Source organism: Paenibacillus puldeungensis, assembly GCF_042678945.1.
GTDB classification, from domain to species: domain Bacteria; phylum Bacillota; class Bacilli; order Paenibacillales; family Paenibacillaceae; genus Fontibacillus; species Fontibacillus puldeungensis.
Genome location: NZ_JBHTLM010000018.1, coordinates 56131 through 108479, shown reverse-complemented (window position 1 = coordinate 108479; position 52349 = coordinate 56131). Strand labels below are relative to the sequence as shown.

Here is a 52349-nt window from a genome sequence, read left to right as displayed (position 1 = left end):
CTACGTGTTACTCACCCGTCCGCCGCTAAGCATCTAGAGTGCAAGCACTCTATCAGCTCCGCTCGACTTGCATGTATTAGGCACGCCGCCAGCGTTCGTCCTGAGCCAGGATCAAACTCTCCAATAAAGATGGAAGGAGTCCTTGTACCCGGAGGTACGAGGTGTTCCATCCAAGGATTTTTCGAGTGGACGCATCTCGAATTGCTCCGAGAAAATATCCAACCTTAAAATCCATTTATTTTAGAGCGATTAGCTCATTTCGTACTGACAAAGATGTAGTTTCTAATCGAAGTAAATCAATTCGAAACTTATCATCCCGTTCAAATCTATTTAAAACTCACTCGTTGTTCAGTTTTCAAAGATCAACTTCTTAGCCCTGCTTCAACAGCAGGAGTTATATCATATCATTTTGCAAGCTTCATAGCAAGTTGTATTTCTTACCATTTATCTTGTCGCTCCCCTGATAAAAATCAGCAGGAATTAGAATATATCATATAACTGATGTTTATTGCAAGAAGTAATTTTAACCACTTACCTCCTCGGTCCCTTTGATTCAGGGCCGGATTTATAGAATATCAGGTTTTGTTTCTTGTTTCAAGTGATAATTTCTTCCAGTCCTTCGCATTTGGTTACGAAAAACGACCGGACTCAGATCATAACACAGGAGCCGACATCAGTTCTACCAGAAAATATATCCATATCATTTTGACCAAAGAACATACAGAAAGGGCGAAGCACAAAGGCTTACACCCTCTTCATATAGGTTACCGGGGCAGTTCGATCCACTCAAAGGGCCGGTCTGCCGCCTTCACCCCGAACTCAATAATCGTTATGATAGTAACGGTTTCGGCTTTCGGTACGTATGGCTTCCCAGTCTCAAAAAACCGTACTAGGTCTGTAATAAATAACTGAAAGAAATTCGACGCAGGCTGAACCACCTTACTTTCACCCGGTCGGTACTTTACTGCTGCCTGAAAGGGACAACCGGACCCGATATTTTGCACCAATGCCTCTCTGCCATCCGCAAAGCCAATAAGCACGGCTGGTGTTTCCGGCGTACCAACATACATGACCCGAGTTGCATCCGTTCCTATCAGAGCGACGATCGGCTCGATTTGATGAATCGAGTAATTTTCAAATGTACCGGGGCCAAAAGAGCTTATATATTCGATGTCCGTTTTTTCAAGTTCCGAATACTCCGTCGCGTAGCGAAGTGCCGAGGAGGAAAATATCGGGGTTCCAGCCTCTTCAGCCCAAGCGAACAATTGGAGTGCCGACGTCCGATCCGGGGCAAATGTTTTATCGATATAGGTCGGTTTGCCCGACCCCAGCGCCAGTTCAGCGAGCTGAAGATGATATTCAGGATGATCGGGGGACAAAACGATCAAGTAATCACTCTTTTCCACTACCTCTTCAATGGATGATAGCAGCTCTACTCCATATTTTTCACACCATTCCGCATTGCTTATTCCATTTTCCGCATCCTTTAATCCATAGGCATAAGCCACTATCATATTGCCATCACTCGCATCCCGAATCCATGCCGGGTATTGGTTGGCGTGCCATTCATCCAGATAGTAGTCGATAAACCCTATTTTTTTCACACGTTCGCCCCCTCACTAATGAAGCTAATTTCCGATCCAGCTTCGGAAGAGTCGTAGATGGCCTGAATGATTTTCGATGACAGAATAACTGTATCAATATGCGACGGCAATTTCTCTCCGGTTTTTACACTTCGCAGAAAAGCGTCAATTTCATTTTGAAATTGATCCGTAGCCTTAAACTTCGGTGTCATTTCGAGCAAGGCACCATGTTTTGCCGTATATAATGTAAAATCGCTGCCATATTGCAACCGAATACCGGCCGTATCGCCTAAAAAATCAATATACATTTCGCCTACTCCGATATTTTGCGCCCAGGCACCGTTTAGTGTAATGGACGGCCCTTCCGTCCGGATCATCCCTGTTACAAAGTCGTCCACGTCATATGAACCCTCGTAATTTGGAGGCCCGGCCCACATATCCATGTAGGTATAATTCTTCAGATCTTTGCCAAGCTTGCAGTAGGTCTGTCCGGTAACCGTTATCGGCTGCGGATCCCCGGAGCAATACATCACGATATCTAAAAAATGAACGCCCCAATCAATCAATGCTCCTCCGCCGGCAATCGCTTTAGTCGTAAACGCACCGCCCAGTCCCGGTATTGAACGATGCGCTCGGAAGCTCACATACACGTGGTACAGCTCTCCCAATTCACCGTCTTCAATCATTTTTTTAATGATATTAACCCCAGTGTTAAAGCGGTTGACTACGCCGATGTTAAGAATTTTCCCTGTTTCATGCTGCGCCTTTTGCATTTCGAGCGCTTCCGTATACGTTCTAGCAGCCGGTTTCTCGCAGAGCACATGTTTTCCCGCCCGCAAACAAGCGATAGCAATGGAAGCATGCACATCATTTGGCGTACAGATGGATACGGCATCGACTTCGGGGTCTTCCAGAATCGTTTGATAGTCTTGGACTGCAACGCCGCAGCTATATTGTTTTACTGCCTTCTCTGCCCTTTCTATCACTATATCGCAAAAATACTTGATTTCTGCGTCCGGGTTAGCGATATAAGCGGGAATATGTGCATTATTTGCAATTGTACCGCAGCCGATAATGGCAACTTTCGTCTTTGTCATGTTTATCCTCCCGTTACTTGAATCCGGTTAAGGCCGAGCCGGATTTCATGAAATATTTTTGTCCGAAAAAATACAACACGATCATTGGTACTGTCATAATCGCGGCAGCCGCCATCAACATTTCCCATTGGGCCCCATGGTCCTGCAGGAAACCCTGCAATCCGACCGTGATCGTCCACTTGGACGCATCGTTTAAGTAAATGAGCGGTCCCATAAAATCGGTGTATGCCCAAACGAACGAAAAAAGTACAACCGTCGCGAGCGGTGGCTTTAATAAAGGCATCATAATTTGCGCATAAATGCGGACTTCCGAGGCACCGTCGATTTTGGCCGCTTCGAGTAGTTCGTTCGGAACGCCTAAAATAAACTGGCGCAATAAAAAGATAAAGAATGGCGCTCCAAAAAACGCACCGATCGTCAGCGGCAATATCGTGTTCACCCAGCCGAGATTCGAAAAAATGATATACTGCGGAATCATTTGCACCTGCGCCGGTAAAATCATCGTGGCCACGACGATCGTGAAGATCACGTTTCGTCCCTTCCACGGGATTTTGGAGATGGAATAGGCAACTAGTGGTGCAGAAAAGAGCTGACCAACTATGTTTACTAAACAAATAATTAGTGTATTTAGCATGTAATCGAAGAACGGTATTGTCTCGACAGCATTTTTGTAATTCACCCACTGAGGGGTAGCTGGAAAAATAGATGGTGGAAGCTCGAAAATTTCCTCCGGTGTTTTCAATGAGGTCAGGAGAAGCCAAACGAACGGAAAAAGAAAAAGTAAAGAAAACAGAACAAGGACAGCATGCGGAACAACCGTTTTACTTAAGCGATATTTTAAGCTGTGTCTTCGCCCGGTCCGCCCAGGTCCCGATACCGGCTCCAAAGTGTGTTCGGCCATCTCACTCACCCCCGTAATAAACCCAGCGTCCCGATGTCTTGAGCAGCACCGCCGTAATGATGAGAACAATGATAAACAAAATCCAGGCGAGCGCCGATGCATATCCCATTTTCAAAAAGACGAAGGCTTCCTGATAAAGGTTTACAGCGTAGAAAAGCAAGGATTGATCAGGCCCGCCGAGCGAACCTCCTCCATCGACCCTCCCGCCAGCTAAAATGTACGATTCCGTAAAAATCTGAAACGCGCCGATCAGCCCCATGATCAATTGGAACAGGATAACAGGGGATAACGCCGGAAGCGTTATTTTCCAAAATCGGTACCAAACGTTCGCTCCGTCAATATGCGCCGCCTCGTAATACTGCTGAGGAACGCCTTGAAGGGCAGCCAGGAAAATCAACGCGCTGGCCCCCGAGCCCCAGAGGCTCATCAATATGAGGGAAGGCTTCGTATAAGCCGGATCTAACAACCACGCCGGGTCCGTCAAACCGATAGAACGGAGAAAGATGTTAATGAGACCGTAATCGGGATTTAAAAGCCAGGTCCACAAAATGGCACTAGCAACGATCGGAATGACTGCCGGCAAGTAATAAATCGTGCGATACACCGAAATCCCTTTGACTTTAAAATTCAGCAGCAGAGCAATCAGTAGGGAGCTAACAAGGGTAATCGGTACGGCTATACCGGCCATGTAAAAAGTATTACGTAGCGATTTGTAGAAGCTTTCATCCTGAAGAATCTCTTTATAATTAGCGAGTCCGATCCACCTCGGAGGGTTGAACAAATCGTATTCCGTTAAGCTGAAATAGAGCGAGCCGAAAAACGGATAAACCGTAAAGGCAAGAAAGCCGATCAACCACGGGGAAGCAAAGGCCAGACCCTTCCAGAAGGTTTGCATCTCCCGCCTGGATATACGTTTATGCGATACCGCCCTATCTAAATTCATCGCCTCACCCCATTTTCCACGTTTTGAAAAAAGCTATTCCCACCCGCTTTGCAAGACGGGAATAGCTCTGTACCTTCATTGAGCTACTTCACTAAAGGTTGAATTTGGTCCTTCACCTTTTTGAGCCCTTCGTCCAGCGAGACTTTCCCCCGCAAAATGGCATCATACTGTTGGGACAATTCAGTCATATACTCGTTAGCAAATGTTGTCGCTGGGAAGGATTGTAGATTTGGACTTTTGGAATATTCTAAAAAATCCTTAAAGCCTTGAACGTTATCGTATATCGGATTACCAAACGCAGAGGTGCGGGTTGGCAGATTTCCGATAGCCGCCGTGAATTCCGCCATTTGCTCCGGCTCCGTCATCCATTTTAAGAACGCCCAGGAAGCATCGGGATGTTTAGCCCCTTTAGGAATATAGAAAACGCTGGTTGATACGCTGCCCGGATTTTTCAAATCGGGATGATTTTCATCGTATGGAATCGGTGCAATGCCGTAGTTGAGCTTCGGGGCAAACTGCTTAATAAACGTTGGAAGCCATTCTCCGTCAATCGACATAGCGTACTTACCGCTGAAGAATGGGTTTTGTGCTGACATGTACTTCCCAAGTCCAGCAGAGAAACGGTCAAGATTTTCAGAACCGTATTGATCCCAAATGCCCTTGGATAGAGAAATAGCAGCCTTAACCCCAGGATCGTCAGGAGTTACGGTTTTGCTGGCCTCATCATAGAACTTCCCGCCATAAGCATAGGTGAACGTATAAGTGTCCATTCCTGGCCATAACCCGAGCCGTTCGAGGCGACCATCCTTTTGAACAACGCTAAGCTTTTGAATATAATTCTTCAGCTCAACTATCGTCTTCGGAGGGCCGTCAAAACCGGCCTCGGCCAATAGGTCTTTGTTGTAAAACAGCATCAACACATGCATGGCGATCGGAATCGCGTAAGTTTTACCCTCATATTGTGAGGTTTTAAGTGCGGATGGCACAAAATCTTTTAAATCGACGCCGTCCTTAGCAATATAATCATCCAGAGGCATCATGGCCCCCTTCGCGCCCCAAGGCACAACATTTTGCCCGAACTGTGAGGCGATGTCAGGTGGATTCCCACCAGTGATAGCCGTCAGCTGCTTCTGATAATCGCTTTGTGAGAGCCCTTTCACCTGAATATTGGGATTGGCTTCATTCCACTTGGCAATCAGTTTCTCCAAGGCCTCGGCTTCGGGACCCGTCCAGCCGTACCAGAAGCTCAGCTTGATTTTCTCTGTTTCTCCTTCGGTGGAGGTCTTTTCCTTCGTCTCTGCATTCTTGCCGGCAGTTGGCTGGCTTTCTTTTTTATCGGATCCGCCCCCTGCACAACCGGCCATGATGGAAAACAACGCAGTTAGAATAAGAATCCATACGAATGATTTTCTTTTCATTTACTTGCCTCCCCACCGTATTTGGTAAAACGCACACACCATAACCCTCTTAGACAAGCAAAACCCCTTAAGCTTTTCTAACCATGTTTTGACGGCCTCACCTCCACCAAGGTTCAATTTTAAAGTGGAATATTTCTCCATTTTAGACTGCAAAGTGGGCATCACTAAACAGGCTGATCGCATAGCTCCCGTGTGGGTGGTTTACTCTCCCTTTACAATCCATATGTATATCTCGAGCGAACTTTCTATTCATTCGAAAAAATTCTCATCCTTGCCATTCTGCTTTTATGGTGAATTATATATTTATATTTATTACTATATGCGGATATTTTCTCCTTTGAGATCATATCAGTTCTATAAGGTTGTAAATCTATGAAGGAGGCCATGCCATGCTTGATAAATATTTATACCGCCATTCGTTTGTAAAAGCGTTGAAAAGAATGCTATGACAGCGAAGGTTGACTATTTGGATGGCTTACGAGGAGTTGCGGCCGGTGTCGTCGTTGTTACCCATTTTTTTCAAATATTCTTTCCGTCTGTTTTCGAAGGAAACCAACAAATATCGCATTATGCCTTTGAGCGCTTCGCATCTCAAACCCCTATCAACCTGTTGTTTAACGGTAATTTTTCAGTCTGCCTTTTCTTTGTTTTGAGTGGCTACGTCCTCAGTCACCGCTTTTTTCAGACCAAAGAAAATGAGATCGTGTACTCGTCCGCGCTTCGTAGATATCTACGACTGGCGATTCCCGCATTCTGTTCTGTCGTCATCGCTTATATAGCCATGCGGGTCGGATTCGGCTACTACGATAATATTCGTAATGTAACAATGTCCTCTATGCCGGATCCGTTTGAGGCGTCCCCTCGTTTCGGCACGATGCTGACGGAAACGTGGTTCCATACTTTCTTCACCTATGGTATGCAGTACAACCCGGTGCTTTGGACCATGACCTACGAATTGCTAGGCTCATTTCTCATTTTTGCATTCATATTACTCGTCGGCAGATATCGTATGAGATTCCCGCTCTATGCCCTATTCATCTGGTGGTTTCTCGACTCTTATTATCTTGGCTTTATGTTAGGCGTTCTCCTTAGCGATTTGAAAAATAGCGAGGGGATAAACCGGCTGTCCTTCCTGCAACGTCCATGGGTTACGACAATCCTCATGCTGTTTGGCTTTTACTTTGGATCGTTCCCATATGTGGATCCGGCAGGAACGATATATAGCGCGCTCGTGTGGAAAATGGATGGATTTTCGTTCTTCGTATTTTACCATGTATTAGGAGCCTTTCTGATCATAGCTGCACTGCTAACCAATCACACACTACAGAATACGTTCGGGAGCAAATGGATTGCCTACCTAGGGAAAATTTCCTTCTCGCTTTACCTCGTTCATTTTACGGTGATTTGTACGCTATCGAGTTACTTATTTGATCAGTGGAAAAATTTTATTCCTTACGGGATGAACGTTGTGGTCTCTTTTGCCGTTACACTCCCTGTAATCCTCGGTTTATCACATCTCTTTTACAAGTATGTCGATGCCAAGACCCTGCAGTTGCTTTCTGCGGGCAGTAGGCAGTTATTCGAATGGGTCAGGAAACAGAAAAAAGGGGGTGCAACGCGTTCGAAAAGCAATGGAATCAGCGGATAACTGCACCAGCCAATGTGATTGCAACCGAGACGCTCGTCGAGGTATCTAGAAAAAATCACTAAGGTGAACAACGGAGAAAAGGTTGCCCCGCTTCATGAGGCAACCTTTTTCACGAACTGAGTAACCAATTTATACGAGAGCTATTTCAACCCTTCCTCCGCCTCAAGCAAATTGGCCTGATCCTCCTGTAAGTCCTCTTTCGCAATTTCAATCGGTTCTGTGTTCATCCGTCCTTCGGCTTGAGAAACAGCGTGCTGAGCCTTTTCAATCGCATTCCTGGCATTACTCACCGTTGTTTCCGTGGGATGAGACTGTGCCTGTGTTACTGCACGATGCGCTTTCTTGACCGACTGCTGTGCCAGCGAAATCGGATTTTGCGATTGCATACTGGAAAACGGATTTGCCATATATATCCTCCTTCAGCAATGATGGTGATATACTGTAGTCCACTCTGATTTTGTGAAAAAAGCTCAATTCGTATACTAACGAGTTATTTCCAGCCACCTTGATGGCTCCGAATACTTGCAGCGATTAGAAATTGAGCGAGATAGTATGAAATCATTACACCTAAGCCGGCCCATGACACGGGCTCTATAACCATATTCCAGGCAAGTAAGGAATCCGAAAAGACAAAACTAAATGCTCCTATAGAAGCTAACCAGTTTCTGCTAACAATTGCTGTCCAAAGCATGACAGAAATAACTAGCACATAAACTACGATTGGCACCCATAGCTGTTCGTTGTGTTGGAGACGAAGTCCCTCTCCAAGCCGTTCTAAAAGCCAGTATTCGTAAATAACAAGAGGGATCATATAAAAACAGTGATAGAAGGCAAACCTTTGGCGCGATAAAAATGCCGATATATACAGCAAATGAGCAATCAGAAAACTGCCTAACCCCCACAAGAACCACTGGTTTCCTGGCATCAACAAAAAGCAGTCTCCGGCTGCAGATGCCAATAATCCAGCAACGATCAAATTCCGATACGAACGACTGGCCTTATCCGACAATGCGGCATAGCAAATAATGAATAAGACCGTGCCTGGCTTCAGTATCCATTTCAAGATTGAGAAATCGCTTTCATAAACAAGCAGGTAGCCCAAACCTGATAGGATCATGGCAGCAACTATCCATTTTTTCAACATTGCAATCCCCCTTATTATGCCCTGTTTTGTCCTTTCTCTTAACGTATTTGCACTTAAGCTCCTTTATCCCATATATCCTTTTCTTTTGAAAAAACAAAAGAGAACCCCGATTACTCAGGGTCCTCCTTGCTTCTATGATTTAAAAAATCAAACTTCGCTTTCTAACCCTCGTGCCGCCCGCTCTTCGCGTTCCCGCAGCTCAACTCTGCGGATTTTACCCGTATTCGTCTTCGGAAGGTCAGAAATAAATTCAATTTTACGCGGATATTTGTAAGGGGCTGTCCAGGTTTTGACATGGGCTTGCAGTTCCTTCACCAGCTCCAGTGAGCCGGTTATGCCTTCTTTTAGAACAACAAATGCTTTAACGATATGACCGCGTAGCTCATCTGGACTAGCGACTGCCGCGCACTCCTTGACAGCATCATGCTTCATAAGTGCTTCTTCAACTTCAAAAGGACCAATCGTATATCCCGAACTGATGATAATGTCATCACCGCGGCCCTCAAACCAGAAGTAACCGTCTTCGTCCTTGCTGGCACGGTCACCGGTTCTGAAATACTGACCATGGACATTCATTTCTTTTCTGCCCGGATCCATGTAATAAGCTTTAAACAACGCCGGCATATCCAGATGAACCGCAATATCGCCGACCTGTCCTGGAGGTACCGGGTTGCCATCCTCGTCAATGACTTCGGCAACCCCTGGAGAAATCGCTTTGCCCATCGATCCGAGACGTACCGGAGTATCCTTTAGATTACCGATCAAAAGGGTGCTCTCCGTTTGCCCGTAACCGTCGCGAATCGTAATATCAAACACACGTTGGAACTTGTTGATGACTTCCTGATTTAGCGGTTCCCCTGCAGAAGCGGCGCTCCGTAAACTGGATAAATTATACTTCTCAAGCCCTTCTGTCTTGGACATGATACGGTATTCAGTTGGTGTGCAGCACATAACCTCTATTTTATACTCTTCAATCAGTTTCAAATAAACGTCCGGATGGAATGTGCCGTGATAAACGAAACCTGTTGAACCATTTCCCAGTACGGAAAGGAACGGACTCCAGATCCATTTTTGCCAGCCTGGTGCGGCAGTTGCCCACACCATGTCCGTATCGCGAATGTCCAGCCATGGTGTGGCGATACGAAGATGCGCATAGCCCCATCCATGACTATGGACGACCCCTTTTGGATTGCCAGTCGTTCCGGAGGTATAGGCTAAGATAGCCATATCATCACGATGCGTCGTTACCGTCTGGAATGTGTCTGGTTGACCTTCCATCAAACTTTCCAGCTCAAGCCAACCCGCAGGTGTCCCTTCCTTGCCGCCGGATACCGCGAACCGGAAATTCAAAGCAGGCAAATCCTCGCCGATTTTATCCACTTCCGCTGTAACCTCGTACCAAGCAATAACAGCACGGGCACCGGAATGGCGAAGCCGATATTCTAAATCCTTGGCGCGCAACATTTCTGATGACGGAATAATGGTAATGCCTTGCTTCAAGCAAGCCAAATATATCGCGTAGGCCATGATACGCCGTGGCATCATCACTAGTACACGGTCCCCTTTATTAAAACCGAGCTTGGACATACCGTTGGCTAGTCGATTAGCCTTTGCCAGAAGCTCGCCGTATGTTATTTCCTCATAATCGCCATGCTCGCTTAACCATTTCAAAGCTGTCTTATTCGGGTTATGATGCTCCATTTCCTCGGTAAGGTTGTAGTGTTCTGGAGCCGTCCATTGCTGATAGTTCAACTTGATCTATCTCCTTTAAAATTTATTGCAAGTCCATTAATTCATTCATTATACCACGTTATAGTACCAGGTTCTAAAACATTAAGTACAAATATGTAACAATCATATATTAATTTGTGTGAAAATAACAAAAAGCCGCATATATTGCGGCTTTTACGAGCTTTCTTCGTCATAAATAAATAGTTCTTCGATGGACATATTAAAATATCTGGCGATTTTAAAAGCAAGGATAATGGAGGGGTTATACCTGCCATTCTCGAGGGAACCGATCGTTTGTCTTGAAACTTCCAATTGGGTTGCAAGCTCTTCTTGGGTTACCCCTCTTTGCTTCCGAATTTCCTCAAGTCTGTTCTTCAAATGATCACCCCTTTATGGAAAGCCTACTTTCCGTGATGATCATATCATTCCAAAGTGGAAGTGTAAAGTATCCTTTCCAATGTAAGGTCTACTGCTCTTTCACTATCATCTTGTACCATTCAAGCAGTTGCTTGCTCGGTCCCTCCCAGCTTTGAATGCGGGCAAATTCCCTGGCCTGCTCGCCGGCACGCTGCAGCAGTGCTTCATCAAGCAAAGGCAGCAGCGCTTCCATTAGTCCTTTACGAATATCAGGATCATATAGAAAACCCGTATTACCGTGAACGACTTGCTCCCTGCTTAGCTCACTTGAAGGAGCTACGACGGGAAGCCCAGATGCCATCGCCTCCAGTAGTACTAGTCCCACTGTTTCATTTACCGAGGGAAGAACAAAGATGTCGCTTGATGCAAACGCCTGAGCTAGCTTTATTCCATGGAGGAGCCCGGTAAAAACGGTTCCCGTCCCTGCAAAATAATTTTCCAGCTGTGGTTTATGAGGTCCATCCCCCACGATTGCCAGCCGAAATTTTTTTGAGGCAATTAACGCACTGCGCAGCCGCTCGATTTGTTTCTCGGCCGTTAATCTCCCCACATATAAAAGAACCCTTTTATCCGTCTCTCCCTCTGAAAGTAAATGGCGCATCTCTTCATTACGCCGGCGAGGGTGAAAAAGCTCGATATTTACGCCGCGTTCCCATATTTGAACGTTCCTGAGATACTGCTGCGTAAGGTGCTTCATCATGGAGCGAGAGGTACATAAATTAAGCTCCGCTTTATTATGAAGTAAACGTAAATAGGACCAAACCATTGGCTTCAACCAAGGCACTTTATAGAAATCAGCCAACTTTGGAATATGTGTATGGTAAGAAGCGACAAGCGGGTAACGTCGTGTAAGCCAGAATGCTGCAGTTCCAAGGAGTCCTGGATTCACGATGTGAACGATATCAGGTTTAAATTTACGAAGCCTTTTCCCTAATGGTGATCCAGGCAAGGACAAAGGAAAATTTAAGCACAGACAAAAACGAAACGAGGATATTCCATATACCTTAGCCCCTTCAAAATCACTCACCGCTTGATCTGGGGCAATTACGATTATCTCGTGGCCTTGCCGGGTCAATGAGCGAATGCTTTCCGAAAGCCGGGTAGCCAGGCCGTTAGTCGATGGATAGAACGTGTCGGTGACGAAAGCTATTTTCATTAGCTCAAGTCCCCCTTTTTTCTCATTTGCATCATATGAACCTCCTTAATAACCCCCGCGATATATGAGATTACGATATCACCTGATTATTAAGGCGGCATAAAATGGAAAAACGTTTCGTGGTACAATAAAGGCTGTACTAAAACTTTGGAGGAATTTACCTATGGAACAATTTGATCATCTATTGGAAAAGTACGCGGAGCTGGTCATAAAAGTCGGCATCAACATTCAGCCCGGGCAGTCGCTGATGCTTACCGCGCCGCTTGAAACTGCGGAATTGACCCGTTTGCTTGTGGCCAAAGCTTACGAGGCGGGCGCAAAATATGTTCACGTCGACTGGGACGATGAACAAATTACACGAATCCGCTATGAGAAAGCATCCGATGAGTCGCTGGCCTATTATCCAAAATGGCTGGCGGACATGTCTGAGCAGCTTGGTGAGGAAGGCGGAGCATTCCTCAGAATTAAGGTTCCTGATCCGGAGCTTCTGCGCGGGATCCCTTCCGAGAAGGTTTCTAAGGCCGTAAAGGCGGCAGCCAAGGCACGCGAAAAGCATAGTGCCCAGTCCCGGAACAATAAAATCAGCTGGTCACTAATCAAGGCTCCCACAAAAGCCTGGGCCGATAAGGTGTTCGCCGACCTTCCTGCGGAACAGCGCATCGGCGCAATGTGGGAGGCTATTTTCCAAATGAACCGAGTCTTTAGCAATGATCCGGTAGCTGCTTGGAAGGAGCATATTGCAACGCTGAAGGAAAAACAAGATTATATGAATGCTAAAAGATACAAGAGCTTTCATTACCGGGCGCCAGGAACCGACCTGCACCTGGAGATGCCGGAAGGCTACCTATGGCTTGGCGGCGGCGATTACAACCAGTCCGGTGTTTATTTTGTCGCCAATATGCCGACTGAAGAAATCTATACCATGCCGCTTCGCACTGGAGTAAACGGCACCGTTACAAGTACGATGCCCCTCAATTTGAACGGCCAACTCGTTGAAGGTTTGCAGCTCACGTTTAAGGATGGAAAAGTGGTTTCCTATGAAGCAAAATCGGGTCGTGAGCATTTAACCACCCTTCTAGCAACTGATGAAGGCGCGTCTTATTTAGGAGAAGTCGCCCTAGTACCTCACAGCTCGCCAATTTCACAATTGAACCGAATTTTTTATAATACCGGCATTGACGAGAATGCCTCCTGTCACCTGGCTTTGGGAAGTGCCTATCCGGTAAATATCGAAGGCGGAACCAAGCTGAGCAAAGAAGAACTCTTAGCAAGAGGTGTCAATGTCAGCCTAACGCATGTCGATTTCATGGTTGGGTCAGCTGAACTCGATATTGACGGCGAGCTTCCGGACGGTACCATCGAGCCCGTTTTCCGCAAAGGAAACTGGGTCTAATCCTTAGGTGCTCTTTCCCTTCTGAACAAGAAAGGCCAACATCTTCAACATATGAAGACGTTGGCCTTTCTCTTTTTATTCCCTTACGCACCCCTGTTCCATTTCTGCAGCAAATAAGGTGCATATTTCTCAGCTACCTCACGATTTAAGCTGAAATAAATAAAGGTTCCCACTTTCCGGAATACGAGCAGACCGCTTTCCGTCAGCTGCTTCAAATGGTGGGATAATGTCGAATTCCCTACGGACTTCAATTTTTCTCCCAGCGCAGTGCAGCATTGATCCGGCTCGCTTGCCAGCATAAGCGCAATGCTCAACCGCGTAGGCTCTCCCAGCGCTTTATACACTTTTACAGCTTGAAATGTTTCATGGCAGTTATCCATCCGTAGTACCCCCTTAGGCTATCGATCTATTTCTAAATTTTTGAAAAATACTACCTTATTCTTTGCGATATGTAAATAGTTATTTTCATCGTATAGAACACATGTTCCATTTTATCATGATTATGCTATCTATGAAACTATAAAAAGACCCTGTGATCTCATCACAGAGTCTGCAAGTCTGCATACTATTCTTACATGCCTGTATAAATTCGAATCGCATCTCTCAGAAACTCGGCGGTTCCCGGCTGCTGCTCATCGTAATACGCTTTGAATCTTTCATCAGCAACATACATTTGCGCGATCCCAGCATGCGCTTCTTTATTGTATTCGCCCCAGTAATAGGTCAACCATTGTTTATGCAAATCCGCCGCTTTTTGTGCCAGGCCACTGGCGGGGTCTCCGGTCTGGTAAGCTTTCGCCAAGGTTTCTTTGATCTCTTCAGAGAGTCGGGTAACCTCCTGATATTGTTCCTGAGTCATATTTTTCAGCCTTTCATTTGATCGGTTCACGGTCTCATTTCCGTATTTGCTGCGAATTTCTTCTCCGTATTTTTTCTCGTTATCCTCGATCAATTGCTGTTTGAAACCTTCAAATTTTTCCGAATCAGTCATTGTTATTCTCCTTTCATGATGTGCGATCGTCCTCTCCACATTGGCAATGAGCACATCAAGCTGCTTTCTCTTGTCAAGGAGCTGTTCACGGTGTTCATGAAGAGCCCGGGCCGCATCGAAGCTAGGATTTTGCATGATCGTCTTGATATGGTCCAGACTGAGACCAAGCTCTCTGTAAAACAATATTTGCTGCAGTCGATCCACTTCGTTTTGTCCGTAAATTCGATATCCCGAAGAGCTGATTCTTGCCGGCTTAAGAACACCAATCTCATCGTAATACCGAAGCGTTCTAGTGCTCACGCCTGCCAATCGGCCGAGCTTCTGAACAGTGTATTCCATGCGTTCACCTCCTGACATCTTCACTGTACACGTTAACGTAGCGTAAAGGTCAACACTTTTTATGATGCCACACAAATAAACCGTTTCGTGGCCTGGCATAGGCTTGCCGAAACGGTTTATTGTCTGCTGCCTGCGGCAGTTATTGACGGTCGGCCAAACCTTGTTTGGCCAGCCGGATCATCTCGCGCACCATCGATCCCCCAATGACACCGCCGATTTTACCAGCCTTCTCGGAGGTCAAATCCCCATTGTCGCCATGTTTTAGCGGAATCCCAATAGCCTCGGCAACCTCGTATTTCACATCATCGGGATGCTGGGGATCGACACGATAGCCCTCACGACGCATCACGTCGGCCTTAAAATTCCGAAAATCTGGTGTTGCCTGTGCTACGATATGACGGTTGCTTTTTCTTTTTGCCATAAACTTCTCTCCTTGTCCACCCTTAGTTCTTCCGTAATTTCCCCCAATTTGTGTCTTCTAATACTTGGCGGATTCAGGGTTATTAAAAATGGATTGTTCAGCATCAAATATTTATTCATGTATCTGGAAATAGTATGTTCGTTAGCATATTTTTCATGAGGAGGAAACTACGGTGAAAGAGAAAATCAGCGGAAGCCAGCTGGCGGCCATCATTATCCTATTTCAAATCGGCAGCTCCTCCTTATTTCTGCTGGCAAGTGAGGCTAAACATGATGCCTGGATATCCGTCGCAATTGCCATGCTGCTTGGAATGGCTCTGATCGTATTCGTCACGCTGCCTATACAAAAAAGGGCGCCTCACTCCAATCTTATTGAGATTCTCAGGGAATACTTTGGAAAATATTTGGGATTTGTTATCGGTTTTGCCTATCTCGTCTATTTCATTTACAAATCAGTACGAAATGTTCGCGAATTTGGCGATTTGGTAATTCTCTACATGCTGCCAGGAACCCCCTTAAATGTCATCATGATCGTTCTTTTGATGGTTGGGGCCTATGCCATCTACCATGGCATCGAAGTTTTTTTTCGGGTAGGGCAGCTGGTCCTTCCTTGGCTGGTGTTTATCTATGTTTTGTTATTCGGTCTGATGGCGATGTCGGGATTGATCGATTTTAAGCGGCTCCTCCCTATGCTTGAACATGGCTGGAAACCGGTTTGGGACGCTGCGTTTCCGGAAGTCATTTCTTTTCCCTTTGGAGAGATGATTGTCTGCCTCATGTTTTGGAAGCATGTTGTGAAGTTTGAAAAGGTAAAAAAATACACGCTCCTTTCCTATACTTTTTCTGGAATATTTATCACCATTACGAATTTACTGACAGTTGCAGTTCTCGGCGACTTGTCGGGGGCTTACGTTGTACCGTTTATGTTCGGTACAAGCCTCATTGAGATCGGCGGTTTTCTGGAAAGAATGGACCCCCTCGTCAGTTTGCTGCTGTTCGGCGGAGTATTTTTCAAACAAGCGACTTACTATTTAGCGGCAGTCTTGGTCGCAGCCGAGCTATTTAAAGTCAAACACCGAATTACCATCATTCCTGTAGGTATCGCGATTTTTATCGGAGCAAGATTATTCAGAAGCTACTTGGAGCAAGTACGCTTCGGATTTCAACAAAATCTGAAGTACCATTTTCCGGTGTTTCAGATCATTATCCCCATCATTATTTTGCTTGTAGTGCTTATTACAGATTGGATAAAGCGAAAGGCGAACCATTCTGACCCAATCGATGACCAAAACCTATAGGTCTGGAGGGAATGCAATGCGAAACAAACACGACAAACCACAAGTGACCCCCATTTCATCTTGCCTGGAAGACAATTTGAATCAGCTTCAACAGGCTGCCAAGAAACGTTCGGATGTGACGCTCCGCTTGTTCAGCGATCCTCAGACTGACGAAAAGCAGCTCGCTTTAATTTACATCGATGGGCTGGTTGATCTTTCGAAGGTCAACGAAGCGCTCATTCAACCTTTGATGAGAACGATTTCCAGTGACCACAAAGATTCGGCAGAACGGTTCGTCGAAGTTCAAAACTGTGCCAATGCTGCTGGAGCAACCATGATTCTTGAAGATATGGAATCGGTGTGGAAGCGAATGTTGCTGGGAGATACCATCCTTATTCTGGATAATAGCCGCAAAGCAATCTCGGCAAGCACCTTTGGTGGTGAGTTCAGGAGCATTCAGGAACCGACGACGCAAAACGTCATCCGTGGTCCTAAAGAGGCTTTTACGGAGAGTCTTGGCACCAACATCTCTTTAATTACCCGCAGGCTAAAATCACAGCACCTTCGCGTGGAAAATAGAGTAATCGGAACGCAGACGCAAACCAACGTCTCCCTGCTCTATCTCGAAGGAATTGCCGATCAGGGAGTCGTGGAGGAAATACTTAAACGTCTTGACGAAATCAAGACGGACAGCATATTGGAGAGCGGATACATTGAGGAACTGATCACAGATGCGGCCTTAAGTCCATTCCCCACCATCCAAAACACGGAGCGGCCAGACATGGCGACTGCGGGGCTATTGGAAGGAGAAGTTGTGATTATTGTAGAAGGTTCCCCATTTGTGCTGCTTGCGCCTATTACCTTTTTTACCTTTTTTGATTCGAGCGAGGACTATTATCAACGGTTTTATATCGCATCGTTTTGGCGATTTCTTCGGTATGGCGCCTTTTTCGTATCCCTGCTGCTGCCGGCGCTGTACATTGCGGTTACGACCTTCCACCAGGAAATGATACCTACTACCCTGCTAGTCAGCTTAGTGGCGCAAAGAGAAGGTGTGCCTTTGCCCGCTTTAATTGAGGCACTGCTGATGGAAATTACTTTTGAGGTGCTGCGTGAAGCGGGAATCCGAATGCCAAAAGCCATCGGAGCAGCGATTTCCATTGTCGGGGCTCTCGTTCTCGGACAAGCGGCAGTGCAAGCCGGACTTATCTCCGCCGCCATGGTTATCGTTGTATCGTTTACGGCGATATCCAATTTCGTGATTCCGTCGAACAACATCTCAGTCACGATCGGATTAATCCGGTTTGCGTTGATGATCATGGGAGGTACCCTAGGATTATACGGTGTTATGGCAGGTCTGATGCTGCTAAGTATTCATCTGGCTTCTTTACGCTCGTTCGGGGTTCCGTATCTTATGCCTATAGCTCCACTCGTATGGCAAAATTTAAAGGATGTAGTCGTTCGCGTACCATTGTGGTCGATGAATACCCGACCTGATGGCATTGCGAATCGCAATATCATACGACAGAAAAAATATTTGAAACCGAATCCTCCTGAACCCAATCAAGGAAAGGAATGAACATAGTGGGAAAAAAACTTTGGCGCATCTCCCTCATCTCTCTCATGTGCATTTGTCTAACCGGGTGCTGGAGTCGCAAGGAACTTACCGATTTGGCGATTGTCTCGGCAACCGGAATCAATTGGAAAGATAATCGATGGGAGCTTACTTATCAACTCGTTACCCCTGCTGAGGCCGCTTCTGGAGCTACAGGCAGCAGTTCAGGCTCGGGTCCGCCCATCAGCGTTATTTCCGTTCAGGCGAAATCGCTTAGGGAAGCTTTAGCAAAAAATGACTTTGAAAACACCAGAAAACTTCATTTGGGGAATAACCGCGTCGTCGTTTTTAGCGAAAATGCTGCAAGACATGGGATCAATAATTTAATGGATGCGTATTTGAGGAATCCGCAGTCCCGAGAAACGATCAATATGTTTATTACGAGAGATGACCCTCGAACGATCGTTTCTCAACTGATGTATCTTGAGAAAAATACTGGAGAAGGCATTCATAAATTGATCGAGAAAGAAACGAAAAGTCTCTCCACGTTGCCGAAAGTGAACGTGTTTAACATGGCGATCATGTTGGCAGGTCCGGCAAAATGTGCTATAGCTCCGGAAATTGTGCTTGCCGGAAAAGGCGAGGCCGCTTCCAAGCAACAGCTTGAATCTACCACAACGCTCTCCAAGCTGAAGCTTGGAGAACTTGCCATCCTCAAGGCCGGGAAATTGAAGGGTTGGTTGACTCAGGATGAAGCGCTCGGTATTGCTTTTATCCGGAACAAGCTGAAGGCAACCACCTTTTCCTTTGACTGCCCGGAGGAAAGAACAAAAGCAAAATCGACTTTTGAGGTGACTGCATCCACTACAAAACTGAAGCTTCATCGTCAGGATGATCAATACGTGGTGACCGCAAAAATTAAAGTCAAAGGTACCATCACAGAAAGCTCCTGTGAACTGGATGCCACAAGTGCGGAATTGATCAGCAAAGTGGAGAAGGAAATCGAAGACGAGATCATGAATTATATTCAGAAAGGCTGGAACGCTGTGCGCGGAATGAAGGCGGATGTTTTGGAATTCGCAGACATGTTTCACCGCAAGTATCCGGCTGAATGGGAAAAAGAAAAAGACAACTGGGAATCCGTCTTTTCCGAAAAAATTGAATTCAAGCCAACTCTTAAGGTTACGGTAGAACGTGTGGGATTAACTAACCATTCGTTCCAAGAAACCATAAAGGAATAAATAAACGGCGCACGATAATATAGTGACAATTATCATAGTCTGGTATACTGATAGAAAACATAATTTAAGCTGATAATATTTATTTATCGTGATTACTACACATAGAAAAGAAGGCTCTGAAATGAATTTGGATCACTATTCACCCATGATCAGCAAACCACTAAAAGCTTCATTGAAGCCAGCTCAGGAGATCGCCGTCATACTGTTTTCGGCACTCCTCCTAGCACTAGGGCTCAACTTGTTTCTCATTCCCCATAAACTATTATCCGGCGGTGTTACGGGGGTCGCTTCCATTATCGGGTACATGACTGGATGGAACATCTCTATCCTCTATTTTCTGATGAATGTTCCATTAATCATTTGGGGGTGGAAAGCCGTCGGCCGGCGATACATTGTATATAGCTGCATTTCTGTTGTCAGCACGACTTGGTTTATGTCGACCATTCCGGTCATCCAGGTCACGAAGGATCCGATTTTGGGCGCCGTGTTCGGCGGCATTATTTCGGCTGCCGGGATCGGCTTTTCTTTACGCGTCGGCGGCTCCACCGGCGGTTTTGATATTGTTGGCTCAATCGTGACCCGCCGAAGAGACGTAGCGATGGGCAACATTTTATTCATTCTAAACGGTATTGTTATTCTCATGCTGGGCTTCTTCAAGAGCTGGGATCTTGCCCTGTACTCTATGTTGTCTACTTATGTAAAGGGAAAAGTAGTGGATATGATCCATGTCGGACATATCAAGGTTACCTGCTTCATCATTACGAAGAAAAAAGAGCAAATGCTCTGCCAGCTTCGCAAGCTGCATCACGGCATTACCTGCATCCACTCCGAGGGCGGATACAGCGAGCAGGAGAATTACACAATTATGACGGTCACGACCCGTTATGAGCTTGCTGCGGTTCGTAAAGCGGTAAGAGATACCGATCCGCAGGCGTTTATGAACGTCGTTCAGTCTACGGAGATTCTCGGGCGGTTCGCACGGCCGGTGAAATAAACATGCTACTTCTGGAAGCAAAATCAAAGGCTGCCCAAGGTCTTCATGACCTGGGCAGCCTTCTCTTATTAATCGTCATTCTTTTCCTAAGAGCCTGCACCTCTATAACGCTTCACGCCATGGTTCCATGCGATTAAGCCGATTGTGAGAAATACACCGCCAACCACCGGGGTCAGGAATGCCATCGTTCGCATCTCCTCCCGCTCTAGAAATAGCGAAGCCGGGTAGACGCCGACAAAAGCGAACGGTAGTATCCAGGTTAACAGCACCTGTATCGCCCGGTTATAAATGGTGACGGGATATCGACCGTATCCCTGGACATTGTACATCAGCGGCAAAATACCGGTAGGCGCATCCGAATAAAAAGATAGCGAAGTGAGCGCTGTATAAATTCCCGTGTAAATGGCGACCGCGCTGATCGTGAAGATGATAAAGGCCGGAATGGTCCACCATTCCATAGCCAGCCCGAGTTGTCCCCCACTAATGCCCATGATGATGACACCGATTACTGATCCAACCAACGCTGGTGGGTCTACATTTTCCAAAAAAATTTGGAACAGATGATGTGCCGGTCGGGTCATAATCCGGTCCATCTCCCCTTTGACAATATAACGCTCACTAAATCCCCATAGGTTCACAAAACAGCTAAATACTCCAAATGGGACCATAAAAAAGCCGTATACGAAGACCACTTCGCTTTCGTTCCACCCGCCTAAGCTGTCTGTATGCATAAATATGACAAAGATAAAGATCAGGTTTGTTGCCTGAAACAGCAGGTCCGAGATGACCTCTACCCAGAAGTCCGCACGGTAGGTCAATCTGGTCTTCATATAGTTTTTTAAATATTCACCGATCAATCCTAAATAGTACATGCTCTCACCCCCCCTGAACAAACAGCCGCTGCCGGGAAGCCCGGTACAGCCAAATCATCGGAAGTAATAACAGCATAAACCATAACACCTGAATCCCGAGCACGCTCCATATGGAAGTACCTTGAACCCGCCCAGTAAATACGGAGCCTGGCAAATAGGTGATAGCTTGAAACGGCAGGTATGACATGATATTGCTCAGCCATGAAGGGAATAAACTGATTGGGATAATCAGACCCGAGAACAGATCGACAACGACGCGTTTCATCCGCATAAAGCCTTCATTGTTTTCCACAAAAAATGACGTAAGCCCAGTTATCACATTCAACTGAGAGTTAATTAGGAAGCTAAACACCAGCATGATGAGAAAACCCGCCCAAGCGCCCAGTGAACTCGGCAATTGAACCGGAAAGAGCAGCATTGAAATCGCCATACCAGGAATCATCAGCATCAGGAAGCGGAACATCCCTTCCCCTAAGCCTTGCATCATTTTAACGATTACGTAATTATAAGGGCGGATAAACTGAATGGCGATGCTGCCGTCGCGAATGTCCGTCGAAATCTCACGGTCCAAGTTATTGAAGTAGAAAGCCCGAGCCATCCAGGACACCGCGACATATGTTGTCATTTGCGTAGCCGTAAAACCGCCAAGCTCCCCTCCCCCGCCATAAATCGCTTTCCATGTGAAGTAATACACCCCAATATTCAGCGTGTAAATCAGTATGCCGGAGTAATAGTTAATTCGATAAGCCAGCATCGTTAAAAATCGGATACGAATAAAGTCGAAATAAGCTCCAAATTGGCTAGACATGGACCACCGCACCTTCGCGGCTATGGGTCTCCCCATCCACCATCTTTTCAGCCGAACCCGACTGGTAAATGCTGCGAACGATATCGTCGGTGTTCGTTTCTATGATTTTTATGTCGGTGATATCCGTTTTCCCGACGACTTGTCCAAGCACCTCGGACACGCCAATGTCGAGCGGAATCCACACCTTGGCATTCAGATCATTCTCTGCTGTCCATACAACAGGCAAAGCCCCGGTCAGCGCATGCAGCCGTTCGAGCTTCGTCGCCGTTCCGAATTGGAACAGTACCTCTCTGCCGGTCCCCCAGCGGTTTTTCAGCTCTTCCAGCCCGCCGTCATAGATAATTTGTCCATCATCCAGCATAATAACGCGCGAACATAAGGCTTCGATATCCTGCAGGTCGTGTGTTGTTAGCAGAATCGTTGTCCCATATTCTCTGTTCATGTCTCTCAGAAAATCACGAATTTCCGACTTAACAACAATGTCCAGGCCGATCGTTGGTTCGTCCAGAAAAACAATTGAGGGATTGTGCAAGAGCGCAGCCACCAGCTCGCAGCGCATCCGCTGGCCCAGGCTGAGCTTCCGAACCGGGCGGTTCAGCAAATCCTGAAGCTGAAGCCGCTCTATTAGTTCGTCCAGCCGCTTCTTGTAGGCGGCCTGCGGCACGCGGTACACCTTGCGTAGCAGCTCAAATGACTCGATCACGCCGATGTCCCACCATAGCTGACTGCGCTGTCCGAATACGACGCCGATATGCTGCACGAACTTTTCACGCTCAGCATGTGGAACGAATCCAGCAACGGAAATATGCCCTGAGGTTGGAACTAATATGCCGGTGAGCATTTTAATGGTCGTGGATTTACCGGCTCCGTTCTCCCCAATATAGCCACATATCTCCCCTTGCGGAATTTGAAAGGTAATGTCTTTCACGGCGGCTACTTCGTTATACTCTCTTCTAAATAAATCAAGAAAGGCCCCTTTCAGGCCTTCGCGGTTTTTTTGCACTTTAAACGTCTTGCGCAAATCACGTACATCAATTGCAGCCATGTTGTACCCCACTTATCAGAATTTCAGTTCGCTAAAAATTATATAGTAACTTCCGTCAAAGCACCATACCCCTCAAAAACCATCTCTGACTAGATAACACCACCTTAGTATCCCCGAACCTTACTCCTTATCCACGAGCTCACTCAATATAAATCGAACCGTCCGGACTGTCAGAAGAAAATAAAGTATTTTCTTAGTGCTTAGGTTAAGATAAGTCCCCTGTTTAAGCACTACATGCTACCCGCGTACGTTCTTTAATAGGTAATTGGAAATGGAATATTATGAGGAGGACGTATCCCAAGCGAAGGCGCGGGAGCGTTCTTTTTATTAAACGGGCAGGTTGACGGAATACCGTCAAAAATTAAATACACAAAAAAATTGACTTCGAGTGTACTCGAAGCCGTAGACTATCTTCTAAAGGTCATGCATGAGCTTTAGACGCTGATTGGATATGTTCCGGTATATCGTACTTCTCTCCACATTCTGGGTTGTTGTTGACTGGATTCCAGGTATCATCTAATTGGCCAGCCAAGACACTTGCGTAGTAAGCCTTCTTCTCTTTTATGTGCTTTAATTGAAGGTTATATTCATGTATTTTCGCTTCTAGTTCTTTTTCTTGTTTTGCAATAAGCTCAGCCCTTTCAGGAATTGTCTCATCACCTTGCAAACACATGACAATGTAATGTTTGACCTCGGAAATAGGCAATCCAGAAATACGAAAGCAATGCACCATCCGCAACCAATCCAGATCATGATCAGAGAATAAGCGATTGTTTCTGTTATTCCTTGAACTAAAAGGAATTAATTGTTGATCATCATAGTATCGAATCGTATGTTTTGTAAGACCAGTTATTTCAGAAACATCTTTCACTGTATACTTAGGTTCATGTAATGACTGATTCAAAATATCTACCTCCTTACTATTGACTTCGAGTTACTCGAATACATTACGCTGTCATTGTACCAATGTTGTGAGCGCTCATCAACTGGTAATGGAATGCGAATAAACGCTTTAACTAAAGATAACAATTAGTTTGTCAAAATAATTTGAAAGAGGCTAGAGAATGCACGCAAAGTATAACAACCTGTTTGAATCCTTAACATTCAGAAATGGAATAACCCTTAGAAATCGTATCGTTATGGCACCTATGACCACTTGGGCTAGTAATGACGATTACACGGTTTCAGAAGATGAAGTGAAATATTATAGAAAAAGAGTGAATGGCATAGGTCTGGTTATAACCGGGTGTACACATGTCCAACCAAACGGTATAGGTTTTACAAATGAATTCGCAGCTTATGATGATAAATTTATTCCGAGCTTACGAAAATTGGCGGATGCGGCGAAAAGCGGTGGAGCTCCAGTGTTACTTCAGATTTTCCACGCAGGTAACAAAGCACTACCGGACTTAACACCAAATGGAGATGTCGTAAGTTCAAGCGCTGTAGAGACTGAAGCTACAGCATTTGCTCCGTCAGTATTACCTAGAGAGCTTTCACACGATGAAATATTGGAAGTGATACTTGCTTTTGGAGAAACAACCAGACGAGCTATTGAAGCTGGTTTTGATGGTGTTGAAGTTCATGGCGCACATGGGTTTTTAATCCAAAACTTCTTCTCTCCTTTCTACAACCGACGTGAGGATCAATGGGGGGGATCAATGGAAAATCGCTTGCGTTTTCCATTGGAAGTAGTTAAGGTAATTAAAAATACGATTAATAAACATGCAACAAAACCGTTTATTTTCGGATACAGAATTTCTCCTGAAGAACAAGGCGGTTATGGAATGGAAGAAGCCTATGAATTAATTGACCGTCTAGTTGAACAGGGTTTGGATTACATCCATGCTTCGCTCGATGATATATCTTCAAAACCGCGAGGCAGTGAAGATGGAAAAACGCGGCTTGAATTGATTTTGGAAAGAGTTAACGGCAGAGTTCCTGTTATGGCTGCTGGTTCTATGGTAACTCCGGATGAAGTTGCAACAGCATTAAATAAGGGTCTACCCTTAGCAGCGGTTGGTCATGCGTTAATCATGAATCCAGACTGGGTTAAAAAGGTTCAGAATGGAAAAGAAGATGAAATTGAGACAGTGATTAAGACTTCAAAAGTAAGTGAGCTTGAGCTTCCGGAGAAACTTTGGAATATAATCCAAGCTTCGGGTCAATGGTTTAAGATTAAAGAGGAATAACATCGTTATTGTTACTTCGTATTCAAATTGCTGTAATGTTGTAAGTATTGGAGTCCACTCGCCAAATAACGTTAGCTCAATAAATTGGCTTTTACCACTTTTGAGCAACATGCTAAAATACATTAGTACCAGTTAACCTCTGAGTCTAATGTGGAGCTTAGAAAGACTTCTATAAAGTATTTGTGGTAACTGGTACGATATTTAGAAGGAATTAGCCCCTAATAGGCGTATATATAATTGTGCAGTGACCTCTCAGGGAACAACCGCCCAGAAAAGGTTTGGAGCCGGCAGGACATCCTCCTGGACTTCTTTAACAGAAATGAGGCGCTCCATGTTTTTGGCGCTGCACCTTTGATGATTATTCAACCTGTCGAAATGACAGGTTTTTTTTGCATAGAAAAACAAAGAACTTAACAGAGAAAGCAGGAAATTGTTTCCTTCTGTCGAAAGAACTTAATAGAAGCCCTTTAAAGTTATTGAGGCGGATTCTCGACCTCTCAGTTTATTATGGGTAATGCACCGAATCTAAAACCTGACATGCTACATTGGGCCCATTGCGGAGCTCTTAAGAAAACCTGGTTAATCTGGTGCAAATGATTCGAATAGGTGATCATAAGTTGAATAATTTTATGCTTACGGATACGAGCATTATTGAAGACCAAGACAACTCAAGAGCTTTTTATCCCTTCTATGTTGGAATAGATATTGGTTCGGATTTCCATGTTGCTGCTTGCATTCCATTTGAAAAGTTCCGCAGTGAGAAGGAATGGAAACGCAGTAAAACAATGAAGTTTAACTCGGATAGCCAAGGGATTACAAAGTTTATCCATGCTTTAGAAGATATTCAAGCACAATTCGGGTATAAACCCCAGGATTTTTTTATATTACTGGAACAAACTGGTGGGCATTATTCATATTTAGTTGTTCGAGTTCTATTAGATCGAGGCTATTCAATATATCAGGTTGAAAATAAAGCTGTAAAGGATTTTCGTGAACGCCAGCTAGGACTTAATGAAAAATCCGATGAAATTGATGCTAGAATTATGGCCTATATGGGATGGCACAAAACCCTTCATCCTGATATGCGTTCGGTGCGAATAGTTCGTCCAGCAAGTGCAGAGCAGGTTTTATACCGCACATTAACTAGGGATCGCTGGTTACTTACTACTCAATTAACGAGACGTAAGAATCAAGTCCAGCAATTATTTTCTGTAACCAATCCTGAACTAAAACGAGCTTTTAAAAAAACAGGTGCGTTAAGTGTCCTCAAATTAGCTCTGAAGTATCCTACAGCGCAAGAAATGGCCAAGATAACTCAGGATGAACTTAGGCAAACTCTAATAACAATTGGTGCAAAAACTACTGCTACAAAAGCCTCTATGACCTTGGCAGAACTGTTACCCAACACATTAGCCTTGAACATTCCACACCTAGCTGAACGACAAACGTGGCTAATTGAAGAAGCTTTGCGTATAGATGAAGCGATAAAAAGCATGGATAAACAGATAGCTTCCCTGCTTTATGGTGATAAAGAAAAAGGATATAAACCTCATCCTTATACAAAGATACTTATGTCCTTCCCTATCATGAGTGAATCTATGGCCTGTACATTTATCGGCGCTATTGGTGATATTGAACGTTTCTCAACATATTTAGAGCTTAAAAAGTACCTTGGTGTAGCTGCGGAGAATAAAATCTCGGGCACATCCGTTTTTAAGAGTAGGCAGACATACGAGGGTGTTAGAGATACTCGTAGAGTTCTATTCTTAATGACTTTGCTACTAATATCTCCAAAAATAAGTGAAAATAGTTTTCGTGTTTACTATAAGCGATTAGTTGATCGAGGAATGGCGAAGAGAAAAGCAATAGGGCATGTATGCGGTAAGATTGCCCAAGTTTTATACTCATGCCTTAAAAACAATGAACCGTATGATCCTTTCAAACACGCGAGCAAAATGGGAGTAACCCTTGATGGCGACAAAGTAAGACTAAAGATCCCAGCTAATTTAGAAGATTACGAACGCCAAGCGGATGAGTTAGCAGATGACGATGTCTTATAAACGACAGTATCTTACACTGCCTTACACTAAACATAAATAGCCCATTGCCATGTAAAATTGGAATTAAGAAACTTCCAAATTACGGTGATGGGCTCATTTACATTTTTCTAAGCGCTACACTACATTAGACTGGAATTCTATATTCCACGCGGATTTTCGAGTTGCCGTATCGTCAGTCTCCAAAAAATTAGTTTTAGACTGACCCTTGAAATTGAAACAGCGACTGCCATGGACAAGAAAATAAAGTCCTGGACTGTCGCTGTTTTCATTGAACTAAAGTTTCTCTTTAGCTTAATGAAATTAATTAAATGTGATTCGGGTACATCATCTAAATTAATCGCTTAGACTATACTGCCGAAATGCGTTTCTTCGACTTCCGCTAGATCTATTCAGCGGATCTTCTCCATGGATTGTCAGAGAATTGGACCGGTCGGATGACTTTACACGGAACCCCAGCAGCGATAGAATTCGGTGGAATATCTTTAGTCACGACACTCCCTGCTCCGATGATGCTATTTTTACCAATGGTCACCCCTTGCGTAATCTTAACGTCTCCGCCTAGCCATACCTTGTCTTCCAAAATGATTGGCGCCGAATACACCCCTTTATCTGCACGTTCAAAAGGATCTTCCGCATGATTGGCCCCATATAATCCGGCTCTGGGACCAATATACACATCGTTGCCAATTTTCACTTCGTTACAATCGAGAATAATCATGTCATGGTTGATATAAACATCATTGCCAATGGAAATATTAAAGCCAAATTCACACCGAAAATTAGACTCAATGTATACGTTTTCTCCCACTTCAGCAAACAACTCTTTCAAGATGGACATGTCGTAATCATTATTGACATTGACTTTATGATTGTACTTCCGACATTCTGAAATCGTATGCGCTCTAAGTGCGGATACATCTGTCCCGGCATCATCATACATGTCACCGGAATTAATCATTTTCTTTATCTCTTCGATATTCATAAGCCCTCCTGGTCCCTGTGCGTTTCTGCACTTGAAGTAAACAATCCATCCATGCGAAACATGAAACTATCATTTTTATGTTTTACAAGATAAAATTATATCACCGTACTCTTGAAGATTAATGTATTTTCTTCTCTAATTATGTAACGATATTCCCAATCTGGAGGTTTCAAATTTGATCACAGACATCTTGCACCTTGACCATACGCTCTATGAAAAGATTCAACATGGACAAACCGATTTCCCCATTCAATTCTATGTTGATGAGCTATACAAATTTGAAAACCAAAAGTTTCCCCTGCACTGGCACTTCGAGCCGGAATTCTTCATCGCACAAGGCGGTCCCCTGAGAGTTCAAATCGGTAATCAATTCCTCGAATTGAATCCAGGAGACGGCATTTTTGTTAGCGGGAATACATTACATTCATTTGAACAGATCCATGAAAGCGACAGATGTAAATGTCCTAACATTGTGTTCTCAGCAGAGATGATTGCACCACTTACAAGCACCATCTATCAAAAGTATGTCCGGCCGATCCTTGCTAACGTGGACTTGCCTTATTTTGTTCTATATGCCGACGTCCATTGGCACAAAGAAATTTTAATTAAGCTCTCGTCTATCTTTGCCTTGTTACAACAATATGGCCTGGAAAGTCCCTTTGGTGATTTTCCCGATATACATCTGAATGCTGATCATCTGGAGGAAACTTGTTTCGAAATGCAAGTGCAGTGCAATTTGAATCAAATTTGGCAAAATATATACCAACATCTCGATCAAATCCCAAGAGTCACTCAAACCCAAAAGGATGTGCAGTACCAAGTACGATTGCAAAACATGCTGACTTTTATTCATCAAAATTATATGAATGAAGTATCACTGCAGGATATTTCGCATTCAGCCAACATCAGTAAAAGTGAAGCAGCCCGGTGCTTTCACTCTTTGTTGGGTTGTTCGCCCATTGAATACTTGCTACAGCATCGTGTGGAGGCTTCCAAACGCTTGTTAAGTTATACCATTCAAAATGTTCAAGAAATATCATTAGAGTGTGGTTTTAATTCACCAAGTTATTTTATTCAAGTATTCAAAAGGAAAGTGGGGATAACACCCAAAGAGTTCAGAGCTAATACCAATATTTTATATGACTGACAGATGGTTTTCACCTGCAAAGCAGCAATGTTCAACACGTCAAAGTTTGACGGCGACGATTAATCGGCAGTTCCTGCTCGATATTCGGTTTTACCTCGTTCTCGATAAAGTCGAGAAACTGCTCTGCTCCGGAAATGAAACTCAGTATATCTGATAACCATTCTCTCTTGCCAACATCGTTTTTCCAATCCGCTGACTTCTGTTATCATAGGTGAAGTAGATGTTTATTGCTCCCGATAAGCTGCATTTATTTGTTTCGGAAAGGAAAAGGAATAACGATGAGTTTCCAACTGACTCAGCGAGTCATTAAGCTGCTGTGCGGACGAATTTCATATGAACGAGGAGAAGCCTACTATCGTACTGGGAAAGTAAACTTTACCCATATCGACCATAGTTCCTGCATGTATGAGGCCGAAGTAACAGGTACAGGCCATTACCATGTTTCAGCGCAGGTAGACCAGCACGGAGACGTTCATGCCGAGTGTAATTGTCCTGCCTTCTACTCCTACAACAATTACTGCAAGCATATTGCAGCAGTCCTTTTAGGAATTCATGATATGCTTCAGAATGGCAAAGCACCGGTTCGCTCCTACTCCTCGCCGCTTCACACGCAACAAGATGATGCCCAGGAGCTCATGGATTCGAATCAGTCCAAAATCATGCCATTACAACATAGAGCTAATGAAGCTTCCTCACGGGATATTTGGCTGACAAGGGATATGATCGGACTGTTTAATGATAATCCTCATCGGACAACCCTTGCCGGTGGGAGATTCGACCTTAGAACACCGCTCGAGGCTGAGTTTATACTTCGCCCGCTTCCTTACAGCTACCGCAAGTACATGTTTGGAATCGAAATGAAAGTTGGATCTAAACGACTATACATTGTGAAAAATATTCGAGGTTTTCTAGATAAAGTCGATCGCGGTGAACCTTACATTTTCACCAACCATTTCTCCTATGATCCGGAGCAGTACGGCTTTTTACCTGTAGATCATAATATTATACAGCTGTTGATTGATATATATCGAAACGAGCAAATGTACCAGGAAACCATTGCCGGATTTGCAGCTTCTAGGCACCATGGAAACAGTGACCGGACGCTTCCGATTCCACCATACTATTGGGAACAGTTGCTTCCTTTACTCTTAAAAGCCCCTTCTGTGCAATTAGAAAAGGACGGACAAACCTGGCCCAAGCTAATCCTTTCCGAGGAGTCTAACCCACTTCATTTTGAGCTAGGTGAAATGGAAGAAGGCAGCTTTCAATTCAGCGCTCGCGGTCTGGATGACATCATTGTGATGGAGTCTTACGGGGTGGTCGTTGCGGAAGGAAAGCTGATCAAACAATCGACTGAAAAGTGCAAGCAGCTTGCGGAAATGAAGCATATGCTGGCTGCGGCCCGAAAACAGCATATCAAGATATCCTCCGAACAAATTGAACCCTTTGTGGAAAAAGTACTTCCAGGCCTTATGAAGCTGGGCAATGTACAGATCGAGAATTCCATTGCGAATCGCATGGTTCGAACCTCGCTGCGGGCCAAGCTTTACCTGGATCGAGTCAAGGACCGGCTGCTGGCTGGACTAGAGTTTCAATACGGGGATATCGTTTTTAATCCGCTAGAAGGTCATGGTCCGCAGCGAGGGACAGACCGCATTTTGCTCAGAGATGGAGAACGTGAACGCGAAATACTCGAACTCATGGAAAACAGCTCATTCGTGAAGACCGAGAGCGGCTACTACCTTGACGTTGAAGAAGCGGAATATGAGTTTTTGGCTCATGTTATGCCTGAACTGGAGAAGTTGTTAGAAATATATGCTACTTCCGCGGTTAAGGTAAGATTGCTGACGGATCTTGCGCCGCCCAAAATTTCCGTCGAATTGGATGAGCGAACAGACTGGCTCGAATTTCGCTTTGATATGAAAGGGATCGGAGAATCGGAAATACGCGGGTTACTGAAGTCTCTTGAAGAGAAACGAAAGTATCACCGCTTGCCAAACGGATCGTTAATGCCGCTGGAAAGCTCTGAATTTCAGGAGATCGTCCGGCTGATGAATGAATTTGGAATTCAACCAAACGAGCTCAAAGGCCCGCAGTTTAGGCTCCCTGTGACACGAGGACTTCATGTCAAAGACAATCACGAGCCGGGAAGCGCCGTTAGACTCGGAAAATCATTCCGCCAGCTGCTTCAAAATCTCCAACATCCCGATAACTTGGATTTTGAAATTCCGGAAGCATTGGTTCCCGTACTTCGGGACTACCAGGCATACGGTTACCAGTGGCTGCGGACGCTCGCCAACTATCGATTCGGCGGTATTTTGGCCGATGACATGGGGCTAGGCAAAACGCTGCAAAGCATTGCTTTCCTCGTTTCCATGCTGCAGGAGATTCGCTCGCTAGGGCTGCCGGCATTGGTGGTTTCACCTGCTTCGCTCGTTTATAATTGGCGAAATGAACTAATTAAATTCGCTCCTGATGTAAGAGCCATTATTGCGGATGGCAGTAAGGCAGAGCGGGTACGCGCATTGCGGGACACTGCGGAAGCCGATGTGATCATCACCTCATACCCCTTGTTGCGGCGGGATATTGAGCAGTTTGCTGAGCTAAACTTCCATACGCTTATTTTGGATGAGGCCCAAAGCTTCAAAAATTACGCTACTCAGACCGCGCAGGCGGTCAAAAGCATTCAGGCAAAATACCGTTTTGCGCTTACCGGTACGCCGGTCGAGAATTCGCTGGAAGAGCTATGGTCTATATACAGTGTTGTGTTTCCCGAGTTGTTTCCAAGCCGCAAAGCGTTTAACGAACTGTCTCGAGAAGCGGTGGCAAAACGGATCCGCCCTTTCATGCTTCGCCGGTTAAAAGCGAATGTTCTGAAGGAACTGCCGGAAAAGATCGAATCGCTACAGGCTTCGGATATGTTGCCGGAGCAAAAAAAGCTCTATCTAGCTTATTTGGCGAAGCTGCAACAGGATACCCTAAAGCATTTGAACGATAACGATTTCCAAAAAAACCGAATTCGTATTTTAGCCGGCTTGACCAGGCTTCGCCAATTATGCTGCCACCCCAGCCTATTTATCGAAGGCTACGACGGTGGCTCGGCAAAGTTCGATCAGCTGATGGAAATGCTTGAGGAATGCCGAAGCGCCGGAAAACGCGTACTGGTCTTTTCACAATTCACAGAAATGCTGAATCTAATTGGCCGGGAATTAGGCTATCAAGGGGTTTCATTCTTTTATTTGGACGGCAAAACACCAGGTGCAGAGCGGGTGGAGCTATGCAATAGGTTCAACGATGGCGAACGTGATCTATTCCTAATCTCGCTTAAAGCTGGCGGTACCGGACTTAATCTGACCGGAGCGGACACGGTTATTCTGTATGACTTGTGGTGGAACCCGGCCGTTGAACAGCAAGCAGCAGACCGTGCCCATCGAATCGGGCAGAAAAATATCGTTCAAGTCATCCGGCTAGTCGCGCAAGGTACAGTTGAAGACAAAATGTATGAGCTTCAGCAGAAGAAGAAAAACCTGGTAGAGGAAGTCCTTCAGCCTGGGCAGGAATCTATATCCTCCCTGACAGAGCAGGAAATTCGAGAAATTCTGATGATCTAGAGCAAAAAAACGCGAGTGCATGTGGCAGCTGCCTCATGACTCGCGTATTTTTGTTATCTACCGGTTTTACGGAGCTGAAGGTCCGGTTACTTCAAATTCATACAAGGAATATCCGTAAGGTGTCCCCCGCTCTATGCCGTACATTCGTACATATCTTGCCGACTTGGGCGAGAGCGTAATTTCATCGATGCCCCCATCTCCATTTGACGCAGTGTATACGTCTGTCCACTGTCCTGGATTGGAAGCTTCCGTTGAAACCTGAATTTTATACTGCTTAGCAAAAGCATCTTCCCATTTCAGCTTAACCCCTGTGACTTGCCGAACAGTTCCCAAATCTACATAAATCCACTCCGGATCGGTGCCTTCTCGGCTCGCCCATCTTGTCATATTATTGCCGTCAAATGCTTTTTCCGGCTCAAATCCGACACCTTCCACCGAACTAGATACAGCGGGCTTGTTCAGTGCCAAATTTGGCGAAGTAGGCACCTGTTCGCCACCAGGCTTCCACCAGTTTCCAGAGATGAACAGCATATTGAGCAAATTGTAGGTATCGCTAAAATAGTCCTCTTTCTTATTCTTCATCCAATCCCAGCCGGCATTGACCCAGGCTTGGTTGTTGCTGTTTGACGTCCCTGCCGATATGAACGGAGAGACAAATACGGCTGTGGAATAGTCGCCGACGGCAGTTCCATCCAGCTTATAGCCGTTTTTAATTTTGTCTGGTACACCGCCGGTCTTACTCTTGATCCAAGACGCCATTTTATCCGCTATCGCTTTGCCCCGAGGATCACCGTATAAAGCGTAATCCATGATGATACGCAGCGGAACGCGGCTGGCATTGTAGTAGTATATATTTGTTTCCTTAAATTCATCGAGATACCATTCTGGAGCGGGCTTAGGAGGATTGTTGACAACAAAATCTGAGATTAACCCAGTGTTTGGAGAGTAAGAATCGCTAAATTGCTGGTAAACCGTATAAAGGTTATCGATTACATGAATCCATGTTTCATCGCCGGTCACTTCGTAGAAGGCCCGCAGATGGCTGAGCATCCAATCGGAAGGACGAGTATTAAGTGCAGTTTTGGAATCCCAGTCTCCAAGATTAAGACGGTACCCGTTCGTCACATAGCTCGCTTTGATTCCGTCCGTAATCATTTTCTTGGCTTCCTGCAAATAGTTAATTGTGCCGCTCGAACCCCATTGATTATGCGCCAGGATCAGGGAGTAAGCAATGTCCAAATCTCCATCGGTGGCGGAACCAAAATGCCCTTGGGCAGATTTGCTATCTGCAACGACCCACCCCATCAGATTCGGATTGCCTGAGCTTTTGTAAGCCCGAGCCGTTTTAAACAGCCCGTCATAAATCGATTGGGCGTTAGCATCATATCCGGCCATCAGTACCGTAATAATCATGCCGTACCCTTGTCCTTCGGAAGAACCAAGCGCAGTGAAACCATCCGGGTCTCCAGTAATGTTACCTTTCACGTAATAACCGCCCGGCAACGAAGTCAAATTGTTCTTCAAGTAGGTCTTCTTCCAGTAATCATAGTAGGTGGAGACCGATTGGTTCATAGCCTCCTGAGTTACGTGACTTGGCTTAATGATTCCTGGATAGCTCACTTGCTGCGGAAACGGCTTTAACTCCCCGGCCGCAGAGGCTCGCTCAGCCGGTACGACGAACCCCATTGAACCCAACACTACGAGACAAAGCGTAAGAAGACAAATCCTTTTTAACTTGCTTACCGGTGCTACAGCGTATTTCCTGGTCTGTTGCATCATCATTCCTCCTCGTAATCGTAGTGCAAATCAACTTACGTCGTCGGATATGAAATAGCAAGGATGTCCTTCAATTGTATTTTATTACAATAATAAATAAATATAAACCGTTTTCGTTTGTGCTAAACAATATGATTGTAAATGTCTGATTCGGGAAACTATAAGTAAAGTAAATTAACACATCAACTGTGACAACCAAGGAGGAAGAACATGGAACATCAGAATGGACAACAACTCCGCGACGAGTCAAAACTGCGCAACAAAATGGACCGACAAGGCGATTCCATGATGGAGAAAGAAAAAATGAAAAAGGGTGTTGACATTGAGCCGGAAGCCGATGAATGGATAGCTAAACCGGTTGGGTATACCGACACCGACTCCGTGAAATAATTAAAAGAAGCAAATTCTATTAAAAATCCGCATGGGCTTTCTTCGCCTATGCGGATTTTGTTTTACCGTTAAGAGGATTAATTACCAGATATAGCGAATAGAATAGTTATCATTTTGTATAGTTACTACGAGTAACTTACCGTGAAATCCTCATATTAATAATAAGGAGCGAGCTAAAATGGGAACGTTTACAAATGACTTGCTACAGGATAAGGTAGTCGTAATTACCGGCGGGGGCACGGGCCTTGGACGTGCTATGGGTGAACGATTTCTAGAGCTTGGTGCCAAAATCGCCATATGTGGTCGGCGTGAGGACAAATTGAGAACAGCCGCTGAGGAAATGGGAGCAAATGGCCGCGAGGTGTTCTTCCAGTGCTGCGACGTAAGAGATCCTGAACAAATTCGGCAATTTATTGAGGGGACGGAACAGCGTTTCGGTCGAATCGATTGTTTGGTCAACAATGCCGCGGGTAATTTTATAAGCCCTACGGAAAGACTCTCCCCACGTGCCGTCGATGCGGTATTGGGCATTGTACTGCACGGAACGTTTTATATGACTCTTGAGGTAGGCAAAAGGTGGATCGAGCAAGGCCTTCAAGGAACGATGCTTAACGTCGTTACTACATATGCCTCGAGTGGCTCCGGATATGTCGTTCCTTCTGCCGCCGCCAAAGCAGGGGTTTTGGCCTTGACCCGTTCGTTAGCCGTTGAATGGGCACCATATGGAATTCGTCAAGTGGCCGTCGCCCCTGGCCCTTTTCCAACGGAAGGAGCCTGGTCTAGGCTCTCCCCTACTCCAGAGCTTGAATCAAAAATGCTAGGGCGTGTCCCCTTGGGGCGAACGGGAAAACCGGAGGAATTGGCTGATTTAGCGGCGTTTCTCCTTTCGGATGCAGCAGGCTACATCAACGGCGAGGTGGTGACCATCGACGGTGGAGAATGGCTGAAAGGCGCCGGACAGTTCAATGACCTCATGGAGCTCACTGATGAGCAGTGGAATCAGCTTGCTGAAATGACGCGGAAAGGGAAATGAAGTCCCTCGCTGACGATGACATCCACTAACTGTTATCCATTTGCTCCTCCTCCCTTGTCCTCTGCTTATTTCGAACCAGCATGACAATGAACAACAACGCCGGAAGGCCGATTTGTATAATCGGGTAATATTTTAACACGACGCTAATTCCCACCCATAAATGATGGGTGAAGTTAGGAGAAGCAAAGGACAATGCGTATATAGCAATTCCGATGGGAAGTATCCATTTTTTAAAGGATGTTCTGGTCAGGTTAGAGAAGCCTTTTACCGCCCCCATATAGAAAAATAGCAGCTTCGCACCTAAACCGATAAACAAGACAAGGACAAACAGGATGTCCATTCGTTCAAATATTTCGGCCAGCTCAATCAATTGAACAACTTGCAGCAGCGGAAAGGATACCGTATCGGCCAGCTTAGTTCCCAAAACGAGCACGTTCATGTGGTTGACCAAGATCAAGAAGATCGCGACCGATGTATATCCGATGAGCATGGATTTTTCGATCCCCTTCTCCTCCCTCACCATGGGAAAAAAAACGAGAAACAGCACAGTTTGGGCAAACGGGAAAGAAATGATATCCGGAACGACCTTTAAGACAGGCCCAAGCCCATCTTCCAAAATAGGCTCCATATTTTCCAATTTTGGCAGGCCTACGCCAAAGATCATCGAAATCAGAAGAAAGTAACTAAACACAATGAACGGAAGTAATACAAGCATCAGTAAAAAAGCAGCATGGGGCCCGTATCGAATAATGTTCGCTATGACCAGAATGCATAGAAGCATAATAATGAACAAAGGCGTCCGGTTAAGCAGCATGTAGGCGGCCAGTTCCCCGACGTCCCGCAAATTTCGGGAAGCTTCATAGGCAAAATAGGCTCCGAAAATGATGACTGCCAGGTTACCCAGCACCTTACCAAAATAATGCCGGCATAACTCGAACAGATCCCGTTTTGGATCACGCTTGAATATGGCAAGGTGCAGCATCAGCAGCAAAAAACCGACACATGCCGCAAGGGTCATCGCAAGCCATGCATCCTGTTTCGCCTCGGCGCCAATTTGGAACAACGTCGTGCTTCCGATTTCGAACAAGGTAAAGGCGGATATAAATTCTGCAAGTCTTGTTTTTCGCGGGTTCATCTTGACTACCTTCTTCCTAACGCGCTATTCCCCATCTGATCCCTTTTTGTTCAGCAGCATATCGAACGATTTTTTAAATAATCCAGGTCGCTGTACCTTAACCTTGACTTGAATGTCCAGCTTAACGGAATTCAAGTCCTTCTCCCAATCGTCCTTAATCTTCTTCCAATCCTTCGGATACTTTCGGTGGACCTTATTGGCGAATCCAGGCAGGTCGACATGCATTTTTCTTGAAGCCTCCCAGCCTGAATTTATCGCATCAATGATCGCCTCACTGATTTGTTTTTGAATGGCAATAATCGTCTCAGGCTTGGACGGATCTTGGTCGCACATATATTCCAGCAAATCGCCTCTGGTCTGGGTCTGAATCTTCATCGTGTAATGATCCCCTTCCTTTATAGGGGTCACTTTCGTTTTGGCGCCTGACAAACGGATCGAGCCCTTTATTTTTTGGTCCGTGTTCGATGTTTTGGGGCAAGTAAAAGGAACCGTACTCCCTTTCACCTGATTTGTCAGCCAGGAAATGCCATAGCTTTGCTTGCGGTCGAGCCAGCCGACGAGCTTATCGCGATGGAATACGCCAAGGCGGTCGATCTTCATTTTTACGGGTGGCGATGTTGTTTTGTTGACATCCAGCGATTCGAGCGCTTTTGCGTTTCCGTCTGTCACATGAATCTCCGGCACCCCTGCCGCTTGCGAATCTGATACGATTTTTTGAGCCAGCTGGTAAACCCTCACCACAGGAAAAAAGGAAGAAAAATTGCTTTCCTTGCGTAAGATATCGGACAACGCCGAACCCGGGATCTTCTCGGGAGGCACCATTTTTCGCAAGATATCAGCTGCCGTCTCGTCCGTAATAGCAACCAGAACCGTCTCACGCGCGTCGATATTCCGGAAATAAAGGTCCAGAATTTGATCAATGCCTTGTTCGGCGGCCGTCCTCCCGATGACCAGAATTTCGTTATGAGCAAAATACAGCCGCCGCGGGTTCTCCATGTATCCAAGGTCCCCCGCTTCGCGGATCGATTTTCCGTTTGTGCTGAAAACAAACACATTGGGTTGGCCTCCGCCGCCACCTCCGCCTTGGCCAGTTCCTGTGACTGTAGGCACGATAATCTGGTAGGAAACCACCCACTCATCACCTACCCGGTCAAGCCCAGTGGCCGCGGTAATGCCAAGCTCATTCAACTCTGTACGGTTCCAGCATCCTATCTGTAATAAACAGATCGTAGCTGCAAAAATGGCCAGCAAAATACGACGCATAGGGCATTCTCCTATTTTTTAGTTTTCCCTTTTTCGGGAACAGAAGCTTGCCTGATTTGATTTTCAATATTGATGTATGAGGGGCGCTTTTTCATTTTCGGCCATGGCAATCGAATGAACACATCCCGCATATTGTTGGGGCTTAACGGAGCTACCGGCAAAAAATACGGAATTCCAAAAGAGGTTAAAGACACAAGATGGACAAGAATAGGAATACTTCCTACCAAAATACCGTAAATGCCAAAAGACCCGGCAAGCAGCATTAACCCAAACCGGATAAGCCGCACTGCGGATGACATGTTGAAAGTAGGTATGACGAAGTTAGCGATCGCCGTAAAGGATACGATGATAACCATGGCTGCAGAGACTAAACCGGCCTGTACGGCGGCTTGTCCGAGCACTAACGCTCCGACAATCGAAATAGCCGGCCCAACGACCCGGGGCATGCGTACGCCGGCTTCCCGGATGACTTCAAACGTGATTTCCATTAATAAAGCTTCGAACAAAGCAGGCAAAGGTGTGCCTTCCCGCTGCGCGGCTAAACTGATCAGGAGCGTCGTTGGAAGCATCTCTGGATGAAACGTCGTTACCGCAATGTAAATGGACGGCAGCAGCATGGCCACCAAAAACGAGAACAAGCGTATGTTCCGTAAAAATGAGGCAATATCATACCGCTGATAATAGTCCTCGCTTGATAGAAAAAACTTAAAAAAGGTGACCGGGCACATGAGAACAAACGGGCTTCCGTCTACAAGAATCACGACTTGTCCCTCCAGCAGTCCCCCTGCAGCCGCATCCGGACGTTCCGTATTCATCACCGTCGGAAAAGGGGTAAATGACTCATCCTGTATAAATTCTTCAATGTAGCTGCTTTCCAAAATGCCATCAATATGAATTGCATCAAGTCGCCTCAGCACTTCTTCGACCACTACAGTGTTAGCAATCCCGTCGATAAACGCCACGGCAACCTTTGTTTTCGTGAACGTCCCAATGACGCGATTTTCAAAGCGAAGGTGCGGCGAACGGATTTTTCGTCGAATCAGTGAGATATTTGTAGATATCTGCTCCGTAAATCCTTCCTTTGGACCACGGATCAGTGTTTGGGTAGAAGGCTCTTCAACCGATCTTTGCTGCCCGCCCGGAATGGAAACAACAAGCGCCCCTTTGATTCCGTCCAGAACAATCGCTGCCGACCCGTTAAAAATACCTGCAATAAGCTCTTCTCCAGTAGTGGCGTTCTGCACGCTTCCGGCACTGATTTTGTCCGAGACCTCGCCTTCGGAACGATCCGCAACCGGCAGTAAGTAATTAGTTTCTAAATCATGAATAAGTTTGGTCAACAGCGGTTTATCGACTAACCCATCAACAAAACAGACCGCGATATCCCCATTATTTTCATTGGAACCCGAATTTCGCAGCTTGCGAAAAACGATGTCCGAACTTTTTCCCATAATTTTCTCCAAATAGGAAAGTGTCTCGAGAAGAGATCCGGTAAGTTGATACGAGGATTCCTTATGGTTATTTCCCTTAGGAGAACGGTCTTTTTGTTGTTCTGTACGCCGTCTTTGACTAATCAGTCGATATTTACCCATTTCGTATGTCCTCCAACTTGGTGAACTCAGCAGTAATATGCGTAATATCCATAATATGTATACACTTACCTAACCTTATGAAAAGGGCCCTTAAGTATAGGTCATTACCTGTTCACTTTACGTCGGCGAGAATACGATATGGTAAATACGTCACTAAAGGGGAATCGTGCATATGAAAACAGCCCGGCATTCACGCCATGTGGGCAGTAAGTGGAGGAAAAACGAGGCTCTATTAGGTAGCAGAAAACTGCGGACCTATCTCCCGGAAACACGGAAATTTAACCGTACCAATCTGGAGTTAATGCTCTCGAAATACAAAATGGTTTACGTAAAACCAATTAACGGCTCATTCGGTAGAGGCGTAATGCGAGTAGATATTAAGCCTTCTAGCGGAACCCGTTCTTATCAGTATCAGCTCGAGAAGAAAACTCGCGTTTTTACAACGATTGATGATCTGTACACTTCCATTCAGAAGCATAAATTGACTTCCAATTACCTTGTTCAGCAAGGCATTCACTTGCTTAAATATAAGAAGAGAAGATTCGACCTGCGCGTAATGGTTCAGCGTTCACCAGAGAAAGTATGGAAATCTACTGGACATATTGGCAGACTAGGACACCCGAAAAAAATAGTTACCAACTATCATAGCGAGGGCAAACCAATGGCAATAGAGTTGCTCCTATCCCCCTATATTAAAGATCCCATGCGAATGAAGTCGTATATCCAAACGCTACGAAATCTAGGGGAAGATATTGCCAACCACCTCAAGAAAAGTTTCCCCGGCATTCGAGAAATCGGCGTCGATATCGGTGTCGATCACAACATGCATCCCTGGATCATTGAAGTTAACACATCTCCGGATCCTTATATATTCAATCAACTCAAAGATAAGAGCATGTACAGAACGGTTATACGTTATTCCCGGTTAAGTGGAAGATTTAAACGCAAGAAATGAAAGTGCAGATAAAAAGGACACGATGATGTCAGACTTGGTCGACATTTACGTGTCCTTTCTCCATACATGGAAGATACTGCTGAACCGAGTTAAATAACCCGGAAGGTCCCCGTTCCAAACGCACACAATTCCCCATTTTCCAAACGTGCAAATGCTTGAGTCGTAATCGATTTGCGAGAGGTATGCACTGACTCAGCCGTAACAATTATGCGGCCTTCCTCCGCTTTTGCAACATAATTCATGTTAAGGTTCGTTGTGACGACACTCGCCTCCGGTTTAACGATCATTCCAAGTAACCCCATAGCGGAATCGATCAAGGTTGCATATACGCCTCCATGCACAATACCAATTAGATTAAGGTGATACGGCTTTACATCTAAAGTCATAATCACTTTGTTGGCACTCGCCTCTACCACTTCACAGCCTAAAAAATCGCCAAACGTTCCAATCGCGGCCTTATTCCACTGCTCCATCAGAACGCTCAACTCTTCTGAATCCGCTTTCATCGCTCTGCCCTCCTTACCCCTGGTCCTTAGACCGTGATGTAAAAGTCACTATTCCCCGCCCGCCTTATCGTGGCGTTCTGCTTCCTCCTCAATCAGCTTCCGGCGCAGCACCTTACCGGCCAATGTCTTGGGAAGACTGTCTCGGAATTCATAGACCTTGGGAACCTTATAAGCAGCCAGCCTCTCTTTGCACCAGCGCTTAATTGCATCCGCATTGGGTACGGTCCCTTCCTTTAATACAATAAACGCCTTAACCGTTTCTCCACGGTACGGATCAAAGATACCGGCAACGATCGCTTCCTCGATATCCGGGTGCTCGAACAGCACCTCCTCCACCTCACGTGGATAAATATTGTAGCCACCGGCTATGATGAGGTCCTTTCGGCGATCCAGAATGTAAAAGAAGCCGTCTTCGTCCATCCGGCCCAAGTCTCCCGTAAGCAACCAACCGTCTCGCAACGACTTATACGTCTCCTCCGGCTTGTTCCAATAGCCTTTCATCACCTGGGGCCCACGAACTGCGAGCTCACCGATTTCTCCGGCAAGCACATCTTCCAGCGTATCCGGGTGTACGATTTTGGCATCGGTGTCAGGGAACGGCACCCCGATGGAGCCTGTTTTCCGCAGTCCCCAAATGTTGTTTGCATGGGTCACCGGCGAAGATTCCGTTAATCCGTATCCCTCGATCAGCTTGCCGCCGGTCAAATGCTCGAACCGGGTTTGCACTTCTAATGGCAGTGGGGCTGCCCCGCTGACACAAACGTTGATAGATGAAAGATCATACTTGGCAATATCCTTGTGATTTATGATCGCAACATACATGGTAGGCGCTCCAGGAAACACCGTCGGTTTCTTCTTGTCGATCATTTTGAGCACCTGATTGATTTCAAACCGGGGGATCAAAATCAAAGTACCGGCCAAAGAAATCGCCTGATTCAGCAGCACCGTCATCCCGAATACATGAAAAAATGGCAGAGCGGCCATGTACCTCTCCTGGCCAATGCGATAACGATAAAACCATAGCTGGTTCTGAATCGTATTCGCCACCATATTCATGTGCGTAAGCATGACACCTTTCGCAAATCCCGTGGTCCCGCCGGTGTATTGCAGCAGGGCCAGATCTTCTTCAGGATTAATGTCCACCTTACAAGGATCGGCTGAGGACTGCTGCAAAAACTCGGGAAAGGAAAGTAAACGATCATTATAGTTTAAATGTACAGCCATTCCATCTTTTTTCGCTTTGATCGGATAGAGAAGATTTTTGGGAAATGGCAAGTAATCTTTGATTGATGCTGCGATAATAAAATCAAGCGGATGATGCTCCATGGATGTTCGAACCCGATCCACTAGAGCATCAAGCGTGATCATCACCCTCGCTCCTGAGTCCGTCAACTGATGCTCAAGCTCCCGGGGCATATAGAGCGGATTCGTCATCACCGCAATACCGCCCATTAACAGCGTTCCGTAATAGGCTATAACCGCCTGCGGGCAATTGGGTAGCATAATGGCGACCCGGTCCCCTTTGCGAATACCCAGCCGAAGCAGGGCATTCGCAAACCGGTAGGTTTGTTCCAATAAAGAACGATAGGATATTTTCCTCCCCATGAATTCCAGAGCCGTGACATTGGGATATTTGTCAGCGGAAATTTCTAGAAAGTGAGCTACATTATGCTTTGGATAATCATAAGTTGGAGGAACCTCAGTGGGATAATGTCTTAACCAAGGTTTATTCGACATTGCCTTCCTCCCAACCTTACATATGATTTACAAAACGTACTCCTCCGCCTCAATCACTTTAGCGGCGATGCGCCGTTTTAATGATAGCGTATTCACGGCAGTGCGTTTTGTCAATTTTTTCAAGACGGATAATTGGGTACGGAGCGTATCTCCCGATTCCATATAACTTAGTACTTCCTTAGCCAATGCTTCAATACGTGCAAATTCCTCATGAACAAATGTGGTTGTCATGTCGATATAGGTTTCGGACTTCGCTTCGCCGGCACGTTCGATCTGTTTCTTCGTTCTGAGAAGAGCACTTTCCATACCATATACAGCGATCATGATATCCGCCAAATGGCTGAGCACCTCTTGCTCCTGCTCCAGCTTCATTTGGTATTTCTGAACCGCTTGAGCGCCTGCCATCAGGAAGATTTTTTTAGACATCGCAAGCAAGTGTGCTTCCTGCTCCAACGTACCTTCTCCCACAAAGGCTGGAATCGGCTCCATCAACTCTTTTTGCAGGGCCATCGCTTTTTGCATCAGCGGCAATTCGCCTTTCATTGCGCGCTTCACGAGATTGCCCGGAATCAGCAGCCGATTAATCTCGTTCGTTCCTTCAAAAATACGGTTGATTCGCGCGTCGCGATAAATTCGTTCGATGCGGTATTCTTGGGTAAAGCCGTATCCGCCGTGAATTTGTACACCCTCGTCGGCAACAAAATCAAGCGTCTCCGACCCGAATACCTTGTTAATGGAGCATTCCAGCTGATATTCGGCAATCGCTTTCGCGGATTGATACCCAACGTCAGCGCTGTTATGATCCACATCGGCCAGACCAACATCAAACAAACCAGCTGTCCGATAAACCATACTTTCCAGTGCAAAGGTACGGATGTTCATGTCGGCAAGCTTTTTCCCGATCAGCGGGAAGGAAGAAATCTTTTGCCCAAACTGTGTGCGCTCATTGGCATATTTAGCGGCATATTCGATGGCATCTTTGGAGGAGCCGACGCAGCCTGCAGCAAGTTTGAAGCGTCCGATGTTCAGAATGTTAAAGGCGATCAAGTGACCCTTGCCTACTTCCCAGAGCAGGTTTTCAACTGGCACTTTCACATCTTCCAAAATAAGTGGGCAGGTGGACGAACCTTTAATGCCCATTTTCTTCTCTTCCGGCCCGATGCTTACGCCTTCCATCGTCCGTTCTACGATGAACGTACTGAAATCCTTACCGTTGACTTTGGCATAAACAATGAAAATATCTGCGAAGTTTGCATTTGTAATGAATTGTTTTGTTCCGTTCAAAATATAATGCGTCCCGTCCTCGGATAGCTTGGCGGTCGTTTTAGCACCCAGGGCATCTGATCCGGAGGAAGGCTCCGTGAGACAGTATGCCGCGATCAGTTCCCCGGTAGCAAGCTGTGGTAAATATTTACGCTTTTGCGTATCGGTGCCGAAATAAACGATCGGAAGTGTTCCGATTCCGACATGTGCACCAAAGGACAGCGCAAACGACGATGCTTTTGTCAATTTCTCATTGATGATGGTTGTACTTACTTTATCCAGACCCATGCCGCCGTAAGCTTCCGGAACGTCAGCACCAAGGAGCCCAACCTCACCGGCTTTGCGAAGCAAATCGACTGTTAAGTCATAATTCAGCTTTTCGATTTCCTCATCTCGCGGCAGTACTTCCGCATTGACGTAATCCTGCGTGGTTTCCCCGATCATACGTTGTTCTTCAGTAAAATCCTCAGGTGTTACCATTTGCTGATAATCCAAATCCTCAATCATAAAGCTTCCACCGAGTATTTTGTTCAACGTTTTGTTGCTCATTTCGTCATCTCCTCTTCCAAAATTATTTACTAGCATGAACTTCAAACACGCCTGCAGCACCCATGCCGCCGCCGATGCACATCGATACAACGCCATAGCCGCCGCCGCGGCGGCGCAGTTCGTGAATGAGCGTTCCCGTAAGTTTTGCGCCGGTACAACCCAGTGGATGACCAAGCGCAATGGCACCGCCGTTAACATTCACTTTGTCTTCGTCAATATTCAGCTCACGAATAACGTGCAAGCACTGGGAAGCAAACGCTTCATTGATTTCAAACAAATCGACATCGCCAAGGGTGATTCCTGCTATTTCAAGCGCTTTCGGAATCGCTTTTACCGGTCCTACCCCCATGATTTCCGGTTCAACACCCGCTACAGCAAAAGAACGGAACGTGGCGAGCGGCGTTAGACCCAACTCATCTGCCTTTTCCTTACTCATCAGCACAACTGCAGCCGCACCGTCGCTCACTTGCGAAGAATTGCCCGCCGTGACGCTTCCGCCCTGCTTAAACCCAGGCTTCAGCTTTGCAAGTGCCTCAAGAGTCGTATCTGCACGAACCCCTTCATCCTGATTGAACACAAATTGATTGACGCTGAGCTTTCCTTTCTCATCCAGCTTTCGAAGTTCTGTATTGAGCGGAACGATCTCGTCGACAAATTTACCCTCCGCAATGGCCTGGGCCGCCTTTTGATGTGAACGCATAGCGAACCGATCTTGATCCTCGCGGGTTATGTTGAAACGCTCCGCAACGCGCTCCGCAGTGTGCCCCATTGCCATGTACACTTCCGGCATCTCCGCCACAATTTTTGGGTTTGGCGACACCTTATGCCCCGTCATTGGAACATGGCTCATGCTTTCCACGCCGCCAGCAATCAGGACATCAGCGTGGCCTAACATAATCCGCTCGGCAGCAAAAGCGATAGCTTGAAGCCCGGAGGAACAAAACCGGTTAATCGTGAGCGCCGGAACCGTCACCGGAAAACCGGCATAAAGTGACATCACCCTTGCAAAATTGAGACCTTGCTCCCCTTCTGGCATGGCACAACCAATAATGATATCCTCAACATCTTCTTTCTTCAGGCCGGGAGTTCGCTCTACTACAGCCTCCAGCACGACCTTCCCCAAATCATCGGCGCGCGTTTGCACAAGGCTTCCCTTCTTGGCTTTGCCCACTGCCGTGCGTGCCGTGGATACAATCACAGCTTCTTTCATGAAGAATTCAACCTCCCCCGAAAAATTAGTTGCGAAGCGGTTTTCCTTTGGTTAGCATGTGCTGCATGCGCTGACGAGTCTTGGGTTCGCCGCACAAGCTTAGGAACGCCTCACGTTCAAGATCCAGCATGTACTGCTCAGTAACATAGGTACCTGCCGGTACATCGCCACCTGCGAGGACATGAGCGAGCTTCTTCGCAATAAGAAGATCATGGTCGCTAATGTACCCGCTTTCGCGCATGCCGATGGCGCCGAGCTGCAGAACCGCTTTACCTTCGGAGCCGACAACTCGAATCTTTGTTTCGGGAATCGGCTCATAGCCGCCCGCAGCCATCCGAAGCACAGCCTGCTTCGCTTCATAAATCGTATGATCCGGATGAATAACAATCCGGTCGGTCGGCTTGAGTAACCCTAACCGCTTAGCGTCGTGACCGCTGCTTGAAACGGTTGCCGTTCCGACAGTCTGGAAAATATGGTTGATGTAAGGCTGCAAATCCGCATCACCTACGGAAGCCTGCTGGCTTGCCCGGAGCGCCAGCTCTTTACAGCCGCCGCCCGCCGGAATTACACCGACGCCGACCTCAACCAGTCCATAGTAAGTCTCGGCAGCCGCAATGACCTGATCGGCCGGCATGCAAGCCTCAACGCCACCGCCAAGGGTCATCCGGTGCGGAGCAGCTACAACCGGTTTTTCAAATCTCTTTAAGCCATACATCGTGTTTTGGAATAAACGAATAATGTCGTCGACTTCATCCCATTCCTCGTCTTGAGCTTCCATCAGCAGCATCATTAGATTGGCTCCAACGCAGAAGTTTCGACCCTGATTGGCGATGACAAGTCCTTCGAAGTTGTTCCTCACCTCCTCAACGCTCTGCGAAATCATAGACAAAATATCGTTTCCGATCGCGTTGTTTGGCGAATGGAACTCCAGACAGGCTACGCCGTCGCCTAGATCAATCAGGCTGGCTCCGCTGTTGCTTTTCACCACTTTGTTTTGCGCCTTCAAATCGCTAAGTGAGATGACTTCCTGCGGAATCTCTACACGCCGGTATTCTCCGCGCATAACTTGGAACAGCACACCGTCTTCTTTTTTGTAGAATGAGGTATTCCCTTGAGCGATCCATTCCTTCACCCAAGCCGGCACTTTTAAGCCTTCAGCTTCCATCTTGTCTACGGATTTCACGAGACCGATCGCATCCCAAGTTTCAAACGGCCCTAACTCCCAGTTGAATCCCCATTTCATCGCTTCGTCGAGCTCTCGGATGTCGTCAGCAATTTCACCCAGCTTCTCAGCCGAATATACGAGCACCTGCTTAAGTACATCCCATGCAAGCTGTGAATAGCGATCTTGACCGCTTATCATCGCTTTCGTTTTAGCCTTTGCGCCTTTGGCCAGTTTAGCTGCTTCCAAAGAGGCGGACGCTGGCTTTTTCTGCGACCGGTACTCCATGGTTGATAAGTCGAGTGCAAAAATCTCGCTGCCATTCGCACCTTTTATCTTTTTATAAAAGCCTTGGCCGGTTTTTTCCCCAAGCCATCTTCTGGTCACCATTTCTTTAAGCACTTCAGGAGCCTCGAACACTTTCTTCTCTGCTTCGTCATCCACATTGGCAAATACGTTATCCGCAACATGGACAAACGTGTCTAGCCCAACCAAGTCTAGCGTCCGGAACGTTGCGCTTTTCGGCCGACCCATCGCCGGACCGGTGACAGCATCAACCTCCTCTACCGTGTAACCCTTCTCCGCCATTTCACGCAAAGTTACCAGTAGCCCAAAGGTGCCGATTCGGTTGGCAATAAAGTTCGGCGTATCTTTGGCAAGAACCACAGTTTTACCAAGCTTACGCTCGCAAAACCGGCTGAGTTCTTTCACAAGCGAAGGGTCCGTTTCAATCCCCGGTATCACTTCAATCAACTTCATGTATCGAGGAGGATTGAAGAAGTGCGTTCCAAGGAAATGCTTGCGGAACTCCTCTGATCTGCCCTCCACCATGGCGTTAATAGAGATACCGGAGGTGTTTGAGCTGATGACGATGCCCGGCTTCCAATGTTGCTCTACAGTAGCAAGCAGCTGCTTTTTGACGTCCAGATTTTCTACGACGACCTCAATGACCCAATCTACTTCGCTAATCAGCGCAAGATGATCTTCCAGGTTTCCCGGCGTTATTCGCTGTGCAAAGGACTCGTCGTAAAGAGGGGCTGGTTTGATTTTGGACAAATGAGCGATTGCCGCCGTAGCCAGACGGTTGCGAACGGCAGGATGATCCAAGGTATAACCTTTGGCGGTTTCCGCTTCCGTTAATTGCTTAGGTACAATATCGAGCAGTAGACATGGAATTCCCGCATTGGCGAGCTGGGCTGCAATACCGGAACCCATAATGCCCGAGCCGATGACGGCCGCTTTCCGGATCGGTTTATTCATCTCTATTACCTCCCAAGAAAAATCATATTGATAAAACGGGGCTGGAGCCGACTGTCGTGTCCGCAAACACCGACAACTCCAAAATTTCCGCAATATCCTTCGCTTTGACCTGATCCTCAACTTCTTTCATCTTTGTGCCATCCTCCAGCATCGTGAGGCAATACGGACAGGCACTGCTGATGACGCTAGGCTGAACCTCCAGTGCTTGCTCGGTCCGAGCCACGTTCACACGCTTGCCGGCGGTCTCCTCCATCCACATCATGCCGCCGCCGGCTCCGCAGCACATGCCGTTCTCCCTAGAACGGGCCATCTCGACCAGTTCTACGCCTGGAACAGAACGCAGTACATTGCGCGGCGCATCGTACACGTTGTTATACCGCCCTAAATAGCAGGAATCGTGATACGTAATGCGCTCCTTCACTTCATAACGCGGCTTAAGCCGTCCTTCCTGAATCAATTGCTCCAAAAGCTGCGAATGATGTAGCACTTCCACCTCCTCTAAACCGAATTCGGGATATTCATTTTTCAGGGTATTAAAGGTGTGCGGGCAAGCGGTGACAATTCTCTTAACCCCATAACGCTGAAAGATAGCGATGTTCTCCATACAAAGCTGCTGGAACAGCATCTCGTTGCCCATTCTGCGCGGCGTATCTCCCGAGTTTTTCTCCTCATTGCCAAGAATCGCAAAGTTGACGCCCGCTTCGTGCAATAACCGGACAAACGCCCGCGATACTTTACGGCTGCGTAAGTCATAGGAGCCCATGGAGCCTACAAAGAACAGATATTCAAAATTGGGGTTCTCTTTGACGGTTGGCACCGCAATGCCTTCGATATCGCCGGTCCATGCCGCGCGATCGTTCCGGCTAATCCCCCAAGGATTACCTTGACGTTCAATATTTTGCATCGCCCGTTGTCCCTCTTGAGGGATACTCCCCTGCATCAGAACAAGATGGCGGCGCAAATCGATAATTTTATCAACATGCTCGTTATCAACCGGACATTGATCCTCACAGTTACGGCAGGTGGTACAGGCCCAAATCTCTTCTTCTGTCATAACGTCGCCGATCAGTTCGAGTTCTGTAGCACTTTTCTCTTTCGTTTTCTGCCATGTTGTCTTCTGCCAATCCAGCGTAGGCCGTATATCAGTCGTCCCGGTTACGCCATCCCAATGAGCGCCTCCCAGATCACCATCAGCCTGAAGTGCGTGCGCGCCTGCAACTGAAAAAACATACTCGGGTACCCATGGAGACTTGCCGGTAACCGCCACGCCTTTATCTGTTAAGTGATCGCGCAGCTTCGTTATGAGGTGCATTGGCGACAGCACTTTACCCGTGTTGGCAGCCGGACATACATTTGTACAGCGCCCGCATTCCACACAAGCGTAAAAATCAAGCATCTGCTTTTGCGTGAAATCCTCAATCTTGCCGACACCGAAGCTTTCAGCTTCCTCATCTTCCAAATCGAGCTTCTGCAAGCGACCGACCGGTCCTGAACGGCGGAACCATATGTTGATCGGACCGGTGATCAAATGAAAGTGCTTGGACTGCGGAACATAGACGAGAAAAGATAGCAATATGAGCAAATGCAGCCACCAGAATACGTAAAACAGTACTTCAGCACCCGCTAACGACAAACCGCTGAAAACAGCTGCGATTGCGGATGATACCGGGGCATACCACGAAAATGGCACTTCCAGCCACAAACGTTCAAACCCAAGCGATAACAGAACAGATAACATTAATGAATAGATGAAGATGACGACGATACCGGGTTTCAGCCCTCTTTTTAATCGGGGAAGCTTCTCTACATACCGCCGGTAAGCTGCGTACGCCATTGCAGCCAGAATGGCTACAGCCGTGAATTCCTGAAACCACCCAAACAGCTCATAAGCCGGCAGCGGCAAATGACCGCCACGCGTCAATCCTTTGATGATCAAGTCGAGAGCTCCAAATTGTAAAATAATAAATCCGTAAAAAATGACGATATGCATGAATCCGCTCTTGGAGTCTTTAAGCAACTTCTTCTGACCGAACACCTGCGATGTAAAATCCCCTTGCTTTTTGTTTCGCAGTGCCCTGAAATCGGTCGGCTTTCCGAGCTTCATATAAAGATAGCGATGGAATACAGCTTTATAAAATAAATAAATCGCGTATCCCGCCACCGCCGCAAACAACACGGCATTAAGCCATAGCCATACCATTTTTCCTCCCGTCCTTTCTTCTTCTGCTAGTTCATAAAATGGACAATCACAGGTAAGCGGTTACATCCTATCTTTTAATTAAAATCTTAAGGATTCTGCATTGACAACTCGCTTGGTTTACCCTAAGATTAAGAAAAATGAATGAGTATTCATTCAGTTGTTTTAAATTTTAGCATTAGAGGTGCACCCATGACAAGTAGGAAACAGGAAAAATTTGAAATGATTTTAGATGCGGCGGAGAAAGTCATTGCAGAGAACGGGTTTCACGGCTCTCAGGTATCTAAAATCGCCAAGGAGGCTGGTGTCGCCGACGGTACGATCTATTTATATTTTAAAAACAAGGAAGATATCCTCATTTCGCTATTTCAGGATCGTTTGGGCAAGCTGGTAGATCTTTTCAACAGTAGTATCCGGGACACTAGTACGGCGGATGAAGCGCTTCGCAAAATCTGTGAGATTCATTTATCGCAGCTGGAGCAAAATGTGGACCTCGCCTATGTCACACAAATCGAACTGAGACAAAGCTCCCTGGAGCTGCGAAAAGCGATCGGCCTCGCCGTCAAACCTTACATTGTACTTATCGAACAAGTTCTGATCCGAGGAATTGAGGAAGGCTCCTTCCGTGCCGATCTTGACACCAAGCTGACTAGACAGCTGATTTTCGGGGCACTTGACGAGGTCGTAACCTCCTGGCTCATCTCAGGAATGAAGTACTCTATGACGGAGCAAGTAGAGCATACTGTCGACTTTTTTCTGCGGGGACTCAAGTAAAATTTAGAAAGGAGCAATGTTCATGAATATCTTTGTTATCATGAAGCAAACGTTCGATACGGAGGAGAAAATCGTTATCCAAGACGGGAAGGTAAATGAGGACGGGGTCAAATTCGTGATTAATCCTTATGATGAATATGCTGTAGAAGAAGCTCTAAAGGTAAAAGAAAAGCACGGCGGTAATGTTACGGTTGTATCGGTTGGTCCAGCTCGGGCGGCAGAGGCACTGCGGACGGCGCTCGCGATGGGCGCTGATGAAGCCGTCCTCATCGGAAACGAAGGCCTGGAAACTGACGAATATGGTGTTACTCGTCTATTAGAAGCATTCTTACGTCAGCAGCAATTTGACTTGATTCTCGGCGGCAATTTCTCCGTGGACAATGGCGCAGGCCAAGTCGCGGTGCGGCTTGCCAAGCTGCTCTCTATTCCGCATGTCTCCTCAATTACTAAGCTGGATGTTGCAGGCGATCGAGCTACAGCATGCCGGGATGCGGAAGGCGACAGTGAAACAGTAGAAACCTCGTTGCCTGCTCTGTTTACGGCGCAGCAAGGCTTGAATGAACCAAGATACCCTTCCCTGCC

At 46.2% G+C, this 52349-nt stretch carries 44 protein-coding genes, 1 rRNA gene and 1 pseudogene (1 of these 46 running past the window's edge); 16 read left to right on the top strand and 30 right to left on the bottom strand.

Annotated elements, in window-relative coordinates; genetic code table 11:
* The 6 genes from ACFQ3W_RS20445 to ACFQ3W_RS20420 all read right to left on the bottom strand — a co-directional run.
* Positions 1 to 127 (bottom strand): 16S ribosomal RNA (locus ACFQ3W_RS20445); the annotation flags it as partial.
* Between the two features lie 637 nt (positions 128 to 764).
* The gene (locus ACFQ3W_RS20440) at positions 765 to 1604 is read right to left on the bottom strand and encodes a Gfo/Idh/MocA family oxidoreductase (RefSeq protein ID WP_379321084.1); all 840 of its coding nucleotides are present in this window, start codon (positions 1602 to 1604) and stop codon (positions 765 to 767) included.
* Positions 1601 to 2680: a Gfo/Idh/MocA family protein gene (locus ACFQ3W_RS20435; protein ID WP_379321083.1), complete on the bottom strand. Its 1080-nt coding sequence runs from the start codon at positions 2678 to 2680 to the stop codon at positions 1601 to 1603. Before ACFQ3W_RS20435 ends, ACFQ3W_RS20440 begins: the two co-directional genes overlap by 4 nt.
* A gap of 13 nt (positions 2681 to 2693) precedes the next feature.
* Positions 2694 to 3581 carry a carbohydrate ABC transporter permease gene (locus ACFQ3W_RS20430; protein WP_379321082.1) on the bottom strand — a complete coding sequence of 296 codons (888 nt, stop codon included), beginning with the start codon at positions 3579 to 3581 and terminating at the stop codon, positions 2694 to 2696.
* Between the two features lies 1 nt (position 3582).
* Entirely contained in the window at positions 3583 to 4476 is an 894-nt protein-coding gene (locus ACFQ3W_RS20425) for a carbohydrate ABC transporter permease (RefSeq protein WP_379321093.1), read from the bottom strand.
* Between the two features lie 131 nt (positions 4477 to 4607).
* Positions 4608 to 5942 carry an ABC transporter substrate-binding protein gene (locus ACFQ3W_RS20420; RefSeq protein ID WP_379321081.1) on the bottom strand — a complete coding sequence of 445 codons (1335 nt, stop codon included), beginning with the start codon at positions 5940 to 5942 and terminating at the stop codon, positions 4608 to 4610.
* Between the two features lie 445 nt (positions 5943 to 6387).
* Here ACFQ3W_RS20420 and ACFQ3W_RS20415 point away from each other — a divergent pair, with 445 nt between their 5' ends.
* Positions 6388 to 7590 (top strand): acyltransferase family protein, encoded by a 1203-nt coding sequence (locus tag ACFQ3W_RS20415; RefSeq protein ID WP_379321080.1) that lies wholly within the window; start codon positions 6388 to 6390, stop codon positions 7588 to 7590.
* Positions 7591 to 7730: 140 nt separating this feature from the next.
* On the opposite strand, the gene ACFQ3W_RS20410 is transcribed toward ACFQ3W_RS20415, so the two are convergent.
* The 5 genes from ACFQ3W_RS20410 to ACFQ3W_RS20390 form a co-directional block, all read right to left on the bottom strand.
* On the bottom strand, positions 7731 to 7997 hold the full coding sequence (locus tag ACFQ3W_RS20410; protein ID WP_379321079.1) for a hypothetical protein: 267 nt from the start codon (positions 7995 to 7997) through the stop codon (positions 7731 to 7733).
* A gap of 83 nt (positions 7998 to 8080) precedes the next feature.
* Positions 8081 to 8734, bottom strand: coding sequence for a lysoplasmalogenase (locus tag ACFQ3W_RS20405; RefSeq protein ID WP_379321078.1), 654 nt, complete (start codon positions 8732 to 8734; stop codon positions 8081 to 8083).
* A 147-nt stretch (positions 8735 to 8881) separates the two neighbouring features.
* Positions 8882 to 10435: an acyl-CoA synthetase gene (locus ACFQ3W_RS20400; protein WP_379321092.1), complete on the bottom strand. Its 1554-nt coding sequence runs from the start codon at positions 10433 to 10435 to the stop codon at positions 8882 to 8884.
* Positions 10436 to 10639: 204 nt separating this feature from the next.
* The gene (locus ACFQ3W_RS20395) at positions 10640 to 10843 is read right to left on the bottom strand and encodes a helix-turn-helix transcriptional regulator (RefSeq protein ID WP_379321077.1); all 204 of its coding nucleotides are present in this window, start codon (positions 10841 to 10843) and stop codon (positions 10640 to 10642) included.
* An 88-nt stretch (positions 10844 to 10931) separates the two neighbouring features.
* Positions 10932 to 12038, bottom strand: coding sequence for a glycosyltransferase family 4 protein (locus ACFQ3W_RS20390; protein WP_379321076.1), 1107 nt, complete (start codon positions 12036 to 12038; stop codon positions 10932 to 10934).
* Between the two features lie 163 nt (positions 12039 to 12201).
* On the opposite strand from ACFQ3W_RS20390, the gene ACFQ3W_RS20385 reads away from it, so the two are divergent.
* A complete protein-coding gene (locus ACFQ3W_RS20385; RefSeq protein ID WP_379321075.1) occupies positions 12202 to 13431 on the top strand; it encodes an aminopeptidase in 1230 nt (409 codons plus the stop codon).
* 83 nt (positions 13432 to 13514) lie between these two features.
* Here the strand turns inward: ACFQ3W_RS20385 and ACFQ3W_RS20380 are convergent, their stop codons facing one another.
* The 3 genes from ACFQ3W_RS20380 to ACFQ3W_RS20370 all read right to left on the bottom strand — a co-directional run bounded on the left by ACFQ3W_RS20380 (position 13515) and on the right by ACFQ3W_RS20370 (position 15182).
* The gene (locus ACFQ3W_RS20380) at positions 13515 to 13811 is read right to left on the bottom strand and encodes an ArsR/SmtB family transcription factor (RefSeq protein WP_379321074.1); all 297 of its coding nucleotides are present in this window, start codon (positions 13809 to 13811) and stop codon (positions 13515 to 13517) included.
* A gap of 191 nt (positions 13812 to 14002) precedes the next feature.
* The gene (locus ACFQ3W_RS20375) at positions 14003 to 14761 is read right to left on the bottom strand and encodes a MerR family transcriptional regulator (RefSeq protein WP_379321073.1); all 759 of its coding nucleotides are present in this window, start codon (positions 14759 to 14761) and stop codon (positions 14003 to 14005) included.
* Between the two features lie 139 nt (positions 14762 to 14900).
* Complete coding sequence (locus ACFQ3W_RS20370; protein ID WP_379321072.1) at positions 14901 to 15182, bottom strand: alpha/beta-type small acid-soluble spore protein; 282 nt, start codon at positions 15180 to 15182, stop codon at positions 14901 to 14903.
* 172 nt (positions 15183 to 15354) lie between these two features.
* On the opposite strand from ACFQ3W_RS20370, the gene ACFQ3W_RS20365 reads away from it, so the two are divergent.
* The 4 genes from ACFQ3W_RS20365 (at position 15355) to ACFQ3W_RS20350 (ending at position 20248) form a co-directional block, all read left to right on the top strand.
* The gene (locus tag ACFQ3W_RS20365; protein ID WP_379321071.1) at positions 15355 to 16479 is read left to right on the top strand and encodes a GerAB/ArcD/ProY family transporter; all 1125 of its coding nucleotides are present in this window, start codon (positions 15355 to 15357) and stop codon (positions 16477 to 16479) included.
* Positions 16480 to 16495: 16 nt separating this feature from the next.
* On the top strand, positions 16496 to 18037 hold the full coding sequence (locus ACFQ3W_RS20360; RefSeq protein WP_379321070.1) for a spore germination protein: 1542 nt from the start codon (positions 16496 to 16498) through the stop codon (positions 18035 to 18037).
* A 5-nt stretch (positions 18038 to 18042) separates the two neighbouring features.
* Positions 18043 to 19254, top strand: coding sequence for a Ger(x)C family spore germination protein (locus tag ACFQ3W_RS20355; RefSeq protein WP_379321069.1), 1212 nt, complete (start codon positions 18043 to 18045; stop codon positions 19252 to 19254).
* Between the two features lie 121 nt (positions 19255 to 19375).
* On the top strand, positions 19376 to 20248 hold the full coding sequence (locus ACFQ3W_RS20350; protein WP_379321068.1) for a YitT family protein: 873 nt from the start codon (positions 19376 to 19378) through the stop codon (positions 20246 to 20248).
* Between the two features lie 86 nt (positions 20249 to 20334).
* Here the strand turns inward: ACFQ3W_RS20350 and ACFQ3W_RS20345 are convergent, their stop codons facing one another.
* From ACFQ3W_RS20345 to ACFQ3W_RS20330, 4 genes are all read right to left on the bottom strand, one after another.
* Positions 20335 to 21120, bottom strand: coding sequence for an ABC transporter permease (locus tag ACFQ3W_RS20345; protein WP_379321067.1), 786 nt, complete (start codon positions 21118 to 21120; stop codon positions 20335 to 20337).
* A 4-nt stretch (positions 21121 to 21124) separates the two neighbouring features.
* Entirely contained in the window at positions 21125 to 21928 is an 804-nt protein-coding gene (locus tag ACFQ3W_RS20340) for an ABC transporter permease (RefSeq protein WP_379321066.1), read from the bottom strand.
* Entirely contained in the window at positions 21921 to 22973 is a 1053-nt protein-coding gene (locus ACFQ3W_RS20335; protein WP_379321065.1) for an ABC transporter ATP-binding protein, read from the bottom strand. Before ACFQ3W_RS20335 ends, ACFQ3W_RS20340 begins: the two co-directional genes overlap by 8 nt.
* A 421-nt stretch (positions 22974 to 23394) precedes the next feature.
* Complete coding sequence (locus tag ACFQ3W_RS20330; protein ID WP_379321064.1) at positions 23395 to 23877, bottom strand: MerR family transcriptional regulator; 483 nt, start codon at positions 23875 to 23877, stop codon at positions 23395 to 23397.
* Positions 23878 to 24037: 160 nt separating this feature from the next.
* Here ACFQ3W_RS20330 and ACFQ3W_RS20325 point away from each other — a divergent pair, with 160 nt between their 5' ends.
* Positions 24038 to 25165, top strand: a complete 1128-nt coding sequence (locus ACFQ3W_RS20325) for an NADH-dependent flavin oxidoreductase (protein WP_379321063.1) — start codon at positions 24038 to 24040, stop codon at positions 25163 to 25165.
* A 602-nt stretch (positions 25166 to 25767) separates the two neighbouring features.
* The gene (locus ACFQ3W_RS20320) at positions 25768 to 27225 is read left to right on the top strand and encodes an IS110 family transposase (protein ID WP_449290210.1); all 1458 of its coding nucleotides are present in this window, start codon (positions 25768 to 25770) and stop codon (positions 27223 to 27225) included.
* Between the two features lie 385 nt (positions 27226 to 27610).
* Here ACFQ3W_RS20320 and ACFQ3W_RS20315 read toward each other — a convergent pair whose 3' ends face one another.
* Positions 27611 to 28207: a sugar O-acetyltransferase gene (locus tag ACFQ3W_RS20315; protein WP_379321061.1), complete on the bottom strand. Its 597-nt coding sequence runs from the start codon at positions 28205 to 28207 to the stop codon at positions 27611 to 27613.
* Positions 28208 to 28382: 175 nt separating this feature from the next.
* Here ACFQ3W_RS20315 and ACFQ3W_RS20310 point away from each other — a divergent pair, with 175 nt between their 5' ends.
* The 3 genes from ACFQ3W_RS20310 to ACFQ3W_RS20300 all read left to right on the top strand — a co-directional run bounded on the left by ACFQ3W_RS20310 (position 28383) and on the right by ACFQ3W_RS20300 (position 32965).
* Entirely contained in the window at positions 28383 to 29354 is a 972-nt protein-coding gene (locus tag ACFQ3W_RS20310) for an AraC family transcriptional regulator (protein WP_379321060.1), read from the top strand.
* Positions 29347 to 29508, top strand: a complete 162-nt coding sequence (locus tag ACFQ3W_RS20305; protein WP_379321059.1) for a hypothetical protein — start codon at positions 29347 to 29349, stop codon at positions 29506 to 29508. Before ACFQ3W_RS20310 ends, ACFQ3W_RS20305 begins: the two co-directional genes overlap by 8 nt.
* A gap of 124 nt (positions 29509 to 29632) precedes the next feature.
* On the top strand, positions 29633 to 32965 hold the full coding sequence (locus ACFQ3W_RS20300; protein WP_379321058.1) for a DEAD/DEAH box helicase: 3333 nt from the start codon (positions 29633 to 29635) through the stop codon (positions 32963 to 32965).
* A gap of 66 nt (positions 32966 to 33031) precedes the next feature.
* On the opposite strand, the gene ACFQ3W_RS20295 is transcribed toward ACFQ3W_RS20300, so the two are convergent.
* Together ACFQ3W_RS20295 and ACFQ3W_RS20290 are read right to left on the bottom strand one after the other, a co-directional pair.
* Positions 33032 to 33400, bottom strand: coding sequence for a discoidin domain-containing protein (locus tag ACFQ3W_RS20295; protein ID WP_379321091.1), 369 nt, complete (start codon positions 33398 to 33400; stop codon positions 33032 to 33034).
* A gap of 63 nt (positions 33401 to 33463) precedes the next feature.
* Positions 33464 to 34741 (bottom strand): annotated as a pseudogene (locus ACFQ3W_RS20290) (glycosyl hydrolase family 8); the annotation flags it as partial.
* A gap of 210 nt (positions 34742 to 34951) precedes the next feature.
* On the opposite strand from ACFQ3W_RS20290, the gene ACFQ3W_RS20285 reads away from it, so the two are divergent.
* Positions 34952 to 35131 (top strand): hypothetical protein, encoded by a 180-nt coding sequence (locus ACFQ3W_RS20285; protein ID WP_379321057.1) that lies wholly within the window; start codon positions 34952 to 34954, stop codon positions 35129 to 35131.
* A gap of 178 nt (positions 35132 to 35309) precedes the next feature.
* Complete coding sequence (locus ACFQ3W_RS20280; RefSeq protein ID WP_379321056.1) at positions 35310 to 36164, top strand: SDR family oxidoreductase; 855 nt, start codon at positions 35310 to 35312, stop codon at positions 36162 to 36164.
* A 25-nt stretch (positions 36165 to 36189) separates the two neighbouring features.
* Here the strand turns inward: ACFQ3W_RS20280 and ACFQ3W_RS20275 are convergent, their stop codons facing one another.
* From ACFQ3W_RS20275 to ACFQ3W_RS20265, 3 genes are read right to left on the bottom strand one after another with little or no spacing between them, the layout of a single operon-like run.
* Complete coding sequence (locus tag ACFQ3W_RS20275) at positions 36190 to 37299, bottom strand: GerAB/ArcD/ProY family transporter (RefSeq protein ID WP_379321055.1); 1110 nt, start codon at positions 37297 to 37299, stop codon at positions 36190 to 36192.
* Between the two features lie 24 nt (positions 37300 to 37323).
* On the bottom strand, positions 37324 to 38562 hold the full coding sequence (locus tag ACFQ3W_RS20270) for a Ger(x)C family spore germination protein (protein ID WP_379321054.1): 1239 nt from the start codon (positions 38560 to 38562) through the stop codon (positions 37324 to 37326).
* 11 nt (positions 38563 to 38573) lie between these two features.
* On the bottom strand, positions 38574 to 40154 hold the full coding sequence (locus ACFQ3W_RS20265) for a spore germination protein (protein WP_379321053.1): 1581 nt from the start codon (positions 40152 to 40154) through the stop codon (positions 38574 to 38576).
* Positions 40155 to 40326: 172 nt separating this feature from the next.
* Between ACFQ3W_RS20265 and ACFQ3W_RS20260 the strand changes: the two genes are divergently transcribed.
* The gene (locus ACFQ3W_RS20260; protein WP_379321052.1) at positions 40327 to 41109 is read left to right on the top strand and encodes a YheC/YheD family protein; all 783 of its coding nucleotides are present in this window, start codon (positions 40327 to 40329) and stop codon (positions 41107 to 41109) included.
* Between the two features lie 89 nt (positions 41110 to 41198).
* On the opposite strand, the gene ACFQ3W_RS20255 is transcribed toward ACFQ3W_RS20260, so the two are convergent.
* The 6 genes from ACFQ3W_RS20255 to ACFQ3W_RS20230 are packed head-to-tail and all read right to left on the bottom strand — an operon-like array spanning position 41199 to position 50996.
* Complete coding sequence (locus ACFQ3W_RS20255; protein ID WP_379321051.1) at positions 41199 to 41615, bottom strand: PaaI family thioesterase; 417 nt, start codon at positions 41613 to 41615, stop codon at positions 41199 to 41201.
* 48 nt (positions 41616 to 41663) lie between these two features.
* Positions 41664 to 43352, bottom strand: coding sequence for a long-chain-fatty-acid--CoA ligase (locus tag ACFQ3W_RS20250; protein ID WP_379321050.1), 1689 nt, complete (start codon positions 43350 to 43352; stop codon positions 41664 to 41666).
* A 27-nt stretch (positions 43353 to 43379) separates the two neighbouring features.
* A complete protein-coding gene (locus ACFQ3W_RS20245) occupies positions 43380 to 45164 on the bottom strand; it encodes an acyl-CoA dehydrogenase family protein (protein ID WP_379321049.1) in 1785 nt (594 codons plus the stop codon).
* A gap of 22 nt (positions 45165 to 45186) precedes the next feature.
* Positions 45187 to 46374, bottom strand: a complete 1188-nt coding sequence (locus ACFQ3W_RS20240) for an acetyl-CoA C-acetyltransferase (protein WP_379321048.1) — start codon at positions 46372 to 46374, stop codon at positions 45187 to 45189.
* A gap of 25 nt (positions 46375 to 46399) precedes the next feature.
* Positions 46400 to 48796: a 3-hydroxyacyl-CoA dehydrogenase/enoyl-CoA hydratase family protein gene (locus tag ACFQ3W_RS20235; RefSeq protein WP_379321047.1), complete on the bottom strand. Its 2397-nt coding sequence runs from the start codon at positions 48794 to 48796 to the stop codon at positions 46400 to 46402.
* A 22-nt stretch (positions 48797 to 48818) separates the two neighbouring features.
* Positions 48819 to 50996 (bottom strand): (Fe-S)-binding protein, encoded by a 2178-nt coding sequence (locus tag ACFQ3W_RS20230; protein ID WP_379321046.1) that lies wholly within the window; start codon positions 50994 to 50996, stop codon positions 48819 to 48821.
* Positions 50997 to 51185: 189 nt separating this feature from the next.
* On the opposite strand from ACFQ3W_RS20230, the gene ACFQ3W_RS20225 reads away from it, so the two are divergent.
* Both ACFQ3W_RS20225 and ACFQ3W_RS20220 read left to right on the top strand, forming a co-directional pair.
* Positions 51186 to 51767 carry a TetR/AcrR family transcriptional regulator gene (locus ACFQ3W_RS20225; RefSeq protein WP_379321045.1) on the top strand — a complete coding sequence of 194 codons (582 nt, stop codon included), beginning with the start codon at positions 51186 to 51188 and terminating at the stop codon, positions 51765 to 51767.
* 22 nt (positions 51768 to 51789) lie between these two features.
* Positions 51790 to 52349: the 5' portion of an electron transfer flavoprotein subunit beta/FixA family protein gene (locus ACFQ3W_RS20220; RefSeq protein WP_379321044.1), read on the top strand. Its footprint extends 208 nt past the window's final position; the window shows 560 of its 768 coding nt (coding positions 1–560); it begins with the start codon at positions 51790 to 51792; the stop codon falls past the right edge of the window.

What these genes read in the sequence shown, in the direction of transcription:
- ACFQ3W_RS20435 (WP_379321083.1), bottom strand. Translation starts at nt 2,680, where the DNA reads ATGACAAAGACGAAAGTTGCCATTATCGGCTGCGGTACAATTGCAAAT.
- ACFQ3W_RS20430 (WP_379321082.1), bottom strand. Translation starts at nt 3,581, where the DNA reads ATGGCCGAACACACTTTGGAGCCGGTATCGGGACCTGGGCGGACCGGG.
- ACFQ3W_RS20425 (WP_379321093.1), bottom strand. Translation starts at nt 4,476, where the DNA reads ATGCAAACCTTCTGGAAGGGTCTGGCCTTTGCTTCCCCGTGGTTGATC.
- ACFQ3W_RS20420 (WP_379321081.1), bottom strand. Translation starts at nt 5,942, where the DNA reads ATGAAAAGAAAATCATTCGTATGGATTCTTATTCTAACTGCGTTGTTT.
- ACFQ3W_RS20415 (WP_379321080.1), top strand. Translation starts at nt 6,388, where the DNA reads ATGACAGCGAAGGTTGACTATTTGGATGGCTTACGAGGAGTTGCGGCC.
- ACFQ3W_RS20410 (WP_379321079.1), bottom strand. Translation starts at nt 7,997, where the DNA reads ATGGCAAATCCGTTTTCCAGTATGCAATCGCAAAATCCGATTTCGCTG.
- ACFQ3W_RS20405 (WP_379321078.1), bottom strand. Translation starts at nt 8,734, where the DNA reads ATGTTGAAAAAATGGATAGTTGCTGCCATGATCCTATCAGGTTTGGGC.
- ACFQ3W_RS20400 (WP_379321092.1), bottom strand. Translation starts at nt 10,435, where the DNA reads ATGGAGCATCATAACCCGAATAAGACAGCTTTGAAATGGTTAAGCGAG.
- ACFQ3W_RS20390 (WP_379321076.1), bottom strand. Translation starts at nt 12,038, where the DNA reads ATGAAAATAGCTTTCGTCACCGACACGTTCTATCCATCGACTAACGGC.
- ACFQ3W_RS20385 (WP_379321075.1), top strand. Translation starts at nt 12,202, where the DNA reads ATGGAACAATTTGATCATCTATTGGAAAAGTACGCGGAGCTGGTCATA.
- ACFQ3W_RS20380 (WP_379321074.1), bottom strand. Translation starts at nt 13,811, where the DNA reads ATGGATAACTGCCATGAAACATTTCAAGCTGTAAAAGTGTATAAAGCG.
- ACFQ3W_RS20375 (WP_379321073.1), bottom strand. Translation starts at nt 14,761, where the DNA reads ATGGAATACACTGTTCAGAAGCTCGGCCGATTGGCAGGCGTGAGCACT.
- ACFQ3W_RS20370 (WP_379321072.1), bottom strand. Translation starts at nt 15,182, where the DNA reads ATGGCAAAAAGAAAAAGCAACCGTCATATCGTAGCACAGGCAACACCA.
- ACFQ3W_RS20360 (WP_379321070.1), top strand. Translation starts at nt 16,496, where the DNA reads ATGCGAAACAAACACGACAAACCACAAGTGACCCCCATTTCATCTTGC.
- ACFQ3W_RS20350 (WP_379321068.1), top strand. Translation starts at nt 19,376, where the DNA reads ATGAATTTGGATCACTATTCACCCATGATCAGCAAACCACTAAAAGCT.
- ACFQ3W_RS20345 (WP_379321067.1), bottom strand. Translation starts at nt 21,120, where the DNA reads ATGTACTATTTAGGATTGATCGGTGAATATTTAAAAAACTATATGAAG.
- ACFQ3W_RS20340 (WP_379321066.1), bottom strand. Translation starts at nt 21,928, where the DNA reads ATGTCTAGCCAATTTGGAGCTTATTTCGACTTTATTCGTATCCGATTT.
- ACFQ3W_RS20335 (WP_379321065.1), bottom strand. Translation starts at nt 22,973, where the DNA reads ATGGCTGCAATTGATGTACGTGATTTGCGCAAGACGTTTAAAGTGCAA.
- ACFQ3W_RS20325 (WP_379321063.1), top strand. Translation starts at nt 24,038, where the DNA reads ATGCACGCAAAGTATAACAACCTGTTTGAATCCTTAACATTCAGAAAT.
- ACFQ3W_RS20315 (WP_379321061.1), bottom strand. Translation starts at nt 28,207, where the DNA reads ATGAATATCGAAGAGATAAAGAAAATGATTAATTCCGGTGACATGTAT.
- ACFQ3W_RS20305 (WP_379321059.1), top strand. Translation starts at nt 29,347, where the DNA reads ATGACTGACAGATGGTTTTCACCTGCAAAGCAGCAATGTTCAACACGT.
- ACFQ3W_RS20300 (WP_379321058.1), top strand. Translation starts at nt 29,633, where the DNA reads ATGAGTTTCCAACTGACTCAGCGAGTCATTAAGCTGCTGTGCGGACGA.
- ACFQ3W_RS20285 (WP_379321057.1), top strand. Translation starts at nt 34,952, where the DNA reads ATGGAACATCAGAATGGACAACAACTCCGCGACGAGTCAAAACTGCGC.
- ACFQ3W_RS20280 (WP_379321056.1), top strand. Translation starts at nt 35,310, where the DNA reads ATGGGAACGTTTACAAATGACTTGCTACAGGATAAGGTAGTCGTAATT.
- ACFQ3W_RS20275 (WP_379321055.1), bottom strand. Translation starts at nt 37,299, where the DNA reads ATGAACCCGCGAAAAACAAGACTTGCAGAATTTATATCCGCCTTTACC.
- ACFQ3W_RS20270 (WP_379321054.1), bottom strand. Translation starts at nt 38,562, where the DNA reads ATGCGTCGTATTTTGCTGGCCATTTTTGCAGCTACGATCTGTTTATTA.
- ACFQ3W_RS20265 (WP_379321053.1), bottom strand. Translation starts at nt 40,154, where the DNA reads ATGGGTAAATATCGACTGATTAGTCAAAGACGGCGTACAGAACAACAA.
- ACFQ3W_RS20260 (WP_379321052.1), top strand. Translation starts at nt 40,327, where the DNA reads ATGAAAACAGCCCGGCATTCACGCCATGTGGGCAGTAAGTGGAGGAAA.
- ACFQ3W_RS20255 (WP_379321051.1), bottom strand. Translation starts at nt 41,615, where the DNA reads ATGAAAGCGGATTCAGAAGAGTTGAGCGTTCTGATGGAGCAGTGGAAT.
- ACFQ3W_RS20250 (WP_379321050.1), bottom strand. Translation starts at nt 43,352, where the DNA reads ATGTCGAATAAACCTTGGTTAAGACATTATCCCACTGAGGTTCCTCCA.
- ACFQ3W_RS20245 (WP_379321049.1), bottom strand. Translation starts at nt 45,164, where the DNA reads ATGAGCAACAAAACGTTGAACAAAATACTCGGTGGAAGCTTTATGATT.
- ACFQ3W_RS20240 (WP_379321048.1), bottom strand. Translation starts at nt 46,374, where the DNA reads ATGAAAGAAGCTGTGATTGTATCCACGGCACGCACGGCAGTGGGCAAA.
- ACFQ3W_RS20235 (WP_379321047.1), bottom strand. Translation starts at nt 48,796, where the DNA reads ATGAATAAACCGATCCGGAAAGCGGCCGTCATCGGCTCGGGCATTATG.
- ACFQ3W_RS20230 (WP_379321046.1), bottom strand. Translation starts at nt 50,996, where the DNA reads ATGGTATGGCTATGGCTTAATGCCGTGTTGTTTGCGGCGGTGGCGGGA.
- ACFQ3W_RS20225 (WP_379321045.1), top strand. Translation starts at nt 51,186, where the DNA reads ATGACAAGTAGGAAACAGGAAAAATTTGAAATGATTTTAGATGCGGCG.